At 72.7% G+C, this 57,671-nt stretch carries 47 protein-coding genes, 1 tRNA gene and 6 pseudogenes (1 of these 54 running past the window's edge); 22 read left to right on the top strand and 32 right to left on the bottom strand.

The features are described from left to right. Nucleotides 1-847 carry the 3' portion of a DMT family transporter gene (locus tag B1205_RS16845; RefSeq protein WP_089157050.1) on the top strand. 110 nt of this gene lie to the left of the window's left edge, so 847 of the gene's 957 nt are visible here — the last part of the coding sequence; the start codon falls outside the window, past its left edge; its stop codon occupies nucleotides 845-847. A gap of 34 nt (nucleotides 848-881) precedes the next feature. Here the strand turns inward: B1205_RS16845 and B1205_RS16840 are convergent, their stop codons facing one another. Together B1205_RS16840 and B1205_RS16835 are read right to left on the bottom strand one after the other, a co-directional pair. Beyond that, nucleotides 882-1,397 carry a hypothetical protein gene (locus B1205_RS16840; RefSeq protein WP_089156496.1) on the bottom strand — a complete coding sequence of 172 codons (516 nt, stop codon included), beginning with the start codon at nucleotides 1,395-1,397 and terminating at the stop codon, nucleotides 882-884. A 120-nt stretch (nucleotides 1,398-1,517) separates the two neighbouring features. Beyond that, a pseudogene (locus B1205_RS16835) lies at nucleotides 1,518-2,332 on the bottom strand (PhzF family phenazine biosynthesis protein). Nucleotides 2,333-2,365: 33 nt separating this feature from the next. Between B1205_RS16835 and B1205_RS16830 the strand changes: the two are divergent. The 3 genes and pseudogenes from B1205_RS16830 to B1205_RS16820 all read left to right on the top strand — a co-directional run. After that, nucleotides 2,366-3,646, top strand: coding sequence for a magnesium transporter MgtE N-terminal domain-containing protein (locus tag B1205_RS16830; protein WP_089156495.1), 1,281 nt, complete (start codon nucleotides 2,366-2,368; stop codon nucleotides 3,644-3,646). Next, nucleotides 3,639-4,247, top strand: coding sequence for a DUF1003 domain-containing protein (locus tag B1205_RS16825; protein ID WP_089156494.1), 609 nt, complete (start codon nucleotides 3,639-3,641; stop codon nucleotides 4,245-4,247). The genes B1205_RS16830 and B1205_RS16825 overlap by 8 nt, the downstream gene beginning before the upstream one ends. Before the next feature lie 43 nt (nucleotides 4,248-4,290). After that, a pseudogene (locus B1205_RS16820) lies at nucleotides 4,291-5,362 on the top strand (P-loop NTPase); the annotation flags it as partial. Nucleotides 5,363-5,478: 116 nt separating this feature from the next. Here the strand turns inward: B1205_RS16820 and B1205_RS16815 are convergent. Both B1205_RS16815 and B1205_RS16810 read right to left on the bottom strand, forming a co-directional pair. After that, nucleotides 5,479-5,852: pseudogene (locus B1205_RS16815) on the bottom strand (preprotein translocase subunit TatB). Between the two features lie 72 nt (nucleotides 5,853-5,924). Then, entirely contained in the window at nucleotides 5,925-7,232 is a 1,308-nt protein-coding gene (locus B1205_RS16810) for a S1C family serine protease (protein ID WP_176308656.1), read from the bottom strand. A gap of 219 nt (nucleotides 7,233-7,451) precedes the next feature. Between B1205_RS16810 and B1205_RS16805 the strand changes: the two genes are divergently transcribed. Next, complete coding sequence (locus B1205_RS16805) at nucleotides 7,452-8,096, top strand: O-methyltransferase (protein ID WP_176308655.1); 645 nt, start codon at nucleotides 7,452-7,454, stop codon at nucleotides 8,094-8,096. 10 nt (nucleotides 8,097-8,106) lie between these two features. Here the strand turns inward: B1205_RS16805 and B1205_RS16800 are convergent. Together B1205_RS16800 and B1205_RS16795 are read right to left on the bottom strand one after the other, a co-directional pair. Then, nucleotides 8,107-9,538 (bottom strand): annotated as a pseudogene (locus B1205_RS16800) (leucyl aminopeptidase family protein). A 145-nt stretch (nucleotides 9,539-9,683) separates the two neighbouring features. Further along, nucleotides 9,684-9,851 carry a DUF3117 domain-containing protein gene (locus tag B1205_RS16795; RefSeq protein ID WP_013283866.1) on the bottom strand — a complete coding sequence of 56 codons (168 nt, stop codon included), beginning with the start codon at nucleotides 9,849-9,851 and terminating at the stop codon, nucleotides 9,684-9,686. Nucleotides 9,852-10,043: 192 nt separating this feature from the next. Here B1205_RS16795 and B1205_RS16790 point away from each other — a divergent pair, with 192 nt between their 5' ends. Beyond that, nucleotides 10,044-10,862, top strand: a complete 819-nt coding sequence (locus tag B1205_RS16790; protein ID WP_089156492.1) for a PaaX family transcriptional regulator — start codon at nucleotides 10,044-10,046, stop codon at nucleotides 10,860-10,862. A 4-nt stretch (nucleotides 10,863-10,866) separates the two neighbouring features. Then, a complete protein-coding gene (locus tag B1205_RS16785) occupies nucleotides 10,867-11,658 on the top strand; it encodes an enoyl-CoA hydratase-related protein (protein WP_089156491.1) in 792 nt (263 codons plus the stop codon). 7 nt (nucleotides 11,659-11,665) lie between these two features. On the opposite strand, the gene B1205_RS16780 is transcribed toward B1205_RS16785, so the two are convergent. The 4 genes and pseudogenes from B1205_RS16780 to B1205_RS16765 all read right to left on the bottom strand — a co-directional run. Continuing rightward, nucleotides 11,666-12,289, bottom strand: coding sequence for a hypothetical protein (locus B1205_RS16780; RefSeq protein ID WP_089156490.1), 624 nt, complete (start codon nucleotides 12,287-12,289; stop codon nucleotides 11,666-11,668). A 25-nt stretch (nucleotides 12,290-12,314) separates the two neighbouring features. Then, complete coding sequence (locus tag B1205_RS16775; RefSeq protein WP_089156489.1) at nucleotides 12,315-12,899, bottom strand: DNA-3-methyladenine glycosylase I; 585 nt, start codon at nucleotides 12,897-12,899, stop codon at nucleotides 12,315-12,317. A gap of 56 nt (nucleotides 12,900-12,955) precedes the next feature. Next, nucleotides 12,956-13,453 carry an SRPBCC family protein gene (locus B1205_RS16770; protein ID WP_089156488.1) on the bottom strand — a complete coding sequence of 166 codons (498 nt, stop codon included), beginning with the start codon at nucleotides 13,451-13,453 and terminating at the stop codon, nucleotides 12,956-12,958. A gap of 547 nt (nucleotides 13,454-14,000) precedes the next feature. Beyond that, a pseudogene (locus B1205_RS16765) lies at nucleotides 14,001-14,358 on the bottom strand (DivIVA domain-containing protein); the annotation flags it as partial. A 436-nt stretch (nucleotides 14,359-14,794) separates the two neighbouring features. Between B1205_RS16765 and folP the strand changes: the two are divergent. Then, entirely contained in the window at nucleotides 14,795-15,664 is an 870-nt protein-coding gene (folP, locus tag B1205_RS16760) for a dihydropteroate synthase (protein WP_089156487.1), read from the top strand. Between the two features lie 204 nt (nucleotides 15,665-15,868). Here the strand turns inward: folP and B1205_RS16755 are convergent, their stop codons facing one another. Next, nucleotides 15,869-16,246: an NADH-quinone oxidoreductase subunit A gene (locus B1205_RS16755; protein ID WP_089156486.1), complete on the bottom strand. Its 378-nt coding sequence runs from the start codon at nucleotides 16,244-16,246 to the stop codon at nucleotides 15,869-15,871. A 1,659-nt stretch (nucleotides 16,247-17,905) separates the two neighbouring features. On the opposite strand from B1205_RS16755, the pseudogene B1205_RS16745 reads away from it, so the two are divergent. Together B1205_RS16745 and B1205_RS16740 are read left to right on the top strand one after the other, a co-directional pair. Beyond that, a pseudogene (locus tag B1205_RS16745) lies at nucleotides 17,906-19,656 on the top strand (2-oxoacid:acceptor oxidoreductase subunit alpha). Further along, nucleotides 19,649-20,683, top strand: a complete 1,035-nt coding sequence (locus tag B1205_RS16740) for a 2-oxoacid:ferredoxin oxidoreductase subunit beta (protein ID WP_089156485.1) — start codon at nucleotides 19,649-19,651, stop codon at nucleotides 20,681-20,683. Before B1205_RS16745 ends, B1205_RS16740 begins: the two are co-directional and overlap by 8 nt. Nucleotides 20,684-20,762: 79 nt before the next feature. On the opposite strand, the gene B1205_RS16735 is transcribed toward B1205_RS16740, so the two are convergent. After that, nucleotides 20,763-21,410, bottom strand: a complete 648-nt coding sequence (locus B1205_RS16735) for an FMN-dependent NADH-azoreductase (RefSeq protein WP_089156484.1) — start codon at nucleotides 21,408-21,410, stop codon at nucleotides 20,763-20,765. 82 nt (nucleotides 21,411-21,492) lie between these two features. Here B1205_RS16735 and B1205_RS16730 point away from each other — a divergent pair, with 82 nt between their 5' ends. Continuing rightward, complete coding sequence (locus tag B1205_RS16730) at nucleotides 21,493-21,966, top strand: MarR family winged helix-turn-helix transcriptional regulator (RefSeq protein WP_254910009.1); 474 nt, start codon at nucleotides 21,493-21,495, stop codon at nucleotides 21,964-21,966. A gap of 72 nt (nucleotides 21,967-22,038) precedes the next feature. Here B1205_RS16730 and B1205_RS16725 read toward each other — a convergent pair whose 3' ends face one another. Continuing rightward, the gene (locus tag B1205_RS16725) at nucleotides 22,039-23,052 is read right to left on the bottom strand and encodes a potassium channel family protein (protein ID WP_089156482.1); all 1,014 of its coding nucleotides are present in this window, start codon (nucleotides 23,050-23,052) and stop codon (nucleotides 22,039-22,041) included. A gap of 161 nt (nucleotides 23,053-23,213) precedes the next feature. Here B1205_RS16725 and B1205_RS16720 point away from each other — a divergent pair, with 161 nt between their 5' ends. Both B1205_RS16720 and B1205_RS16715 read left to right on the top strand, forming a co-directional pair. After that, nucleotides 23,214-23,972: a helix-turn-helix domain-containing protein gene (locus B1205_RS16720; protein WP_089156481.1), complete on the top strand. Its 759-nt coding sequence runs from the start codon at nucleotides 23,214-23,216 to the stop codon at nucleotides 23,970-23,972. 271 nt (nucleotides 23,973-24,243) lie between these two features. Next, nucleotides 24,244-24,834: an ATP-dependent Clp protease proteolytic subunit gene (locus B1205_RS16715; protein WP_089156480.1), complete on the top strand. Its 591-nt coding sequence runs from the start codon at nucleotides 24,244-24,246 to the stop codon at nucleotides 24,832-24,834. A gap of 48 nt (nucleotides 24,835-24,882) precedes the next feature. Here the strand turns inward: B1205_RS16715 and B1205_RS16710 are convergent, their stop codons facing one another. After that, on the bottom strand, nucleotides 24,883-26,670 hold the full coding sequence (locus B1205_RS16710) for an adenylyl cyclase (protein ID WP_089156479.1): 1,788 nt from the start codon (nucleotides 26,668-26,670) through the stop codon (nucleotides 24,883-24,885). Here B1205_RS16710 and B1205_RS16705 point away from each other — a divergent pair. Next, entirely contained in the window at nucleotides 26,661-27,776 is a 1,116-nt protein-coding gene (locus B1205_RS16705) for an SDR family oxidoreductase (protein ID WP_441338508.1), read from the top strand. The genes B1205_RS16710 and B1205_RS16705 overlap by 10 nt on opposite strands. Here the strand turns inward: B1205_RS16705 and B1205_RS16700 are convergent. After that, nucleotides 27,697-28,473: an HAD-IIB family hydrolase gene (locus B1205_RS16700; RefSeq protein WP_089156477.1), complete on the bottom strand. Its 777-nt coding sequence runs from the start codon at nucleotides 28,471-28,473 to the stop codon at nucleotides 27,697-27,699. The two genes, B1205_RS16705 and B1205_RS16700, sit on opposite strands and share 80 nt — an antisense overlap. Before the next feature lie 411 nt (nucleotides 28,474-28,884). Here B1205_RS16700 and B1205_RS16695 point away from each other — a divergent pair, with 411 nt between their 5' ends. Together B1205_RS16695 and B1205_RS16690 are read left to right on the top strand one after the other, a co-directional pair. After that, on the top strand, nucleotides 28,885-29,187 hold the full coding sequence (locus B1205_RS16695) for a helix-turn-helix domain-containing protein (RefSeq protein ID WP_217809842.1): 303 nt from the start codon (nucleotides 28,885-28,887) through the stop codon (nucleotides 29,185-29,187). 44 nt (nucleotides 29,188-29,231) lie between these two features. After that, nucleotides 29,232-29,855, top strand: coding sequence for a PIN domain-containing protein (locus tag B1205_RS16690; RefSeq protein WP_176308654.1), 624 nt, complete (start codon nucleotides 29,232-29,234; stop codon nucleotides 29,853-29,855). Between the two features lie 159 nt (nucleotides 29,856-30,014). On the opposite strand, the gene B1205_RS16685 is transcribed toward B1205_RS16690, so the two are convergent. Then, nucleotides 30,015-30,368, bottom strand: a complete 354-nt coding sequence (locus B1205_RS16685) for a hypothetical protein (RefSeq protein ID WP_089156474.1) — start codon at nucleotides 30,366-30,368, stop codon at nucleotides 30,015-30,017. On the opposite strand from B1205_RS16685, the gene B1205_RS31700 reads away from it, so the two are divergent. Further along, entirely contained in the window at nucleotides 30,367-30,876 is a 510-nt protein-coding gene (locus B1205_RS31700) for a hypothetical protein (RefSeq protein WP_254910008.1), read from the top strand. The two genes, B1205_RS16685 and B1205_RS31700, sit on opposite strands and share 2 nt — an antisense overlap. 214 nt (nucleotides 30,877-31,090) lie before the next feature. Here B1205_RS31700 and B1205_RS16675 read toward each other — a convergent pair. From B1205_RS16675 to B1205_RS16630, 10 genes are all read right to left on the bottom strand, one after another. Continuing rightward, nucleotides 31,091-31,163, bottom strand: a tRNA-Arg gene (locus tag B1205_RS16675). 107 nt (nucleotides 31,164-31,270) lie between these two features. Next, nucleotides 31,271-32,032, bottom strand: coding sequence for a PIG-L deacetylase family protein (locus B1205_RS16670; RefSeq protein ID WP_089156473.1), 762 nt, complete (start codon nucleotides 32,030-32,032; stop codon nucleotides 31,271-31,273). Then, nucleotides 32,029-33,003, bottom strand: coding sequence for a glycosyltransferase family 4 protein (locus B1205_RS16665; protein ID WP_369597298.1), 975 nt, complete (start codon nucleotides 33,001-33,003; stop codon nucleotides 32,029-32,031). The genes B1205_RS16670 and B1205_RS16665 overlap by 4 nt, the downstream gene beginning before the upstream one ends. Nucleotides 33,004-33,219: 216 nt before the next feature. Continuing rightward, a complete protein-coding gene (locus B1205_RS16660; RefSeq protein WP_089156472.1) occupies nucleotides 33,220-34,089 on the bottom strand; it encodes a sugar phosphate isomerase/epimerase family protein in 870 nt (289 codons plus the stop codon). Then, a complete protein-coding gene (locus B1205_RS16655) occupies nucleotides 34,086-35,570 on the bottom strand; it encodes a YcaO-like family protein (protein WP_089156471.1) in 1,485 nt (494 codons plus the stop codon). The genes B1205_RS16660 and B1205_RS16655 overlap by 4 nt, the downstream gene beginning before the upstream one ends. After that, nucleotides 35,567-36,394 (bottom strand): MBL fold metallo-hydrolase, encoded by an 828-nt coding sequence (locus tag B1205_RS16650; protein WP_089156470.1) that lies wholly within the window; start codon nucleotides 36,392-36,394, stop codon nucleotides 35,567-35,569. Before B1205_RS16650 ends, B1205_RS16655 begins: the two co-directional genes overlap by 4 nt. A gap of 1 nt (nucleotide 36,395) precedes the next feature. After that, a complete protein-coding gene (locus B1205_RS16645) occupies nucleotides 36,396-37,382 on the bottom strand; it encodes a Gfo/Idh/MocA family protein (protein WP_089157048.1) in 987 nt (328 codons plus the stop codon). A gap of 5 nt (nucleotides 37,383-37,387) precedes the next feature. Further along, nucleotides 37,388-38,530: a class I SAM-dependent methyltransferase gene (locus tag B1205_RS16640; RefSeq protein WP_089156469.1), complete on the bottom strand. Its 1,143-nt coding sequence runs from the start codon at nucleotides 38,528-38,530 to the stop codon at nucleotides 37,388-37,390. Continuing rightward, entirely contained in the window at nucleotides 38,527-39,468 is a 942-nt protein-coding gene (locus tag B1205_RS16635; protein ID WP_217809840.1) for a hypothetical protein, read from the bottom strand. The genes B1205_RS16640 and B1205_RS16635 overlap by 4 nt, the downstream gene beginning before the upstream one ends. Next, the gene (locus tag B1205_RS16630) at nucleotides 39,450-40,622 is read right to left on the bottom strand and encodes an inositol-3-phosphate synthase (protein ID WP_089156468.1); all 1,173 of its coding nucleotides are present in this window, start codon (nucleotides 40,620-40,622) and stop codon (nucleotides 39,450-39,452) included. The genes B1205_RS16635 and B1205_RS16630 overlap by 19 nt, the downstream gene beginning before the upstream one ends. A gap of 201 nt (nucleotides 40,623-40,823) precedes the next feature. On the opposite strand from B1205_RS16630, the gene galE reads away from it, so the two are divergent. Then, nucleotides 40,824-41,846, top strand: coding sequence for a UDP-glucose 4-epimerase GalE (gene galE / locus B1205_RS16625; RefSeq protein ID WP_089156467.1), 1,023 nt, complete (start codon nucleotides 40,824-40,826; stop codon nucleotides 41,844-41,846). A 7-nt stretch (nucleotides 41,847-41,853) separates the two neighbouring features. Here the strand turns inward: galE and B1205_RS16620 are convergent, their stop codons facing one another. After that, nucleotides 41,854-44,748 carry an AfsR/SARP family transcriptional regulator gene (locus B1205_RS16620; RefSeq protein ID WP_089156466.1) on the bottom strand — a complete coding sequence of 965 codons (2,895 nt, stop codon included), beginning with the start codon at nucleotides 44,746-44,748 and terminating at the stop codon, nucleotides 41,854-41,856. 211 nt (nucleotides 44,749-44,959) lie between these two features. Here B1205_RS16620 and B1205_RS16615 point away from each other — a divergent pair, with 211 nt between their 5' ends. Then, nucleotides 44,960-46,180, top strand: coding sequence for a hypothetical protein (locus B1205_RS16615; RefSeq protein ID WP_089156465.1), 1,221 nt, complete (start codon nucleotides 44,960-44,962; stop codon nucleotides 46,178-46,180). A 338-nt stretch (nucleotides 46,181-46,518) separates the two neighbouring features. On the opposite strand, the gene B1205_RS16610 is transcribed toward B1205_RS16615, so the two are convergent. Then, nucleotides 46,519-48,636, bottom strand: coding sequence for a tetratricopeptide repeat protein (locus tag B1205_RS16610; RefSeq protein WP_176308653.1), 2,118 nt, complete (start codon nucleotides 48,634-48,636; stop codon nucleotides 46,519-46,521). A gap of 78 nt (nucleotides 48,637-48,714) precedes the next feature. Beyond that, complete coding sequence (locus tag B1205_RS16605; protein WP_089156463.1) at nucleotides 48,715-49,071, bottom strand: hypothetical protein; 357 nt, start codon at nucleotides 49,069-49,071, stop codon at nucleotides 48,715-48,717. Between the two features lie 229 nt (nucleotides 49,072-49,300). Between B1205_RS16605 and B1205_RS29820 the strand changes: the two genes are divergently transcribed. From B1205_RS29820 to glgB, 3 genes are all read left to right on the top strand, one after another. Next, complete coding sequence (locus B1205_RS29820; RefSeq protein WP_176308652.1) at nucleotides 49,301-49,471, top strand: hypothetical protein; 171 nt, start codon at nucleotides 49,301-49,303, stop codon at nucleotides 49,469-49,471. A gap of 248 nt (nucleotides 49,472-49,719) precedes the next feature. Next, nucleotides 49,720-51,678, top strand: coding sequence for an alpha-1,4-glucan--maltose-1-phosphate maltosyltransferase (locus tag B1205_RS31695; RefSeq protein ID WP_254910007.1), 1,959 nt, complete (start codon nucleotides 49,720-49,722; stop codon nucleotides 51,676-51,678). Continuing rightward, a complete protein-coding gene (gene glgB / locus B1205_RS31690; RefSeq protein ID WP_254910006.1) occupies nucleotides 51,675-53,477 on the top strand; it encodes a 1,4-alpha-glucan branching protein GlgB in 1,803 nt (600 codons plus the stop codon). Before B1205_RS31695 ends, glgB begins: the two co-directional genes overlap by 4 nt. A gap of 63 nt (nucleotides 53,478-53,540) precedes the next feature. Here glgB and fgd read toward each other — a convergent pair whose 3' ends face one another. From fgd to B1205_RS16580, 3 genes are all read right to left on the bottom strand, one after another. After that, nucleotides 53,541-54,557, bottom strand: a complete 1,017-nt coding sequence (gene fgd, locus B1205_RS16590; protein ID WP_089156461.1) for a glucose-6-phosphate dehydrogenase (coenzyme-F420) — start codon at nucleotides 54,555-54,557, stop codon at nucleotides 53,541-53,543. Nucleotides 54,558-54,572: 15 nt separating this feature from the next. Beyond that, nucleotides 54,573-56,045, bottom strand: a complete 1,473-nt coding sequence (locus B1205_RS16585; RefSeq protein ID WP_217809839.1) for a multicopper oxidase family protein — start codon at nucleotides 56,043-56,045, stop codon at nucleotides 54,573-54,575. A 104-nt stretch (nucleotides 56,046-56,149) separates the two neighbouring features. After that, a complete protein-coding gene (locus B1205_RS16580) occupies nucleotides 56,150-57,613 on the bottom strand; it encodes an MFS transporter (RefSeq protein ID WP_089156459.1) in 1,464 nt (487 codons plus the stop codon). Between the last annotated feature and the right edge of the window lie 58 nt (nucleotides 57,614-57,671).

The raw sequence follows: 57,671 nt of genomic DNA, 5'->3' as shown, positions 1-57,671 counted from the left end.
CCCGGCCCTGGCCATCGCCTTCTGGCGCAACCTGCTGTCGGTGGCGGTGCTCGGTCCGGTCGCGCTGACCCGGCGCCGGGCCGAACTGCGGGCGCTGGCCGTCGGCCCGGCCCGCCGGCAGGGGCTGTACTGCGTACTCTCCGGGGTGGCGCTGGCCGCCCACTTCGCCACCTGGATGCCGAGCGCGAAGCTCACCTCGGTCGCGGCGGCGACCGCGCTCGGTGCGACGCAGCCGGTGTGGCAGGGGTTGATCGCCCGCTGGCAGGGACGGCGGCTGCCGCCGGCGGTCTGGGCCGGCATCGGCGTGGCCGTGCTCGGCGCGGTGCTCGCCACCGGCGCCGACTTCGCCGTCTCCGGCCGCGCGTTCGGCGGCGACCTGCTGGCCGTGGTCGGCGGCATGTTCGCGGCCGTCTACACCGCCTTCGGCGAGCGCGCCCGGGCCAGCGTCAGCACCACCGGCTACACCACCGTCTGCTACGGCGTCTGCGCGGTGATCCTGCTGGTGGTCTGCCTGCTCGGTGGCGTGCGGCTGCATGGCTGGGACGGCGGGACCTGGCTGGCCGTCCTCGGCCTGGTGGTCGGCGCCCAACTGCTCGGCCACTCGATGTTCAACTACGCCCTGCACCGGGTCTCCGCGACCACGGTCAGCGTGCTGATCCTGCTAGAGGCACCGGGCGCGGCGCTGATCGGCTGGGTCTGGTTGGGCCAGCTCCCCCGGCCGCTCGCCCTGCCCGGGCTGGCGCTGCTGCTCGCCGGCGTCGCCGTGGTGGTGCTCGGCGGGGCGCGGGCCGGTCGCCGGGCCCAGCCGGCTGCGGTGCCCGCCGACGCCGCACCGACCTCCGACTGACCGCCGTGCCGCTGTGCACCCGACCCCGCGGCGGTCAGCGGCGGCGGACCCGGTGCAGGCGGAACGGCTTGCGCACGGTCCGGACCACCGGGGCCGGGCGGGGCTGCTCGGCCAGCGGACCGGTCGGCAGGTCCGCGCCGGTCACCGCCGTGCCCGTCGGCGCGAGCCGGCTGAGCGTGCAACCCTCGGCCGCCCACCGTGCCACCAGGTCGGTGGCGGACCCGGACGCGTTGAGTCGCTTCGCGGCGACCAGCGGCGCGGCGGCGTCCCACTCCTGCGTGCCCGGCCGCAGCCGGGTCACCCGCGCCGGCCAGGTGACGATCCGACCGCCGTGGTCACCGCGCAGCGTCACCTCGGCCGCGTCGGCGTCGGCCAGACCGGGCGCCGACTGCTCGCCGGGGCCGGTCACCACCAGCAACGCGCCGTCCAGCGGCAGGCACCACAGCGCGTACGCCGGGCCGCCGCCACTGCTCACCCAGCAGACCGCGGCCTTCTTCACCGCCTCGTCCACCAGCGGCGGCGTCGTCCGCTCGTCCACCTCGTCGCTCACCCCGTCATCCTCCCGCACTCTCCGAGCGGTGTCCGGCCCGACCACCGGCCGGGCCCGTCCGACAGCCCGGCAGCCCGCCCAGCCGGCCCGGACGACGGCTCAGCCGGCCCGGACGACGGCTCAGCCGACGAAGGGCGGGACGGCGATCTCGCCACGCGCCACCGGCACCACCTGACCGGACACGGTCGCGCCCACCGCCGTTCCACCGGCCGAGGTCACGGTGCAGGCCAGGGAGGACGGCCGGTCGATCTCGACGCCCTGGCGCACGCCGTACGCCGAGCGCCCCTCGCCGGGCAGCAGGCCACTGGCGACCAGCCAGACGCCCAGGCCCAGCGCGGCCGAGCCGGTGGCCGGATCCTCCGGGACGCCGAGACCGGGCACGAAGACCCGGGCGTGGGCGGTTTGCGACTCCGGATCCCAGGAGAAGAGGCTGACGTGCTCGATGCCGTACCGCTCCGCCGCCACCGCGTCCAACCGGGCCCGGGCGACCGCGTCGGGGCGTACCGGAAGGTAGGGGAACTCCAGGCCGCACCCGGCGACCCGGGGCGGCGGGCCGGCGTGGTCGGCCGCGGTGAGGCCGACCATCTCCAGCAGCGGCTCCGGGTCGAGTTCCGGGCCGAGGGTCGGCGTGCCCCCGGTGAGCGTCGCGCCGGTCGCGGTCACCTCGATCGGCAGCACGCCGGCCCCGCACTCCTGAGTGACCCGGCCCACACCGAAGACACNTCGGCGGCGGGCGTGAAGATCCGGGCCCGGTACGTCGCCCCGGCCTGCGTGGGTGCCAGGACGAAGACGGTCTCCGACAGGTTGAACTCCCGCGCGAGCGCCTGCATCTGCTCGGTGGCCAGCCCTTCCGCGCCGAACACCACGGCCAACGGGTTGCCGGCGAAGGGGCGGTCGGTGAAGACGTCCACGATCTCGTAGCCCAAGGTCGACATGTTGTTAGAGAGTAGGCCCTTAGGCTGGTGCCCGTGAGCACGCCGAACCGGGTCTACATCGCTCGACTCGCCGGAGTCGCCGTCTTCGACCCGAACGGCGACCAGGTCGGCCGGGTCCGGGACGCGGTCGCCCGGATGCGTCCGACCCAGCGACCGCCGGAGGTGGTGGGGCTGGTCGCCGAGATGCCGATGCGCCGGCGCATCTTCCTCTCCCTCAACCGGATCACCTCCATCGAACCGGACGCCGTCGTGCTCGGCAGCGGCACCCTCAACCTGCGCCGCTTCGAGAAACGCCCGAACGAGCTGCTGGTCCTCCAGGAGCTGCTCGACCGCCGGGTCCAGCTCGACACCGGGCCGGCCGGTTCGGTGGTCGACGTGGCGATGGAGTGCAGCCGGGGCGGCGAGTGGGCGCTGACCCGGGTCGCCGTGCGCGAGCAGACCGGCCGGCTCACCCGCCGCGGGCACCTGCACCAGGTCGACTGGGACCGGGTCCGCGGCCTGGGCGTCGTCGGCGACAACCGGGGTACGGCCAACCTGCTCGCCGTGCTGGAGGACATGCGCCCGGCCGACCTGGCCAACGCCCTCCAGGACCTGCCCGACGCCCGGCGCAACGAGGTGGCCGCCGCGCTGGACGACGAGCGCCTGGCCGACGTGCTCAGCGAGTTGCCCGAGCACGACCAGGTGGAGATCCTGGCCGCGTTGGACCGGGAGCGAGCCGCCGACGTGCTGGAGGAGATGGACCCGGACGACGCCGCCGACCTGCTCAACGAGCTGCCCCCGCCGGAGCAGGACGTGCTGCTCGACCTGATGGAGCCGGACGAGGCCGACCCGGTACGGCAGTTGCTGCGCTACACCGCCGGCACCGCCGGCAGCGTGATGACCTCCGAGCCGGTGATCCTGCCGCCGGACGCCACGGTGGCCGAGGCGCTGGCCCGGATCCGGGAGCCGCAGCTTCCGCCCGCCGTGGCCGCGCAGGTCTTCGTGTCCCGCGCCCCGTTGACCACGCCGACCGGCCGCTACCTGGGCATGGTGCACTTCCAGCGCCTGCTCCGCGAACCCCCGGCCGACCTGCTCGGCGGGATCGTGATCAACGACATAGACCCGCTGCGGACATCCACCCCGCTGCCGGAGATCACCCGCCGGATGGCCACCTACGACATGGTCGGCATGCCGGTGGTGGACCGGAACAACCGGCTGGTCGGCGCCGTGACCGTGGACGACGTGCTGGACCACTCCCTGCCGCGCGACTGGCGGGACCGGGACGCGGCACCCACCCCGTCCGCCACCGACGACGGGACCCTGGACCATGGCTGAGCAGCGACGCGGCGAGCGGCTGGACCAGCCACGCGCCCCCCGGGGGCTGCATCTGCCCCGGATCGACTCGGACTCCTTCGGCCGGTGGGCCGAGGGCATCGCCCGGGGCATGGGTACGGCGAACTTCCTCGTCTACATGACCCTGATCCTGGCCGCCTGGTTCCTGTGGAACACGCTCGCGCCGGCGAACCTGCGCTTCGACCCGTACACCTTCACGTTCCTGACGCTGGTGCTCTCCCTCCAGGCTTCCTACGCGGCCCCGCTGATCCTGCTCGCGCAGAACCGGCAGGCGGACCGGGACCGGGTCTCGCTCGACGAGGACCGGCGGCGGGCCACCATGCAGAAGGCCGACACGGAATACCTCGCCCGGGAGATCGCGGCGCTGCGGATCGCGATGGGGGACGTGGCGACCCGGGACTTCCTCCGCTCCGAGCTGGCCCGGCTGGCCGAGGAGTTGGACGATTCGGCCGAACGGCGGCGCAGGCTGAAGCGGCGGCACCAGGAACGGGAGGCGCGGCGGGCGGCCGACGGCGACGCGCTGGACGAGCCGCGTGACGAACTGGACGGTGACTTCGCCCACGACGGCCGCCACGAGGGCTGAACCGCCCCGATCCGGGCATGACCATCGACGTAGCATTGCGGACATGTCAGCACCCGTCAGCACCGTCTCCGACGCGATCCAGGCCGCCCTGGCCACCGTCAACGACCCGGAGATCCGTCGGCCGATCACCGAACTCGGCATGGTCCGCTCGGCCGAGCGGGACGACGACGGCATGGTCCGGGTGGAGTTGCTGCTCACCGTGGCCGGCTGCCCGCTGAAGGACAAGCTGCGTGCCGACATCACCGCCGCCGTCGGCGCGGTGCCCGGCGTGCGCGGCGTCNGGCGGCGGCACCGCCGAGCCGGTGATCCCGTTCGCCCAGCCCGGCTCACGCACCCGGGTCTACGCGGTCGCCAGCGGCAAGGGTGGCGTCGGCAAGTCCAGCGTCACGGTCAACCTGGCCGCCGCGCTGGCCGCCCGCGGCCTCTCGGTCGGCGTGGTGGACGCCGACATCTACGGCCACTCGGTGCCCCGGATGCTCGGCGCGGACGGCGCCCCCACCCGGGTCGAAGACATGATCATGCCGCCGCAGTCGCACGGCGTGAAGGTCATCTCGATCGGCATGTTCACCCCCGGCAACGCGGCTGTCGTCTGGCGCGGCCCGATGCTGCACCGGGCGCTCCAGCAGTTCCTCGCCGACGTCTACTGGGGCGACCTGGACGTGCTCCTGCTCGACCTGCCCCCGGGCACCGGCGACATCGCCATCTCGGTGGCCCAGCTCCTGCCGAACGCGGAGATCCTGGTCGTCACCACCCCGCAGGCGGCCGCCGCCGAGGTGGCCGAGCGGGCCGGCGCGATCGCGTTGCAGACCCACCAGCGGGTGGTCGGCGTGATCGAGAACATGTCCTGGCTGGAGTTGCCGGACGGCTCCCGGATGGAGATCTTCGGGGCCGGTGGCGGCGCGGCGGTCGCCGAGTCGTTGACCCGCACGATCGGCGCGCAGGTGCCGGTGCTGGGGCAGATCCCGATGGACACCCGGGTCCGCGAGGGCGGCGACGCCGGCGAGCCGATCGTGCTGGCCCAGCCGGACGCGCCCGCCGCGAAGGCCCTGTTCCAGGTGGCCGACCGCCTGGCCGTACGCCGAGAGTCCCTGCTGGGCAAACCCTTGGGCCTGAAGNNNCCCGTTGATCATGAAGTTGGCGGTCGCCGGGTCGGCGTGTCGTGCCGTCAACTTCATGATCAACGCGGGCGGGCGGCCTGCGAGGTGGGGTGGGTGGGGTGGGGTGGGGGTGGTCAGGTGGCGTCGTCGTAGGAGGGGCGGGGGGCCGGTGGGGTGGGGGCCGCCAGTGGGGTGGTCACCGCGGGGCGGGGGGCGGGGGTGCGCAGGTCGGCCGCCTTGGCCACGTCCTTCAGCTCGTCGTGCACGCCGGTGACGTCGGAGCGCAGGTTGTCGTACATGCCCTGCAGCGGCTTCCGGATCGCCTGCTCGTCCTCCTCGCTGAGCAGGTGCTTGCGGATGAACGCCTTGGGGNGTTCCGCGCCAAGTTGCGGAGGTTGCGGACCATCCGCAGGCCGTCGTTGATCACGTTGGGCAGCCGGTCCCCGAAGATCAACAGCGCCAGGAGCAGCAGGACGCCGATCTCCCACCAGTTCAGGTTCTCGAACACCGCGGCCTCCTCGTCCGTGTCAGGGCAAGACTACGCACGCGAGGTGACCACGCGGGAGGGGGTGAGCGGTCCTCACTTCGCGTCCGCGGCGAGCGTCACCGACGTGTGGTGCCGGGCCGAGCCACGCCGGTACTCCACCGCCACCACCGAGCCCGGCGCGTACTTGCGCACCAGGGCCACCGGGTCGGCCGGGTCGGTCATCGGATGGCCGGCCAGCCGCATCACCACGTCCCCGTTGCGCATCCCGGCCGCCGCCGCCGGGCCGGCCGGGTCGACGACGTTCAGACGGACCCCGCCGCCGGCCACCCCGGTGCCGGCGAAATCGGCGCCGATCACCGTACGCCGGGCCTTGCCGGTGCCGATGATCTCCTCGGTGACCCGCTTCGCCTGGTTGATCGGGATGGCGAAGGCGAGCCCGATGTTGCCGGCCTCCTGCCCGTCGGCCACCAGCGACTTGATGGTCGAGTTCACGCCGACCACCCGCCCGCCGGAGTCCACCAGCGGGCCGCCGGAGTTGCCGTGGTTGACCGCCGCGTCGGTCTGGATGGCCGCGTAGTAGCGGGTCGGACCGCCCGGCTCACCGGCCCGTAGGGTGCGGTCCAGCGCGCTGACGATGCCGGCGGTGACGGTGTTCGCCAGCGACAGCGGTGAACCCATGGCGAGCACCGGGTCGCCGACGGCGAGCGCGTCCGAGTCGCCGAACTGCACCGGGGTCAACCCGCCCCGGGTCACCTTGAGGACGGCGATGTCCGACTCCGGCTCCTGCCCGACCACCCGGCCGGCGGCGGTGCTCCCGTCGTGGAAGACCACCGTGGCCCGGCCGGGGCCGTCGGCGACCACATGGTCGTTGGTGACGATGTAGCCGTCGGCACTCACCACGAAACCGGAACCCTCGCTGGTGCCGCCGAAGCTGGCCACCCGGACGGTCACCACGCTGGGCAGCACCCGCTCGGCGACCCCGGCCAGGGACTCGGGCTTGCGCTGGGCGAGCGCCGGGGCCTGCCCGGTCTGCGCGCCCAGGACCGGCCCGTCGCCGCCGCGCAGGAAGGCGTAGGTCAGTGCGCTGCCCAGCGAGCCGGCCAGCAGCGCGGTGATCAGCGAGATCAACACCACCTGTCGCAGGCCCGGCCGGGTCGGCACGTCCGGGTCGGTGACCGGCTCCGGCTCACCCGTCCCCGCGGGCACGGTGGCCGGCACGATCACGGCCGCGGGAGCGTACGGATCCCGCCACGGGTCGGCCAGCGCGTCCGACCACCAGGGCGACGTCGTCCCGCCCTCGGCGCCCGGCGGCGGCTGCCCGGGCACCGGCCCTTCCGCCGGTGCCGGGGATCCGCCCGGCCGGCGCCAGTCCCAGCCGTCGGTCACGTCCGTGCCTCCCACTCCGTCCCGCGCGTCCCGCACCGGGCACCGGCGGAGCCGGGCGACCGTGGCGCACGGGACCTGTCCAGGATTGCACGGATGGCCGGTGCGGAGTCAGGGGTTGCCGCCCGTGATCGTCCGACGACCGGCCTCGCGGCTGCGCGCGTACCGGCTCGCCTCTACGCTCACAGTGCCAACCGACCCCTCGCACCAGCCCGCCCCCGGAGGTGTCCCATCGCCATGGTCGCCGGTCACGGCAGTTCGACGGCCCAGGCGCTGCAGTTCGCCGAGTCGTACGTCACCGAGGATCTCGTGCTGCGCACCGCCCGCGCCCTCGCCCGCGAGGTGGGTGTGGAGGCGGTTACGCCCGGCGCGGGTTCCGCGCTGCGACTGCTCGCCGCCGCCGGCAACGCCCGCGCGGTGGTGGAGATCGGCACCGGCACCGGCGTCAGCGGTGTCTGGCTGCTGCGCGGCATGCGCCCCGACGGGGTGCTCACCACGATCGACGTGGAGGTCGAATACCAGCGCATCGCCCGGCGGCTGTTCCAGGAGGCGGGTTTTCCGTCGGGGCGTACCCGGATCATCACCGGCCGGGCGCTCGACGTGCTGCCGCGCCTCGCCGACGGCGCCTACGACCTGGTCTTCGCCGACGCGGCGGCGACCGGCTTCGCGGCGTACGTGGACGCGGCGCTGCGGCTGTTGCGACCCGGCGGGGTGCTCGCGCTCAACGGCGCGCTGGCCGGCGGCCGGATCGGCGACCCGGCCGCGCGGGACGTGGAGACGGTCACCGTGCGGGAGACCATCAAGGCGATCCGCGAGTCGGAGCACTGGGTGCCCGCGCTGCTGCCGGTCGGCCACGGCCTGCTCGCGGCCGTGAAGAGCTGAGACCGGGCGGTCAGCCCAGCGTCGCCAGCCAGCGCAGCAACCCGCGTACGCCCCAGCCGGTTGCACCCTTGACCAGCTCACCGTGCACGTCGTCGGACCAGGACGGGGCGGACATGTCCAGGTGCGCCCAGCGGTCCCGCAGGTCACCGGCGAACTCGCGGAGGAAGAGCGCGGCCACCACCGAGCCGGCGCCCCGGGCCGGCGAGCTGTGCAGGTCGGCGATGTCGCTGGCCAGGTATTCCAGGTAGTCGTCGGTGAGTGGCATCCGCCAGGCCCGCTCGCCGGCCGCGTCGATCGCCGCCAGCAGGTCGGCGGCCAGGTCGTCGTTGTCGCTGTAGAGCGCGGCGTGCCGCTTGCCCAGCGCCACCGCGTTCGCCCCGGTCAGGGTGGCCAGGTCGACCAGCAGATCGGGCCGCAGCTCCCGGACCGCGTACGCGATGGCGTCCGCGAGCACCAGCCGNGGTCAGCCCGCCGTAGTGGCGGATCACGTCGCCCGGACGGAACGCGGAGCCGCTGACCATGTTCTCGGCGAGCGGCGCCAGCGTGGTGACCCGCACCGGCAGCCGCAGCGCGGCGGCGCCCAGCGTCGCGGCGACCACGGCGGCCGCACCGGCCATGTCCTTGCGCATCAGCTTCATCGCCGGCACCGGCTTGATCGAGATGCCGCCGGTGTCGAACGTGATCCCCTTGCCCACCAGCACCACATGCGTACGCGCGCCGGCCGGCCGCCAGTCCAGCTCGACCAGGCGCGGGGTGCGGGCAGAGCCACCCCCGACGGCCAGGATGCCGCCGAAGCCCCCGGCCGCCAACTCCTCCGGCCCACGGACCCGCAGGTGCAGGTCGGGGCGGCCGGACGCGGCCTCGACCACCTGGTCGGCGAACCACTGGGGATGCTTCGTCGACGAGGGGGTGTTGGTCAGGTCGCGGGCCAGCCGGGTCATCCCGGCGGTGACCTGCGCCGTGGCCAGCGCGTCAGCGAGCGCCTCCGGCGCGTCGACCAGCACCTCCACCTCGGCCAGGGCGGGCCGGTCACCGGCCTCGGTGAGCCGGAAGCGGTAGGAGCCGAGCAGCAGCCCTTCGGCCAGGCCGCGTAGCGCCGGCCCGGCCTCGCCGGCAAGCGCGATCGTGATCTGTGTCTCATCCTTCGCGGCGCGGGCCAGCGCGGCACCGGCGACACGCCAGTCCGGCTCGTCGCCGTCACCGACGCCGAGCAGCCACAACCGCTGCGGGCTGCCGCCGGGTCGCAGGTGCTCGCGTACCTCACCGGTGGCCCCGGTGAGACGGGCCGCGGACAGCAGCGCGACCGCCTCGGCCCGGACCTCGTCGCCCAGCGGGGCGATGGTCGACGCCAGCGCGACCGGGTCGCCCGGCCCTCCGGGACGAACGGGCAGGACGAGGGCGGCGGGGCGCGTGGCCCCGCTCACCAGACGAATGGCCAGCACGCTGGACCGTACCTCCGAAAAAGGGCTTCCGCGGGACACTTCTGGCCTTACCGGGCGGTGAAGACCCTGAGCCACCGGCTCGGCCGGTGGCTCAGGGTAAGGCGAACCGCCCGCGTGACATCCGCCACGCGGGCCGCTCCTCGAATCAGCCGGCGGCCGCCTTCAGTGCGTCACCCAGCGCGGTGGCCTCGTCGGGAGTCATCTCGACGACGAGCCGGCCACCACCCTCCAGCGGGACCCGCATGACGATGCCCCGGCCCTCCTTGGTGACTTCCAGCGGACCGTCGCCCGTCCGCGGCTTCATCGCCGCCATGTTGTCTCCCCTCAGACCTACACCAGGGTCGGTGTGGGTTACCCCACAGCCACTTCGCCACCGCCACCCGCAACCGTCGCGGGCGGCGTCGACCACGATTTTCCCTGATGAACACCGCCGGACCCAAACCGAAGCAGCATTGATGTAACAGCATCTAGCTTATCTTGGGTAGGCCTGTCACAATGTGCGGTCATGCAGGCACGGTCGGCACTCTTCGACCTGTACGGCGACCACCTCCGCGCCAGGGGTGGCCGCGCACCCGTTGCCGCCCTGGTCAAGCTGCTCGCACCACTCGGGATAGCACCGCCGGCGGTGCGCACCGCCGTCTCCCGGATGGTCCGTCAGGGCTGGCTCGAACCGCTCCGACTCTCCTCCGGACCGGGCTATTCGATCACCCCGAAGGCGGGCCGTCGACTCGACGAGGCCGCCTCCCGGATCTACCGGACGGGCCGGCACAGTTGGGACGGACGATTCGACCTCCTGGTGCTCACCTCGCCCGCATCCCGGCGCGACCGGCAGCGGCTCGCCGCCAACCTCACCTTCCTCGGCTACGGCACGCTCGACGACTGCACCTGGGTCGCCACCCGTCCGGGTGAGGACGTCGACCTGCTGCTCGCCGAGGCGGGCGTGCGCTACGAACGGTTCACCGCCGCGCACGCCGCCGGCACCCCCGGCGCCATGGGCGTGGTCCGTCGGGCCTGGGACCTGGCCGAGATCGGCCGGGCATACCAGCGGTTCGTCGCCGAACAGAAGCCCCTGCTGCACGGCGTCACCGTCCGCAGCAACGACGAGGAGGCGTACGCGGCCCGGTTCCGGCTCGTGCACGCATGGCGTACCTTCCTGTTCCGGGATCCGCAGCTCCCACCGGCGCTGCTCCCCGAACGCTGGCCCGGCACCAACGCGGCCGCGTTCTTCGACCGGCACGCCACCCGCCTCCGGCCGGCCGCCGACCGGTACGTCGAGCAGTGCCTCGACGCCGGCCACCGCCTCCCCCGACAGAAGGGCCGCTAGAAACGTGACCGAGCCGCTGCTCGTCGACCGCACCGACGCCGTCGTCACCCTGACGCTGAACCGCCCGACGGCGATGAACTCGCTCGACGTGGCGCTCAAGGAGGCGCTCCGGGACACCCTGGCCGAGCTGGAAACCGACCGGTCCTGCCGGGCGGTCGTGCTGGCCGGTGCGGGCGGTGCGTTCAGCACCGGGCAGGACCTGCGGGAGCACGTGCGGACCCTGGAGTCGGCCGGCACCGACCCGCTCGGCACCGTCCGGGCGCACTACAACCCGATCGCCGCCCGGCTGGCGAACCTGCCCAAACCGGTGGTCGCGGCGGTACGCGGCATGGCCGCCGGGGCCGGCGCCTCGCTGGCGTTCCTGGCCGACTTCCGCATCGGCGGCCCGAAGACCCGCTTTCTGATGGCGTTCGCCGGCGTCGGGCTCGCCGCCGACACCGGCGCCTCCTGGACACTGCCCCGGCTGGTCGGCCACGCCAAGGCCGTCGAACTGCTGATGCTCGCCGAACCGGTCGGCGCCGAGGACGCCTGCCGGCTCGGCCTGCTCACCCGGCTCGTGGACGACGACGAGCAGGTGCTCCCGACCGCGCAGGAGCTGGCCGCCCGGCTCGCCGCCGGCCCGACCGTCGCCTACGGGGCGATCAAGCGTCAGCTCTCCATCGCCGACGCCGGCACGCTGGCCGACGCGCTGGCCGCGGAGGCGCAGGCCCAGGCGATCTGCGGGGCCACCGCCGACCACCGGGCCGCCACCATGGCCTTCGTCGACAAGCAGAAGCCGGTCTTCGAGGGCCGCTGAGGCGGCCTCAGTCGTCCTCCTCCGGGTCCTGGTTGGCCTCGACGCCGAGCACGAACGCCTGCATGGCCAGCTCGTCGCCGGCCGGCGAGACGAACGCCGGCAGCTCGCGCGGGCCCAACTCCTGCACGTAGGACCAGAAGATCCGGACCGCCTCGGCCCGCGTGGCCGCCTCGATCGGCAGGTCGAGGCTGACCAGCCAGGTCCGCCGGGCCGGCGGCGGGCCGATCCGGTCGGCCAGCGCCCGCCAGCCGGCCGGGTCCAGCGCGGCGACCGGCCCGTCGAGGACCGGACCGTCGACCGGCACCGGCTCGTCGAGCACCCGCCGGGTGTACGTCACCACGAGCGCGCCGGCCGTCACGTCGGACTGCGCATCGTCCGGGTCCTCCCGGGTGGTCGCGGCAGCCGACGCGACCCGACCGAGCGCCACCAGCCGCAGCGGCTCCTCCACCAGCACGGCCACCCGGTCACCGGGGCGGGGCCGGGCCGCCGCCGGCAACCCGGTCAGCTCCAGCACGTCGTGGTGCACCAGCCGCTCCGCCTGGTAGCGCTCGGCGGGCAGCAGCACCGCCCAGGCGCCCGGCGTGGTGTCACCGTCGGTCGTCCCGCTCATCCGCGGCTCGGTGTCGGTCATGCCCCAATCCCATCACGCCGCCCCGTCACACCCGGGCCCGGTCACCGCTGACGTGGCAGTCGGCGAGGTGGTCGTCCACCATGCCGGTGGCCTGCATCAGCGCGTACGCCGTGGTCGGGCCGACGAACGTGAAACCGCGCTTCTTGAGCGCCTTGGCCATCGCGGTGGACTCCGGGGTGAGCGCCGGCACCTCAGCGAACGATCGCGGCCGGGTCGCCCGCGGCGCCGGCGCGAAGGACCAGAGCAGCGCCGAGAGCCCTTCGGGCAGCTCCCGCGCGGCGCGGGCGTTGGCGATCGCCGCCTCGACCTTGGCCCGGTTACGGACGATCCCGGCGTCGGCCAGCAGCCGGGCCACGTCCGCCTCGCCGTAACCGGCCACCGTCTCGATCCGGAACCCGTCGAAGGCCAACCGGAACGCGGGCCGCTTGCGCAGGATGGTCAGCCAGGACAGGCCGGACTGGAACGCCTCCAACGTCAGCCGCTCGTAGAGCGCGTCGTCGCCGCGCAGCGGCCGGCCCCACTCGGTGTCGTGGTAGACGGCATAGTCGGGGGTGCTCGCTCCCCAGGCGCAGCGGGGCAGCCCGTCGACGCCGGTCACCAGGTCAGTCACGCCATACACGGTAGGTCAACCCACCGACACGTCTCCGTCCCGCTCAGGGCCTGTTCCTAGGGCAGACGGCCCTGCTCGACCAGTCGGGCGAACCGCTTCAACGCCTGGGTCAGGCTGAACTTCGAACCCGGCCAGAGCACCGGCCAGGCCACCCGGCCGGCCGCTCCGCCCGGCAGGTGGAACCACTCGTGCCAGACCACCTGGGTCCGGCCCCGGTCCATCGGGGTGCAGCGCAGCACGCCCGGACCGCGCAGCAGCCTGCCGCAGTGGACCACCCGGACCTCGTACGGGGCGTCGACCCGGACCACCCGCATCTCGTCGCGCAGCACGGCCGGCCCGAGCGCGGTGACCGCCTCGACCAGGCTTCCCTCACCACCGTCCCCCTCCACCACCCGGACCGTGGTGAACGGGATCCAGTCCGACTGCCGTTCCCACGCGGTCAGCGCGGCGAAGACCCGCTCGGCCGGCGCGTCCACGATCACCGTGGCGGTGACCTCGGCGGCACCGGGCTGGGCCGCCTCGGCGAACCCGGCGGACCCCTCCGCCCCGGTCACGTCGACTCCGAGCGCACCACCGAGTCACGCCCCCGACCATCAGTGCCCGGCACGGGTCGGCTCTCGCCGGCCGGCCCGGTGGTGATCCCGTCCGCCGGATCAATCGTGTCCTCGACCGCGGCGGCGGCCGGCGCCTCCGCCACGCCCGCCTCGGCGGGGCCCTTGCCCGCGACGGGGCTCTCGCCAGCGGCCGGGCTTCCGCCAGCGGCCGGGCTTCCGCCAGCGGCCGGGCTTCCGCCAGCGGTGGGGCTTTCGCCAGCGGCCGAGCCCTTGTCGACGGCGGAGCCCTTGCCGGCGGCGGGCGCGCCGCTCCGTGGCGTCGTGTCGACGCCGGGCGCGCTGCTCCGCGGCATCATGTCGGCGATGACCGTGGCGCTCCGGGACGCCCTGTCGGTGACCGGCTCGGCGGTGACCGCGCCGCTCGATGACGCCGTGTCGGCGGCGGCCGGCGACTCAGGCGCCGACAGGTCGATGGTCACCGGGCCATCGACCGAGGAGCTTCCGGTCGACGCGTCGGCGGTCGACGAGTTGGTCTCGGCGTGGGTCGCGGCCGCCTCCTCACGGGCGCGACGCAGCGCGGCGGCCTCCTCGGTGCGCCCCTCCCGCAGTGCCGCGTTCTCGGCTTCCAGCACGCCGATCAGCTCGGACTTGTAGCCGATGTCGTACGCCGCCCGCCGCAGCGCCGCGTCGACCTGGGCCATCCGGTAGCCGCGCAGCGCGGTGTCGAAGCGGACCTCGGCCACGTCCGACTCGTCGAGCGGACGACTGCCCGGCAGGGGCACGGCCTGCCCGTCCGGCTCGGCCGGTGCCAGGCCCGGATCTCGTCCGGAAACCAGCACCGTCACTCCGAACACCACTGCCGCGACGGTCAGCGCGACGACCAAGAGGAGCAGAACCTCACCCATGCAAGAGATCGTGGCATGCGGGCCCGGATCGGGCGAGCCCTCCGCCGCCTCCGGTCTGGATTCGTCGCGCTTCCGCCGGCCCCCGAGGCCCCGCGCCGTCCCCGACGCGCCAGAGAAGGCCCCCCACCAGTTCGCCGAAGTGGCGCCTTTCCGACGGGACGATTGCCGCCACATCACCGAACTGGCCACGCCGCCGCCCACTCATCCCACTTGTCGACGGTTGAGCACGCCGGCAAGGGCCACTTGCCACCGGGATCTCGGCGCCGGGGTCGGTAGCGTCGGAGCGGGTGCGGGGCCAGGCCTTCGAGCCTCGACGAACCGGGCCGGACCGCACAACCCAACCGGCCCGGCCAGCGCGGCGGAGGGGCAGCAGTGGAGAATGCCCCAGCTTGACCTGCGCGGGACAGCTGCGGAAGGCGGACACGAGGAGGCGGGCATGACCGGGGTGTTGCGGCTCGGCGGGCGGATCTTCGCCCCGGGTGAGCTGGTGGTGATGGCCATCGTCAACCGTACGCCGGACTCGTTCTTCGACCGGGGTGCCACCTTCGCGGAGGACAGCGCGCTGCGGGCGGTGGAACGGGCCGTGACCGAGGGTGCGGACATCATCGACGTGGGCGGGGTGAAGGCCGGGCCGGGCGACGAGGTGGACGTGTCCGAGGAGATCCGGCGGACGGTGGACACCATCGCCGCGGTCCGGGCCGCCTTTCCCGACGTGGTGATCTCCATCGACACCTGGCGGGCCGAGGTGGCGGTGGAGGCGGTCGCCGCCGGTGCGGACCTGCTCAACGACACCTGGTCGGGGGCGGATCCGGCGCTGGCCCGGGTCGCCGCCGCCACCGGCGCCGGGCTGGTCTGCTCGCACGCCGGTGGGCTGGCGCCGCGTACCCGGCCGCATCGGGCGGCCTTCGACGACGTGGTGGTCGACGTGGTGGCCACGGTCACCGGGCTGGCCGAACGCGCGGTCGGGCTGGGCGTGCGGCGGGACGGCATCCTGATCGACCCGGCGCACGACTTCGGCAAGAACACCCGGCACTCGCTGGAGATCACCCGCCGGCTCACCGAACTGACGGACACCGGCTGGCCGCTGCTGGTGGCGCTGTCGAACAAGGACTTCATCGGCGAGACGCTGGCCCTGCCGGTGCCGGAACGGCTGGAGGGGACGTTGGCCGCCACCGCGGTCTCGGCCTGGCTCGGCGCCCGGGTGTTCCGCGCCCACCAGGTGCGCGAGACCCGCCGGGTGTTGGACATGGTCGCCTCGATCCGCGGGGACCGACCACCCGTGCTCACCCGTCGCGGCCTGGCGTGAGCCCGGCCGGGGCACGAGGCTTTCCGGGCGTGTCGAGCCAGGGAGCAGCGGCCACTTGAAGACGGCATACCTCAGCGTCATAAATATGACCTACAGGTATACCGAGCACGAGCGGTGGTATGCGGCGGCGGCGTGACGCAGCGTAGCGGGGAATCAGAGTCGGCAGATGCGCCGGACCAGACCCGGCCGGCCAGGCAGGTGGGGTCAGGTCCAGCGCAGGACGCCGCGTCGCCAGGCGTAGAGGATGCCCAGCGCCACGATCGCCACGAACACGCCCATCTCCGCCACCGTGGTCGCGCCGAACCCGGGGCGGTCGAAGACCAGCGCCCACGGGAAGAGGAAGACCGCCTCCACCGCGAAGAGGACGTAGAGGTAGGCGTAGACGTAGTAGCGGATCTGCATCTGGGCCCAGTCGCCGCCGACCGGATCGAGCCCGCACTCGTACGTGGCCCGCTTGCCCCACGGCTCGGCCGGACGGGCGGGACGTAACACCCGGTTCGCCGAGAACGCCGTGACGAAGAAGAGCACGGCGGCGAGCAGCAGCAGACCGAGCGTGGCGTACGAGCCGAGGTATCCGGTCACGACCGGAGCGTACCGGTCCGTCGGACGTCCCGGACACGTTACGAATTCGTTTCATGGCGGGACTAGTGCCGGACAGCAAGTGTCACCGAATAATGAGAGCTCTTGACACGTCCCGGAGGACAGATGAGCCGCCCCCGCCGTACCCTCGCGTTCTTCGCGCCCGCGCTGTTCGCCGCGGCCGCGGCGGTCGTCGCGGTGGCCCCGGGGGCCGTGGCCGCCCCCTCCGTCCTGTCCGGTGTGGTGCGGGCGGCGGAGCCGGGCGCACCGGGCGATCCGGGCGGCGACCCGACCGAGCCCACCCCCACCGGCGAGCCGACGGCCACCGCTCCGACGCCGACCGCGGCGCCGCCGACGGAGGAGGCCCCGGCACCCACCACGCCGCCGGCCACCACCCCGCCGGCGCCGCCGCCGACCACGCCGCCGGCCGAGCCGGCGCCGACCACCGCCGCCCCGACCACCACCGCGCCGGCCCCGCCGCCGGTGGTGCCGCCCGTCCAGCCTCCGCCTCCGCCGCCGGCCCAGCCGGCGGGCGGGCCGCTGGGCGTGCAGGTGAGCACGGACGACGTGGTGCTCACCCCCGGCTACTGGAACGCCGAGGACATCATGACCACGCTCCGGGTGACGGTGACCAACACCGGCGGGCGGGCGGAGCAGATCAGCCTCGGTTACAGCCTGCCGGCCGGCCTGACCGACGCCGGCACGCCCGGTTGCGTCGACGCCGGCGGCGGCAACCACCGCTGCGGCGGGTGGAGCGCCGCGCCGGGTGCGCGGTTCAGCACGACCATCCGGGTACGGGTCGCCGGTGACGCCTGGCGGACCATGCCGTTGAGCGGCGCGGTCCAGGTCACCGCCGTCGCGCCGGGGGTGACCGGGGCGGCGTACGACGACGAGGGCTTCGCGGTGCTCTTCCCGCCCGGCCCGCCGGTGCCCGGCATCTCGCTCCGCGCCGACGAGGTGCTCTTCGACATCAGCGGCGCGCCGAGCACGCTCGGCGTACGGCTGGGCAACACCGGCGAGGTGGACGCCGTCGGCTCGGTGGAGGTGCTCCTGCCGGCGGGGGTGACCGTCAGCGGCGCGGGGACCGGCTGCGTCCCCGCCGCCCCGGACCGCACCCGGTGCGAGCTGGGCACCCTGCCGGCGGGCCGGGCCGCGACGCTGCGGTTGCCGGTGACCGCCTCGGCGGACGCCCAGCGCATGGCGCCGCTCGCCGGCGCGGTGATCGGCCGGCTGGATCCACGCAGCGGGCACGACCGGCAGGTGCAGATGAGCTTCCGGATCAGCGCGGCGGCGGCGCAGGCCACCCCGCCGGCCGGNGGCGGGCGGGGCCGGCGACGACGACGACACGCCGGCGCGGCGGATCGCGATGGTCCTGATGGCCGTGTCGGCGTTGCTGGTCGTGCTCGCGTTGGTCCTGGCGACCCGCTCGCTGCGGCGGCGCAGCGCCATCAGCGTGGCCGACCCGACGGCGGCCGGTGAGCCCGGCACGCGGTGATCTGGGTAACGGGCGACGGCTCTAAAAGCAACAAAGCGGGGCATACCCTGGTCCGCTACGGTCTCACACGTCGGACCTCCACCAGGGTGGCACCGGTCCGCCGACGTAGGCTCTGACGGTGAGAGACGGAGCGGGCCGCGTCGGCGAGGGCGACGGCGCTCAGCGAAGTGAGGTGCGGGCGTGACCAAGCAGATCCGTCAACTGGNGACCGGTTCACCTCGGAGACGGCGCAGTTGGGCAACGACATCTCCACGTTGCCGAACTTCCCGGCCGAGATCCGCGCACCAGCCGGCACCCTGCCGGGCGTGTCGAGCTTCCAGGTGCACTTCGCCGACTACGACATCCTCACGCCGGGCGATGCCCCGAACGTGCTGGTGGCGATGAACCCGGCCGCGCTCAAGGCCAACCTGGGCGACCTGCCCCGGGGGGCGGACATCATCGTCAACACCGACGAGTTCACCCGGCGCAACCTGGCCAAGGTGGGCTACGCGACCAGCCCGCTGGACGACGACTCGCTCGACGGCTACGCGGTGCACCCGGTCGCGCTCACCTCGATGACGATCGGCGCGCTGGCCGAGCACGCGGTGTCCAAGAAGGACGCCGAGCGGGCCAAGAACATGTTCGCCCTCGGGCTGCTGAGCTGGATGTACTCCCGGCCGTACGAGTCGACGCTGCGGTTCCTGGAACGCAAGTTCGCGGCCCGGCCGGAGTTGGTGGCGGCGAACGTGGCCGCGTTCCGGGCCGGCTGGAACTTCGGCGAGACCACCGAGGACTTCTCCGTCCGGTACGAGGTCAAGCCGGCGAAGATGCTGCCGGGCACCTACCGGAACATCACCGGCAACGCGGCGCTGTCGCTCGGCCTGGTGGCCGCCGGGGTGCGCTCCGGGCTGCCGGTGTTCCTCGGCGCGTACCCGATCACCCCGGCCTCGGACATCCTGCACGAGCTGAGCAAGCACAAGAAGTTCGGCGTGGTCACCATGCAGGCCGAGGACGAGATCGCCGCGGTCGGCGCGGCGCTGGGCGCGTCGTACGGCGGCGCGCTCGGCATCACCACCACCAGTGGTCCGGGTGTGGCGCTGAAGAGCGAGACGATCTCGCTCGCGGTGGCCCTGGAACTGCCGCTGGTCATCGTGGACGTGCAGCGGGCCGGACCGTCCACCGGCATGCCCACGAAGACCGAGCAGGCCGACCTGAACATGGCCCTGTACGGCCGGCACGGCGAGGCCCCGGTNCCCGGATCGCGCTGACCTACCGCACCCCGGTCATCCTGCTCTCCGACAACTACGTGGCGAACGGCTCCGAGCCGTGGCTGCTGCCGGACGTGGAGTCGCTGCCCGACCTGCGGGTCGAGTTCGCGACGGAGCCGAACGGCGAGGACGGCACCACGTTCCTGCCCTACCTGCGCGACCCGCAGACGTTGGCCCGCCCGTGGGCGGTGCCCGGCACGCCGGGGCTGGAGCACCGGATCGGCGGCCTGGAGAAGGCCGACAAGACCGGCGACATCTCGTACGACCCGGCGAACCACGACTTCATGGTGCGGACCCGGGCGGCCCGGATCGAGACGATCCCGGTGCCGGACATCGAGGTCGAGGACCCGCACGGCGACGCCGAAGTGCTGGTGCTCGGCTGGGGCTCGACGTACGGCCCGATCGGCGCGGCCTGCCGGGGCCTGCGTCGGCGTGGGCTCTCGGTGGCCCAGGCGCACCTGCGCCACCTGGCCCCGATGCCGGCGAACCTCGGCGAGGTGCTGCGCCGCTACGACCGGGTGGTCATCCCCGAGATGAACCTCGGCCAGCTCGCCCACGTGATCCGGGCGCGGTACCTGGTCGACGCGATCGGCTACAACCAGGTCCGCGGCCTGCCGTTCACCGCCGCCGAGCTGGAGACGATGCTGGAAGAGGTCCTGAAGAATGTCTGAGCCCGTCGCCCTGAAGCTCACCGCCAAGGATTTCAAGTCCGACCAGGAGGTGCGCTGGTGCCCCGGTTGCGGCGACTACGCCATCCTGGCGGCCGTGCAGGGCTTCATGCCGGAGCTGAACATCCCCCGGGAGAACATCGTCTTCGTCTCGGGCATCGGCTGCTCGTCGCGCTTCCCGTACTACATGAACACGTACGGGATGCACTCGATCCACGGCCGCGCCCCGGCGATCGCCACCGGCCTGTCGGTGTCCCGGCCGGACCTGTCGGTCTGGGTGGTCACCGGTGACGGCGACGCGCTCTCCATCGGCGGCAACCACCTGATCCACGCGTTGCGCCGCAACGTCAACCTGAAGATCCTGCTGTTCAACAACCGGATCTACGGGCTGACCAAGGGTCAGTACTCGCCGACCTCCGAGGTTGGCAAGATCACCAAGTCGACGCCGTCCGGCTCGGCGGACGCCCCGTTCAACCCGCTGTCGTTGGCGCTCGGGGCCGAGGCCACGTTCGTGGCCCGGACCATCGACTCGGACCGCAAGCACCTCCAGTCGGTGCTGCGGGCCGCCGCGGAGCACCAGGGCTCGGCGTTCGTGGAGATCTACCAGAACTGCAACATCTTCAACGACGGTGCGTTCGACTCGCTGAAGGAGCCGGCCACCCGGGACGACTTCCTGATCCGGCTGGAGCACGGGCAGCCGATCACGTTCGGTTCCGGCGGGCAGTTCTGCGTGGTGCACCCGCCGGGCGGCTTCGGGCTGGAGGTCCGCCCGACCGCCGACACCCCGGCCGGGGAGATCGTCGTGCACGACGCCACGGTCGCCGACCCGGCGTACGCGTTCGCGCTGTCCCGGCTGCCGGGGCTCGACCTGAGCAACACGCCGATCGGGGTGTTCCGTTCGGTGGCCCGCCCCTCCTACGACAGTGTGGTGCAGGAGCAGGTCGCGGCCGCGAAGGCCGGTGTCGACCAGACCCCGGAGCAGCAGCTCTCGGCGCTCCTCGGCAGCGGGGACACCTGGACGATCCTGTAGATCCGCCGCTGACCCGCGTACGACGAGGGCGGGCCGTCCCATCGGGGAACGGCCCGCCCTCGTCGTGTCGGCGGGATGGTCAGGCGACCGCCGCGACGGGCGCCCACAGCTCGTCGATGGCCCGCTCGGCGGCGGCGAGACTCGCCTCGTGCAGCGGGATCAGTTCGGCCATGGCGGGCTTGACCGGGGCCAGGGTCAGCTCGGCCGAGATGAAGCGCGGCTCCAGCCCGGTCATGGAGACGCCGTGCGGCAGCCAGGGCTCGGCGTGGTCCCAGCCCTCCCGGGGGGTGCCGGCGCCGTAGCCGCCGCCCCGCGTGCCGAACACGATGAACTCACGTCCGCCGAGCAGGCCGGCGCCGGTGGCCGGGTCGACCGAGATGCCGGGCGCGATCAGGTGGTCGACCCAGGCCTTCACGCTGCTCGGCGGCCCGAAGTTGTAGAGCGGCAGACCGAGCAGGACCGTGTCGGCGGCCAGCACCTCGCCCACCAGTTCCTCGGTCAGCCGCCAGGAGGCGCGCTGATCGGGAGTGTGCTGGTCGGGCGGGACGGCCCGGGCGAGACCGCCGGCGGTGTCCAGGTGCGGGAGCGGGTCCCGGCCTAGGTCCCGGTAGGTGACCGTGCCGCCGGGATGGGCGGCACGCCAGGCGTCGGCCGCGCGGGCGGTGAGGCGACGGCTGACCGAGCGCTCGCCGTTGATGCTGGAGTCGATGTGCAGCAGGTGGGTCATGGTTACTCCTCCACAGATCGTTCGTGTCGCACCAACTATTTATAGCAGGTCGATGTTCCCTGGTCCGCGTAGACTGGGTCACATGTCAGCCGGGCACGCCGACGAGCGCCGCTCCGGGCCGCTGCTCCAGCACCTGGCCCGGCGGATGCGGCTGCGCTCGGAGTCGGTGCTGGAGCCGCTCGGCCTTCGCCCCCGGCACCTGGTCGCGCTCACCGTGCTGCGCGACTCGGGCGGCATCAGCCAGCAAGGGCTGGCCGGCACGCTCCAGCTCGACGGCACCAACGTGGTCGGGCTGCTCAACGACCTGGAGGCGGCCGGCCTGGTGGAGCGGCGACGCTCCCCGTCGGACCGCCGCCGACACCTGGTCATCCTCACCGGCGCGGGTGAGAAGCGGCTCCGCGAGGCCGAGTGCGCGCTCGCCGACGCGGAGGACGAGGTCCTGGGCACACTGGCGCCCGGCGAGCGGGACCAGCTCTACGACCTGCTGCGGCGGGCCAGCCAGGGCTGCGCGCCGACCTGCACCGAGGCGATCGCCGACGCCCCGGACGCCTGCTGACCGCACGGCCCGACCGTGCCGGTCCATGCGTTCCCCGGCACGCTGACGCCCGGTGGCTCCGGGCGGCCGAGGTCAGGCCGAGGTGGTCGCCTGCGGCCGGTCGTCGCGGACGTGCACCAGCATGTCGCCAGTCTCGATGACCGCGCCGGCCCGGTCGTTCAGCGTGACCACCTTGCCCCGGCGGACCAGCGCGATGACCAGCGACTCCAGCTCACGCGGCGACCGACCCACCTCGCTGCGCTCGGCCGAGCGCATCGCCAGCGCCATGCCCTGACCGGGGGTGAGCAGATCCTCCACCACGTCGATCAGCGGCGGGGCCGAGGTGGAGAGGCCGAGCAGCCGGCCGGCGGTGGCCGACGAGACGATGACGTGGTGCGCCCCGCTCTGCTTGAGCAGCGGCGCGTTCTCCGCCTCCCGGACCGCCGCGATGATCCGCACCTGACCGGCGGTGAGCTGCCGGACGGTCAGCGCCACCAGCACCGAGGCGTCGTCGCTGTCGGTCGCGATGATGACCGCCTTGGCGGTGCGGACGTGTGCCTCCTCCAGCACCGACGAGCGGGTGGCCGAACCCTCGATCGTCACCAGCCCGTTCGACGTGGCCTGCCGCAGTGCCGTCGCGCTCCGCTCGACCACCACGATCTTGGACTTGTCCGCCCCGTTCTCCAGCAGCGCGGAGACCGCGCTGCGGCCCTTGGTGCCGTACCCGCAGATGATGACGTGGTCCTTCACGGATCTCCTCCACCGCGACAGGCGACGGCCGGTGCGGTACTGCTCGGTCAGGACTTCCAGGGTGGTGCCGACCAGGATGATCAGGAAGAGCACCCGGGCGGGGGTGACGAACAGGACGTTGGCCAGGCGCGCCGACGGACTGGCCGGGGCGATGTCGCCGTACCCGGTGGTGGAGAGCGACACCACGACGTAGTAGAAACAGTCGAGGAGGGTCAGACCGTCCCCGTTGTTGTCGCGGTAGCCGTCACGGTCGAGCCAGACCACGAAGACCGTGGCGAGGACCAACCCCAGGGCGGCGAGCAGGCGCAGGCTCAGCGCGCTGAGCGGCCCCCGCCGTTGCGCGGGAAAATGGATCACCGTCGGTCCCGCTCCGCCACCGTCGCCTGCACGCCCACAAGATAACGGGTACGCCGGGAGTCGGCCCGTCGGGTGGCCATCCGGACCCGTCCGGGCCCCTGCCGGAGGTGCGGACGGGGCATGATGGGAGCGTCCGGGACGGCGACCGCGAGGAGGCCGGCATGTCGTTGCTGCGACGGGTGATCGGCGGGGTGCTCCGGCGGGTCCGCCTGCGGCAGGGCCGCACGCTGCGCGAGGTGGCCCAGGCGGCCGGGGTCTCCCTGCCCTACCTCTCCGAGGTCGAGCGCGGTCGCAAGGAGGCATCCTCCGAGGTGCTGGCCGCGATCTGCCGGGCACTCGGCATCCACCTCGCCGACCTGCTGGAGGAGGCGCGTGACGAGCTGCGCCGGGAGCGGCACACGCCGGTCGGATCCGGGATCCCGCTGGCCCGCCTCGACCGGGCACCGGGCGCCCGCACCGGCCCACAACTCCGCACCGGCCCACAACTCCGGACCGACCCGCAGCTCCGGGTCGGCCCGCTGTTCCGGACCGGCCCGCAACTCAGCACCGGCCCGCTGTTCCGGGTCGGCCAGCAGCTCCGGACCGGCCCGTCCCGGCTGCATGTCGCCCGCCGGCCGGTCGGTGCACCGCGCCTGCACGTCTCCCGCCGGCCGGTCGGCGGCCCGCCGCTTCTCGGCAACGGCCAACGCCCCGAACTGCTCGGGCCGACGCCGGTCGGTCCGGCTCTCGGCCCGGCCGCGCTGACCGGGTTCGGTGGCGGCATCCGGTTCTGGCCGCTTCCCTCCGCCCCGGCCGCTCGCCCCCGTCCGCGTACCTCGAAGGTGGCGGTCCGGCGACGGACCCGGACGGCCACGATCACCGACGAGCGGACCACCCTGCGACGTGCCGCCCGCAGCACCGCGCCGCTCTCCGCTGGGTGACAAGATCTTGACGGCGAGTGGAACGCCATAGGTGTCCGGGGACGGCTGTGACACCCATGGCGTTCCACCCAAGGCCGATGCTGGCGGTGGGTGGAACACCATGGGTGTGTGCGAGGAGGGAGAGGCAAACCACTCCTCCGGTAGCTTCTGCCGAGGGCGAATTCGCCCCGGGCAGAAACGCTGGGCCGCGCGGGTGCGGCCGGCGGACGCTGGAGACCGCCGGCTCGCCGGGCGGTTCCCCCGCCCACCGGCGGCACGGAGGTGGGCGGTCATGGGTGGCATCTGGATGCGGGACGACGGGCAGCCGGCCTTCGGCGACCGGGTCTTCGAACGCCTGCTGAAGGAGCGGATCATCTTCCTCGGCACCGAGGTCACCGACGACTCGGCCAACCAGATCTGCGCGCAGATCCTGCTGCTCGCGGCCGAGGACCCGGAGCGGGACATCTTCCTCTACATCAACTCGCCGGGCGGGTCGGTCAGCGCCGGCATGGCCGTCTACGACACGATGAGATACGTCAGGAACGACGTGGCGACGCTGGCGCTCGGGATGGCCGGCTCGATGGGACAGTTCCTGCTGTGCGCCGGCGCGGCGGGCAAGCGGTTCGCGCTGCCGCACTCGCGGATCATGATGCACCAGCCCTCCGGCGGGTTCGGCGGCACGGTCGCCGACATCACCATCCAGGCGGAGAACATGCTGCATGTGAAGCACACCATGCAGGAGCTGATCGCCGAACACAGCGGGCACACGCTGGAGGAGATCCAGCGCGACTGGGACCGGGACCGCTGGTTCACCGCCGAGGAGGCCCGCGAGTACGGCCTCGTCGACCAGGTGCTCTCCCGCGTCGACCAGCTCACCGCCTGAGCCGGTGTGGCCCGGCCGGCCACGATCGCGCCGGCCGGGCCACCCGGGTCACGGGTAGCTGACCACCGGGCTGGTGCCGTACGAGCCGACCACCGGGGTGCCGACCTCGTTGATCGTGCGCTCGATGCCGCCGCTGCCGTTGAGGAACACGGTGATCGCGTCGTGGAACCGCACGCCGGCCCGGCGCGGCGCCTCGATCGCCCGGTCGCAGCGGATGTCGACGCCCTGGTTGAAGTACGCGTAGACGCCCAGCCCCCACGCCTCGTGCGTGCGGACATGCGGGGCCACCTTGTAGGAGGCCCAGCCGTTGCGGGTGGGGCTGCGCCAGGCCGCCTGGCTCGGCGGGTCGTAGGGCAGCTCGCTCTGGTAGAAGACCGTCCGGCCGCGCTCGCCGTTCCAGATCGTCTGCCAGCGCTGGTAGTGCTCGACGAAGAGCCCGTACGCGGTCACGTCGTCGCCGTTGACCACCACGCCGGTGGCGGCGGTGTTGACGGTCCAGCCGATGGTGCCCTCCCGGCCGTGGTCGCCCCGCCAGGCCCAGATGTTGTCGATCAGCGTGTGCCGGCTGTTGACCACCAGGCTGGTCACCGCCCGGCCGGCGTACGGACCGCCGATGCGGAAGAAGACGTCCTGAAGGGAGATCGGGTTGGTCGCGTGGGACCGGTGGCTGTGTCGGCCGCCGACCTCGACCAGCACCTCGGACTCGACCGGCCCGGCGTCGACCAGCACCCCGGCGACGCGTACCCCGTCGACGTCCTCGATCCGCAGCGCGGCGTCGCCGGTGGTCGGCGCGAGGCTGGGCATGCCGAGACCGAGCACGACGGTGTTCGGCCGGCGGATCCGCAGCGCCCGGTCGAGGCGGTAGACGCCGGGGGTGAGCAGCAGGTGCCGACCCCGGGCGAGTTCGGTGTTGATCCGCTTCGCCGAGTCGGTGGGGCGGGCGATGAAGAAGTCGGTCAGCGGTAGCGACGGCGTCGGCGCGGCGCCGGTGCCCCAGGTGGTGCCCGCGGTGTCGCGGCGCAGGCGCGGCACGGCCACCCGCCAGCGGCCCGCGCCGTCGACGAAGAGGTACGGCTTCTCGCGGGTCACCGGGCTGGTCGGCAGCGTGGTGTACGGCGGGTCGGGGAAGCCCTGCGCGGGCGCGCCGACCACGCCGGAGAAGACCTGGTTCCACACGCCGTTGGTCCACTCGCCGCCGAGTTCGCTGTCGCGGGTGAGCCACTGCTGTTGGGAGCCGTTGATGGTGATGCCGTCGACCTTCGAGTCGGCGATGTAGCCGCCGCTGGAGTAGCCGCCGTTGCCGGGTTCCAGCCAGAGGACGCCCTTGATGTGCACCCGGCGCATCGGTGACGCCTGGGAGACGGCCCACTGGTTCGACCAGTCGGTCGGGGTGACGGCGAGGTTCTCCGCCGAGCGCCAGAAGTTGGTCAGCGCGGAGATGCCGGCCGGTGAGTTCGGGTCGGGCTGCCCGATGACCCGGACCGCGCCGTGGATCTCCACGTCGTCCGGGTGGGCGCCGAGGCCGGCCACGGTCGTGTAGTAGCCGAGCCGGGCGTTCACCTCGTAGCGGCCGGGCTTGAACAGCACGGCGTACCGGTCGAAGCCCATCTCGTTGTTTTCCTGCGCGGTGAAGAGGCGGTCCAGCGTGGACTGGATCTCCTCGACCGGCGTGCTCGGGTCGTAGACGAAGACGTTCGGGCCGAAGTCGGGCTCACGGACGGGCCGCGCGGCCGGGGACGCGGCGGCGGCGCCGGCCGGGAGGCCGATGGCGGTGAGCGTTGCCGCCGAAGCGGTGAGCGTGAGGAAGCGGCGGCGGGAGGGGTCGGATGATCGCATCTGCCTACCTGTTCGATGGTGGGACGGAGAGCGCTCTCTGGGCAGTTCCTACCCCATCGCCGTCGATCTCGCCAGCATTCTCGGTTCCGGAACCGGGAAGCGACGTGCCATCGTCGGGGTTGCCACAGAGGAAGTTGACTGTTCAACCACAGGGAGCGCGCATGTCCATCGTCGTCACCGGGGCCACCGGCCAACTCGGCCGCCTGATCGTCGCCGCGCTGCGCGAGCGCGGCGTACCGGCCGGGGACATCGTGGCGGTCGGCCGCAACACCGACCGGCTCGCCGAACTCGCCGGCCAGGGCGTCGTCACCCGGCGGGCCGACTACGACGACCCGGACTCGCTCCGGGCCGCGTTCGCCGACGCCGACAAGCTGATGTTCGTCTCCGGCAGCGAGGTCGGCCGGCGGCGGCCCCAGCACCGCAACGTGGTCACCGCCGCCCGCGAGGCCGGCGTCGGGCTGGTCGTCTACACCAGCATCGCCCACGCCGACACCGCCGGCATGCGGCTCGCCGGCGAGCACCGGGACACCGAGGGGTACGTCCGCGAGGCGGGCCTGCCGTACGTCTTCCTGCGCAACAGCTGGTACCTGGAGAACTACATTGACCAGCTCGACGCGTACCGGAAGCAGGGGGTGGCCGGCGCGGCGGGTGACGGGCGGGTCAGCGCCGCCACCCGCGCGGACTACGCCGAGGCCGCCGCCGTGGTGCTCACCTCCGACGGACACGAGAACCGGGTGTACGAGCTGGGCGGCGCGCCGTTCACGCTGACCGAGCTGGCCGCCGAGGTCACCCGGCAGACCGGCGAAAAGGTGGGCTACACCGACCTGCCGGCCGACCGCTACACCGAAGTGCTGATCGCCGCCGGCCTGCCCGAGGGGTACGCGGCCGTGCTCGCCGACAGCGACCTCGGTCTCGCCCGGGGCGAACTGGAGGTCGGTGACGACCTCGCCACGCTGCTCGGCCGCACCCCGACNCCCGCGCCTGGCCGCCCCGGTCGGCGGTCAGGCGCGCGGCGCAGTCCCGGTCTCAGGCGCGCTCGGCGCGCTGCTTCACCAGGTCGTCCACCAGGGTCTGCACGTAGTCGGCGGTCTCCTCCCAGCGGGTGACCGCGACGCTGCGGATGCCCATCGCCTTCACCGGGTAGTCGTTGCCGCCCACGTCGAGCCGGTCCCCCACGAAGAGCACGTTGTCGATTTTCAGATCGAGGTGCTCCAGCAGCTTCCGCATGCCGTACGCCTTGTCCACCCCCATGCGCGTCACGTCGATCGAGGTCGAGCCGCCGCCCCGGACCTCCAGGTCGGGCAGCTTCGCGGCGACCGCGTCCCGCAGCCGCTTCTTCTTGCTGCCGTCCGGGTCCCAGCCGTACTTTTCGGCCGGCGGAGCCGACTGCCCGAGCGCGGAGAACGTGATCTGACTGCCCCGGTCCTCGACGATGTCGCCCCAGGGGTTCGCCTCCCACAGCCCGAGCGCCTGCGCCGACTCGGTGAGCGCGGTGACCACCCGGGCCTTGTCGGCCTCGCTCAGGTCCTCGGCGTAGACCAGCCGCCAGTCACCCTCGGACCAGCGGTAGTAGCGGGTACCGCAGGTGGGCATCAGGTGCAGCCGGACACGCTGCTCCTCGGCGAGGTCCAGGTGGGCCAGCACCTGCGTCTGGAACTGCTCGAACCGGCCACCGGAGATGATCAGGACGTCCACCTCGGTGAGCAGGTGGCCGAGCAGGTCCGCCATCCGACGATCGATCTGGGACTTGGAAATCGCCAGGGTGTCGTCGAGGTCGAACGCCACCACTCGAAGATCGTTCACGAATACCTCATGTGTCGTCGCGGACGGGTCGGGTCAGCAGGGTACCGACATGGCCTGACGCCTTCCTGAGCGCCCGGATACCCGGATCTCGGCGGAGGCTGACACGTCACGCCCACACCCAGCCATCCTCTTACGTTGAGCAGCCGAGATCTTAAGTTCTCAACTGGCGCGGAGTGCCCGCTTTGACAGTAATTCAAGATGACGAGCAGTAACCCTGGATCACGTTGCGTTTCTTGCGAATTGAACGCATGCTGGCTCCATGACAGCCGCAGCCCGCGTCATGGATGAGCAGACGATCCTGCCCGATGCCGCCAACAACGCGGAAGTCGTGGACCTGCTTCAGGTCCTACGCGACCGTGGCCNCCCTTACCCGACGGCCTACACGACATCCTGATCAAAGCGCTTGAAGCCTTGGCGAGCGGCTACGCCGTCACGATCGCGCCGCAACACACGACCCTGACGACACAGCAAGCCGCAGACATGCTCGGGGTGTCGCGGCCAACCCTTACCAAGCTGCTCGACGAGGGAAAGATTCCGCACGAACGACCCAACAGTCACCGCCGGATCAAGCTGGCCGACGTGCTCAAGTACCAGGAGCAGCGGCGACAGGAGCGGCGGCAACTACTCCGGACGATGACCGCGGAAAGCCTTGACATGGGGCTCTACGACCTCCCAGTCAGTGACCTTGAGGAACGCGACGAAGACAGAACGTGAAGCCGAAGCTTTCGCCAGGCATCCGCAGCACCTAGGCTCACTTGGTGCCGTTCTCTGTCCTCCTCGATGCGAACGTCCTGGTTCCGAACGCGCTCCGCGACACGCTTCTGCGAGTTGCAGAAGCGGACTTCTACCGTCCGCTCTGGAGCCAGGACATCCTCGCAGAGACGCGGCGGACGATCCTACGCCTACGCCCGGGTATCGAGCCGAGCCGCCTCGATACGATGTTCACATGCATGAACGCCGCATTCAGCGACGCCATGGTCACGGGCTACGAGTCCCTCATCGACGGCATGATGAACGACATGGGCGACCGACACGTCCTGGCTGCCGCGGTCGCAGGCAGGGCGGACGTCATCGTAACCAACAACGTGAAACATTTCCCCGAGGCTGCGGTAGGCCCCCTGCACATCGAAGTCCTGAAGCCCGACCGCTTTCTATGCTTGCAATACGACCTGGCTCCCGCTGAGGTCGTGGAGATCGTCAAGAGGCAGAGCAACGATACGGGTCGCTCCGCCGGCAAGCCCCGGCTTACCGTTGCGAAGTTACTTGAGTGCCTCAGCGACGGAGGTGCATCCAAGTTCGCCGAACAGATCCGGGGTCACCTAGCAGCAGCCGGTCTCCCACGACCCTCCCCGACGGCAGCTACACCTCGCCTGGTCGAGTAGACGCCCCTCGGGAAGGGACAATGCCAGGAAGCGGCATGCTGTCCCCTGCACGCCTACCGATCCAAAATCATTTGCAGGCATTCTGCAGAAGGCGCTGCGGACGCCCGAGGACGGCCGGAGGACGCCCGCAGGGCAGGCCGCAAGCGCGGACAGCTTCGCCTAATCGTTGTGCGCTGGCCGTAGGTGCTCCGTCTGTGGGTCATAGCAGACAAGCCCATGCTCGGCGGCCAGGCGGGCAGCCTCGGCCGACAGTTCGCCAGCCAGCCCGTACGGCATCGTCAGGTAGATCATCGGCCCGGAAGCATCGTCGAGCAGGGATCCCCAACCGGAGGTCTGACCATCGGTCAAGACAGCCCAGCGCTCAGCCAGCGACTCGGCGTAGGCCAGGATGCCGAGAGTCGGGACGACCTCCTCGCCAGCCATGTACTTCTCGTAGAGCTGGCTGTAGACGGCTCCGCCCTCGCCATCGTTCGACGGCTGCGCGCCCTCCCACACCGCCAGGTCGTAACTCATGACCGGAGTCTGCCAGCCCTTCAGTCAGGGGACGGCGATGGTGGCTCGCGTCTGGCACGTCCTCTTACGACCCCCGGCCTCGCAAAGATCAAGACTGCTATCGACAAGCGTCGCGCTACGCGAGCAGGACTGCCACCTGCCGGCGATCGGCTGGGGCCGGCTGACGCTGGTCGACAACCGGCCCCAGGCTGGCAAGCGGTGGACCGACAGCGGCGAGGTGCACGACCGGCGCGGGTTGAAGCACCGTGCGGCGGCAGACTCGCGGGTCGTACCGATCCCGCCAGATCTGGTGGGCATCCTGCGGCGGCACGTCGACCGGTTCGGCGTCGCTAACGACGGGCGGCTGTTCCGCAGCGGGAAGGGCAACGTGGTGGCCGCCTCCACGTACTTGTGGGTGTGGAAGGCCGCGCGGGATCTTTGGTCACAGCGCCCATTCTCCCGGTCCACGGGCCTGCCCGTCCCCGGGGCATGCAGCACGTCGGCGCTCGATGCTGCCCCCATTGATTGAGCCGAACAGTGGCGCCCTACCGTTTCGGGCCCTCGGCCGAGGGATCTGGTGGTGTACCAGCCCGAACGGCTCTGCCCCGTAGACGTTCATGGGCCTCGACGCGAGGGTGTCCCCGGCGTATGCCGGGGACACCCTCGTCCGTCATCCAAGTGCGAAGCTAGCCTCTACGATCAGTGATCGTTCGGCCGCGCTGCGTTGTTGCAGTTCTGTGAGGTGCCCCCGGCAGGATTCGAACCTGCGACACACGGTTTAGGAAACCGATGCTCTATCCCCTGAGCTACGAGGGCGCGAGGGCAGTCTAGCGACCTTGGGGTCCAGCTGGGGTGGCAGGGGATCGGCCCACGTTCACGAGCGTTCAGGCAAGAGCCGACCTGCCCCGGCGAGGACGGCGCAGTCACCACGGCGCGGCGTCCGCGAGTCGTCCCGCCGCCCCCCGCAGCACCTCGGCGCAACCCCGCCCGCCCAGCCGCGCGGCCTCGGCGGCGGCCAGCGCGGTCAACTCCGGCCCGACCCGCCGGGAGCCGCCGAACTGGAAGTCGAGCTGGGTTGCGTAGCAGCGGACGGCGCGGATCTTCGCGTCGAGGTGGGCGGCGATGTCGACGGGCTGCTCCAGACCGTCCGGCACGGCCGGGCACGGGGGTTCGTCCGGGGCCCGGCTGACGTACGGCACGTCGCGCCACCATAAAACGCCGGTGGCGCACCCGGCGACCGTCTCGGCGACGACGCGATGGTCGACGTGCCCGCCGAGCGCCTGCGGGGCGAGCACCAGGTCGGCGGTGCGCAGCCGGGGGCGCAGGGCCAGAGCCAGCGCGGCACCGACCCGGTCGTCCGGGCGGACGTCGGTGAACAGGTCGGCGGCGCTGTCGTAGCCGCGGTGCGGGGCCTCCGGCAGGGGCAGGTGCACCGGCACGACACCGAGGATCCGGCAGGCCGCCGTGTCCTCCGCGCGGCGCAGCGCCATGTAGTCGACGTGCGCCGACAGGCCCTTGTCGAGCTGGGTGGACAGGGCGAACGGCGACGGGTCCGGCACGGAGGCGGTGAAGCAGGTCAGCACCTCCACCGACCAGCCGGCGGTGGCGAGCACGGCGAGGGTGGCGCCGACGGAGAAGACGGCGTCGTCGAGGTGCGGGCTGACCGCGACGGCGTGGCGGGTCACAGCAGGTGCGGTGCCGCGCGGAAGCGGCACGCCAGGTCCGGCGGGGGGTCGGCGATCTCCGGTACGGTCGCGTCCAGTCCGTCGTAGACCGCGGTGATGCGGTGGGCGATCACCGGCCAGCTCCACTTTCGTACGACGTCGTGGTGGGCCCGGGTGGCGAGCCGCTCGCGCAGGTCGGCGTCGTCGAGGAGCCGGCGCACCGCCCCGGCGAGGGCCGCCGGGTCCCCGGCGGGCACGAGCAGCCCGTTGTCCTCCGGGCGTACGCAGTCGCGCACCCCGACCACGTCGGTGGAGACGACGGGCAGGCCGGACGCCATCGCCTCCAGGATGGTGTTGGAGAAGCCCTCGGCGTAGGTGGGGCTGACGAAGATGTCGCCGCGGGCGTACACCTGGTGTGCCCGCTCGTAGGGCACGGCGCCGAGCAGGTCGACGTCGCCGGCCAGGCCGAGTTCGGCGATCCGCGCGGTGGTGGCGTCGACGTCGGGGCCGATGCCGGAGATCAGCAGGCGGACGCGGGTGGCGTCGGCGCGCAGCTTCGCCACCGCGTCGAGCAGGTCGAGCACGCCTTTGCGGGCGTCGACGCGGCCGTGGTAGAGCAGCGCCGGCGGGTCGGACAGCTCCCCGAACGGGCGCGACGGCGTGAACCTCCCGGTGTCGGTGGCCCCCGGCACGACGGTGAACCGGCCCGGGTCGAGGTCGTGCCGCTGGCACACCTCGGCGGCGAACGACGCCGAGCCGATCAGCAGCGCGGGCGCGTGCGCGAAGACCGCCCGCACCAGCAGTCGGTGGGTGTCGCAGCAGGTGCCGACCCAGTGCCCGTCCCCGCCCTGCACCGAGACCACGGCGGGCAGGCCGGCGGCGCGGGCGGCCCGCAGCACGGCCAGGCCGTTCGGGTAGGCGTACTGGGCGTGCAGCACGTCGAAGGGACGCCGGGCGTGCAGCCGGAGCACCGTGTCGGTCATCGCCGCCACGTCGGCCTCGAAGTCGGCCGGTTCGCCCCGGCCGACGGCCTGTTCGCCGTGGGCCTNCCCCCCCGCCGTAGACGGCGCGGCCGGCCGCGTCGCCCCGGTACTGCGACACGAGCGTGACGTCGTGGCCGGCTCGCACCAGGTGCCGGAGCAGGTTTTCCGCGTACGCGCTCATGCCGGAGACGGCCGGCCAGTAGCGGCGCGAGACGAAGCAGATCCTCACGTCACGCTCACCTCCAGGTGCGCCGGATCGCGATGTCGGTGCTCGGCGGCCCGCAGCGCGGCCAGCGCGGCCGGCACCAGCGTGTCGGCCCGGTGCGAGTCGCGGGACAACTCCAGGCTGACCAGCCCGGGGTAGCCGGTCTCGACGAGCGCGCCGAGCACCGCTGGAAGGTCCATGTCGCCCTCGCCGGGCGCGCGGTGCTCGTGCCGGCCGCGGGGCATGTCCTCGACGGCGCAGGCGCCGAGCACCGGCCCGAAGGCCCGCACCGCCGCCGCCGGTGGGTACCGGCCGGACACCAGGCAGTGTCCGGTGTCCAGGGCCAGGGTCAGGCCGGGTACCTGGGCGGCGAGGCGGGCCCAGTCGTCGCAGTCGTCGACCAGCATGCCCGGTTCGGGTTCGAACGCGCAGCGCACGCCCCGCCCGGTCGCGTACTCGACCACCTCGCGGACGCCGTCGACGAGCCAGCCCCAGCAGCGCCGCCGGTCCGTGCCGGGCTCGGGCACGCCAGCCCAGAACGCAACCGCTTCGCTGCCCAGGTCGGCCGCCACGTCGACGCAGGTGCGCAGGAAGTCGCGCCGCCGGGCGCGGTCCGTCCCGTCCGGGGAGACCAGGGTGGGATGGTGCTTGCGGCGGGCGTCCAGCAGGAACCGGGCGCCGGTCTCCACGACGCTGTCCAGGCCGAGCCCGGCGAGCCGGCGGGCGAGCCGCGCGGTGCGGCCGGCGAGATCCGGGGCGTACGGGTCGTGGTGCGCCACGTCGAGGGTGAGCGCCACCCCGTCGTAGCCGGTGTCGGCGAGCAGCGCGAGGGCGTCGTCGAGGCGGTGCGAGGTCATGCCGTTGGTGTTGTAGGCGTACCGCAGGTTCATCGGGCGCTCCGGGCGACGGCGTGCCGGGCCGGTTCCCGGTACAGCGGGTAGAGCCGCCCGACGGTACGGGCCACCCCGGCGAGGTCGAGCCAGGCGTCGCCGCCGAGCCGCTCCCGGCCGGCCGCGTCCAACACGACCTCGGCGGCGCCCTCGCGCGGTGGCGGCCCGAAGCCCACCAGCGGCGAGTCCCGCTCGACGAGCCGGAGCACGCCGCGCGCGCCGATCCGGCCGTACGACATCGTCTCGGCCTCCAGCCCCGGCACGATCACCTTCGCCGCGACCGCCCCCTCGCCGGGTGCCACGACGACGAGGACGTCGAAGTCGGCGAGCCGGCGCAGCAGATCCGCCAGCAGCGCGGCGGGATCGTCCAGTGCGCCCGGCGCGACGGTGGGCAGCGCGGAGAACGGCACCCGGGTCCGCTCGGCCAGCACCACCGGCGCCAGCAGCTCGCGCAGTTCGGTGCCGCCGAGCCGGGTCCACTCGCGCATCGCCCGCAGCGCGTGCGGCTCCTGCGGTGCCAGGGGCCGGGCGAACTCCCGCCGCCAGTAGGCCTGCGGCGCGACCGGCTCCAGCGCGTCGAGCGGGCCGTGGGAGAAGACCTTGCGGGCGCGGGAGGAGACGTACTCCAGTAGCGCCTTGCGCAGCGCGACCTCCCGGTCCGGGTGGGCGGCCTCGCCGCACGCGGTCACCGCCAGCGGCGGTGTCCCCGGCTCGCGGTCCACCCCGACGACGTGCACGTCGACCAGCCCGAAGTCGGTGGCGGCGAGTTTGGGCAGCACCTCGATGCCGGCGCTGTGCAGCCGCGCCAGCGTCGCCCGGCTCACCGGGTCGCGCACCTCGTCCAGGTCGAGCACCACGCCTCGGTCCATGGCCCGGAACGCGGTGGTGTTGCCGTCGCGTTGCAGCAGTTCCAGCAGGCCGTGCGCGACCGCCCGCTCGACGGTGTCCCCTGCGCCGGAGCCGTTGGTGATCACCGTGATCAGCCGCTCCGCCGGGTCCTGCCAGGGCAGGTCATCGCCGGACGAGGCGCAGAACTCGGCCGGCACGAGGACGGTCCCGCCGGTGCGCCAGCGCAGCGCGGGCAGCCAGGACCGCGGCTGGTCGTCGTCGACGGTCGTGCCGGCGGTCAGCACCAGCGTCCGGGGATCGACCACACCGTCCGGCCCGAGCTCGCGCCGTAGCTGGGCGTAGGAGGCCCGGCGGGGAACGACGCCGCGCAGGTGCCGGTGCAGCAGCAGTTCCTCCGCCAGTTCCCCGTACGCGCCGGTGCGGGCCTGCTCGACGGTCGGTCCGTAGCCGAAGGCCACCGCCCGGGGCCAGCCGGCGCCGAGGTGGTCGGCGGTGACGACCGGCATGCCGAGCCGGTCCACCGCGCTGACGTCGAAGTCGCCGACCTCGCCCGGTGGCAGGGCGGCGGCGAGCTGGTCGGCGACGGACGCGGCGGTGACCGTGTCGGTGGCGGGTCGCAGCGCTCGGGTCATGTCAGCTCCTCGATGGGGATCGGGCCGGCCACCGGCTGCCCGCGTAGCTGCCGGTCGAACAGGGCCAGCACCTGCTTCTGGTGGACCGGGGCCGCGTATTCGAACGGGGTGGCGACCGCCTCGAAGTCGAGCGTTTCGACCAGCTCGCGGGCCTGGCGCAGCTCGGCGTGCGACAGCGGGACCTGCGCGTGGTAGGCCTTGTGGCAGGAGAGCCCGACCGGCGTGGTGCCCGCCAGGTCCACCTTGATCAGGTCGCCGACGAAGAGGATGCCCCGCCGGGTGTCGTACAGCACGCTGTGGCCGGGGAAGTGGCCCCCGCTGCGGTACATGACCAGGCCGGGGGCCAGCTCGTGCCGGTCGTCGGTGGGCCACGTCACCCGGAACGCCTTGGTCCAGACGAGGTCGTCGACGCCGACGGCGAGCACCGGCGGGGCCAGTTCGTCCTGCAACTGCCAGAGCGCGCCGTACCCGTGCACGTGGCTCGCGCCGAGCGCGACCAGGCCGCCGCGACGGCGCAGGTCAGCCAGCGCGGCCGGCGGGTACCAGCCGGCGGCCTCCCAGCCGACCAGGCCGGCGTCGGTCTCGATGACCCAGCCGGTGCTGCCCAGCCCGAGCTGCGGTTCGCACCGGTAGCCGGTCACCCCGGGGGCGACCTCGGTCCAGCGGGCCACCCGACCGGCCGCCACCTCGTCGACCGGGTGGAACGACCAGCCCTCGTCCGGCAGGGCGTTGCGCACGTCGGTGCAGACGGGGCAGCCCGGTGGCGGGGCGAACCAGCGTTGCCAGTGCCCGCAGTTGTCGCACGCGTACGGTCGCAGCGCCATGTCAGGTACCTCCGGCGGTGTGCAGCAGCTCGTGCAGGCGCAGGTCCCGGGTCAGCGGCCAGGGCCAGTCGGCGCCGCGCACCGCCGCGCCGAACGCCCGGACCTGCGCGGTGAACGGGCTGGTGTGGGCATCGAAGGGCAGCTCGGAGACGGCTCCGGTGGGCGCGTCCAGCCGCCGGAGCACGCCGCCGGCGGTCTGCCCCATGGTGTCCACGGCCACCAGTTGCGCGCGGGTGCCCACCACTTCCAGGCGTCGGCGGGGCAGCCGGTCGGCGGTGTTGAAGCTGACGTGCGCCGACAGGAGGACCCCGCCGGCCGTGGCGCCGGCCAGCACCGCCCCGTCGTCGACCGGATAGGGGTGCACCCGTCGCTGGGTGAGCACGGTGAGGGTGGTCAGGTCGTCGCCGAGCAGCGCACCGACCAGGTCCACGCCGTGCGGGGCGAGGTCGGCCAGCGCGCCGCCGCCGGAGCGGGCCGGGTCGACCCGCCAGTTGTCGTGCGGGCGGCCGTCCGGGGTCCAGTCCCGGGGCAGCCAGCAGCCGTAGGTGATGCGTACCGCCGTGACGGTGCCCAGGTCACCGCTGGCGACGAGGTCGGCGATGAGCCGGTGCGCGGGGTGGAACCGTTGGTCGAAGGCGGTGCCGGCGAGGGTGCCGCCGGCGGCGGCGACGAGCCGGCGGGCTTCGGCCACGGTCGCCGCGAGCGGCTTCTCGCAGAGCACCGGCACGCCCGCCTTGGCGACCGCGGCGACCACGTCGGTGTGGCTGTCGGTGGGCGTGGCGACGTACACCGCCTCGACGTCGGGCCGGTCCAGGAGGGCGTCGAGGTCCGTGGTGGGCGGCGTCTCCGGCCGCAGGGCGGCGGCCGCCGCCGGGTCCCGGTCGCAGGCCGCCACGAGGCGGGCGCCGGCGGCCCGGATCGCCGGCGCGACGTGGTCCCGGGCCACCCAGCCGCAGCCCACCACACCCCATCGCACCGGCTCGTCCACGCCCGTCACCACCGCTCGGGCAGGTCGATCAGGAGCCGGCGACGCACCGCGTCCGGTCCGGGCGCGACGGGCCACCGCGGCGGCAGGTACGCCGCCGCCCGGCCGCCGTACTCGGCCGCCCAGTGGTCGTCCGGCCAGGCGCGCTCGCCGTCGGCGTAGAGCGGGTTGCGGCGTACCGGCACGCCGGCCGCGGGCAGCAGCAGCGCCGGATCGGCCACCGCAGCGGCCTCGTCGCGGGCGAGCCCGAGCGCCTCCGTGGCGGCCAGCGCCGCCCCGGTGGCCGGCACCGGAAGGCGGCCGTCGACCGTCGCGGCGGTCAGTTCCTCCTCGGTGTACGCCTGCGCGCCCGGCAGCAGCGCCGCCCACTCGTCCGCCGGCAACGGCAGTCCGGCCCGGCCGGCGGGGTGCGCGGCGTTGTGCAGGTGCCCGAGCAGCACCGCTCCCCGTGGCCCGGCGGTGGCTGCCGCGGCGGCCACGAAGGCGGCCTTGTCGGGGAGGAAGTACAGCGCGTCGTGGCAGGCGACGTGGCGCGGGGCGGCGGCGGGCGGCAGCGGCCAACCGGCGGTTAGGTCGGCGCAGACCAGTGTGACCGGCGCGCCGACGGGCAGCACGAAACGGCGGGCCAGCCACAGCTTGGCGAAGACCACGTCGAGGCCGGTGAGGTCGGTGTGCCCGTGCAGGGCCAGGTGCCGCAGCAGATGCCCGGTGCCGCAGGCCAGGTCCACCACCGCCCGACCGGCCGGCGGGTGGGCGGCGGTGAGCGCCAGCGTGGCCAGCCAGCTCGGATCGGACCAGCGGTGCCGGAAGTAGGTGCCGACCCGGCCGAGACCGAGCAGGTCGACGGCCTCGGTCAGGGTTTCCGCCGCCAGCGCGGTCCGCAGCCGGTGCGGCGGGGGCGGTTCGTCGTCCCACCAGTCGTCGGCGTCGGCGAGCAGCAGCACCGCCGCGCCGCGCGGGTCACCGGCGTCCAGGGCCGCCACGGTGGCCTCGCGCAGCCCGTCGCGCCCGGGGCGCAGCCACGGGATGCCGTCGACGACGGGCCAACGGCGTACCCCGTCGGTGAGGGTGTGCGGGGTGTCGGCCCGCAGGCCGCTGCCGTCCGGGCCGAGCCACCGGGAGCCGGCCACCGGGGTGCCGACGGTGGTCACAGCCCCGCCGCCCGCAGCACGGTCCGGTGGTACCCGGCGACCGGCCCGTCGTGCACCAGTTCGAGGTCGCCCAGGGCCTGGTCGACGGTGAAGGCCGCCGCCCGGGCGTGATGGTGGGCCTGGAGCACCCGGTCCAGCACGTCGGCGGCGTGGAACGCGGCGCCGAGCGGGGTGTCCGCGTCGGCCCGACCGGCCAGCGCCGCGCGGACCCGGACCGCGAGCGGAGCGGGCAGGGTGGCGAGTTCGGCCTCGGTGAGCCCGTCGACTATCGGGTCGAGGTGCGCGCCGAGCAGCAGCTCGCCGGCGAAACCGGCGTCGGGCAGCCGGGCGTTGTGCAGGTGGTGGGCCAGGCCGAGCAGGAACGCCGGCCCGGGGTCCGCGCCGACGTCGTCGGCGAGCAGCGCGGCGTAGACGGCGACCGCCCAGCAGTGCTCCGCGTGGTTCTCGGCGGGCTCCACCATCAGCCGCGGCCGCCCCGGCGCGGTGGCGCCGGCGCGGGGCTGACGGCACAGGGCGGACACGAACGGCGGCACACCGCCGGCCAGCGTACGGTCGGTCACCAGCGCGGGGAGCGCGTCGCGCAGCCGGCCGACCGTGTCGGGATGCAGCGCGTCGGCCAGTTCCGCGACCGCTTGGGCGAGGACCGTCTCCGCCTGCGGCGCGGACAGGCCGCAGGCGATGAGCGTGGCGGCGTCCACGCCGGCGAGCCGCGCACCGGCCACGGCCGCGGCGCATTCCCGGGCCGCCACCGTCGCCGGGTCCGCGCCGGCCGCCAACGCCGCCCACGCCCGGACGAAGGCCCGTTCGGCGGCGGAGCCGTCGGCGTGCGCCACCCGGACCCGTTTCAGGTCGCCGATCTGCCGGAACGCGGGTGCCACCGCCGCCAGCCGGCGGGCCGGCGGCGCCGCCAGCGTGGTCGTCACGCGGCGTCCAGCCACCGCAGCAGGGTCCGCTCCTGGGCGTGCAGAGCGTGCTCCGCGACACCGCCGCGGGTCTGCGGCGCCTTGAAGAAGTAGCCGAGTTGCTCCTGCGGCCCACCCTCGCCCCGGCGGGCCGCCTCGACGATCAGCCGCACCAGCTCGATCACCAGCGGCGCGGCGAGGATCGAGTCCCGACACAGGAAGTCGACCTTCACCTGCATCCGCTGACCCAGGAAGCCGATCAGGTCGATGTTGTCCCACGCCTCCTTGGCGTCACCGCGCGGCCGGTAGTAGTCGATGCGCACCACATGGTCGTCCACCGGATACCCGAGGATGTCGTCGAGCACGGAACCCTTGGTGTCCAGCTTGCTGGCCAGCGACGACGGGTCGTCCAGGATCTGCCCGTCCCGGTTGCCCAGGATGTTCGTGGAGTACCAGCCCTCGACGACCAGCGCCCGGGACCGGAACGCCGGCGCCAGCACCGTCTTGAGCAACGTCTGGCCGGTCTTGCCGTCCTTGCCGGCGACCGGCACGCGCTCCCGTTCCGCCAGCTCGACCAGCGCGGGCACGTCGGCGCCGAGGCTCGGGGTGAAGTTCACGTACGGGCAGCCCTCCCGGATCGCCGCGTACGCGTAGAGCAGACCCGGTGTGATCGTCGGGTCGTCCCGGTCCAACCCCTCCTCGAACGCGGCCAACCGGGCCAGCACCGGCGCGGCGGGGTCGGGTCGCGCCTCGGTGGAGGCGAGGTTGACCACCACCACCCGCTCCAGCGCCTGCTCCGTGCGGAACCGGCGCAGATCCTCGCGGAGGTGCGCGACGCGTTCCCGCAGCGGCCCCACCGGCACCACGTTGGCGCCGGTCGCGTTGCGGCACCAGGCCGGGTCGGACACCGCGGGCCAGGGCCGGATCGCCTGCAACGGCCCGGCGACGGTGTCCAGCTGGGCCGGTTCCACCACCCGGTGCACGTGCGCGGCCTTGGCCAGGTCGTCGGGGGCCAGGTCCCACCCACCGAAGACCAACGACTCGTACGGCACCAGGTCGGTGCGGTGGGCCAGTGGCAGCCCCGACGTGTCGCGCATGCCCAACCGCAGCAGTTCCACCCCGGCGACCGCCGTGGTGGCCACCGCACCACCCAGTCCCACCACCGCGACCCCGATGCGTTGCTCCGCCATGCTTCCTCCCGTGTCCGCCCGGACGCCCGAACCAGGGCGGCCGCATACCCACGAACGGGGCAGGCATTCCCGCAGGTCGGTGCCGATCGACCGGAGTACGCGGGCTGTCGCGAACGCCCGCTGCGGGCCCCCGCCGGTGGGCAGGATGCAGGTGGGTGCGGACGCCGCACCGGCGGTACGCCTTGCGGGGGAGGGCTGATCGTGAAGGTGCTCATCGCAGGTGGCGCGGGTTTCATCGGCAGCACCGTCGCCTCCCGCCTGCTCGACGCCGGCCACACGCCCGTGGTGGTCGACAACCTGGTCACCGGTCGTCGGGAGTTCTGTTACGGCCGGATCTTCCACGAGGGCGACATCGCCGATGCCGCCCTGGTCGACGACGTGCTGCGCCGTCATCCGGACATCGAGGCCGTGGTGCACTGCGCGGCCCTGACCGTCGTGCCCGACTCGGTGGCCCGGCCGGTCGACTACTACCGCGCGAACGTGGCCGCGACGGTGGAGTTCGTCGACCGGCTGCTCGTCCACGGCGTGCGTCGCCTGATCTACAGCTCGTCGGCGTCGATCTACCAGCCGGGCCCGCACCTCGCGGTCGACGAGACGTCACCCCTGGGCGCGGCCAATCCGTACGCGCACACGAAGCTCGTGGTGGAGCGGATGCTGGCCGACATCGCGGCGAGCAGCCCGTTGAACGTCCTGTCGCTGCGCTACTTCAACCCGATCGGCGCCGATCCGGCCCTGCGGACCGGGCTTCAGCTCGCCGCGCCCTCCCATGCCCTCGGCCGGCTCATCCACGCGCACCGCACCGGCGAGCCGTTCCCCGTCGCCGGTCTGGACTGGCCCACCCGCGACGGCTCCGGGCTGCGCGACTACGTCCACGTCTGGGACCTCGCCAGCGCCCACCTGCGGGCCCTGGAACGCTTCGACGGACTCTTCCCCGCCAGCGGGGCCGGACACACCGCGATCAACCTCGGTACCGGTACCGGCACCACCGTCCTGGAGCTGATCGCGGCGTTCAACGCCTTGGTCGACCCACCCGTGGAGGTGGCGGAGGCGCCGCGTCGGCCGGGCGACTGCGTCGGGGCGTACACCCGCAGTCGCCTCGCCCGGGACCTGCTGGGCTGGCGCGCGGAGCGGGACCTGCCCACGGGCATCGCCGACTCCCTGGCCTGGTTCCGCCGGCGGGAACGGCTGCTGCCCGACCTCGCCGCGCCGCTGGCCACGTCCTGAGCGCCGCTCAGCGATCCTGGTGGACGTGGTGCGCCAAGAGCCGCTCCCGAACGGCCTGTCGCTGCGGGTCGTCGGTGTCGTCGAGCAGGTCGAGGGCTTCCCGGCCCCGACGGAGAGCATTGTCGTGGTCCCCCACCGCGTGCAGGGCCTCCGCCAGTACGGCGAGGGCACGCGCCTGGCGTAGCGGGTCGGCCAACTCGTCGCCGATCACCCGGGCGAGGGTGGCGTCGGCCAGCGCGTCACGGTGCAGCCCGAGGCGGAGGTGAGCCTCGGCCGTGATGGTGCGGGCGTCGCACCGGATCGTGTCGTCGGTGACCCGATCGTGCAGGTCGAGAGCGACGCGACCGAGGTCGAGTGCGGTCGCGGGCTGGCCCGCGTCGAGGCTGAGTTCGGCGAGCCGGACGTGGGTGAGGCTCCGGCCCCGTAGCGAGCCGATCCGGTCCCAGACGGCGAGGGCCTGCTGATAGAGCAGACGGGCCTGGTCGTACCGGCCGAGCTGGCGGTGGGCGTCGCCGAGGTGGTAGAGCGTGTACGCCTCACCGGTCGCGTCCCCGGCCGCGCGGCAGTCGGTCAGGACCTGCTGGAAGGTCTCGATGGCGGTGGTGGTCGCCCCGGTCCGCAGGTGCACGGAGGCGAGGTTGTGCCGGCAGACCGTCCGCAACTCGGCGACGCCGTTCTCCTCGGCGAGACGAAGCGCCTCGGCGAACAGGCTGCCGGCCCGGTGGTAGTCGTGGGCGGTGAAGTAGGTCGCCCCGAGGTTGACCAGGGTGCCCACCCGGCCCGGTTCGTGGCCGTCGGCAGTCGCGGCGTCGAGGGCGACGCGCAACATCTCCCGCACGTCCTCCTGGCTGCCGGAGCGGTCGAAGACCTCGTGGACCGTGTCGACGGTCTGCCAGGCGTGTCGGTGGAAACCCTCCGCCGCCGCGGCGCGGACCAGGGCGAGCACGTTGGTCCGTTCCGTCTCGCACCATCGCAGGGCGGCGCCGTCCGACGCGAAGGTCAGCGGGGTCACCGCACCCGGTGCGGGCAGATCGGGCGCGGGTGTGCGGTCCGGCTCCAAAGCGGTGACCGCGTTGACGGCGGTGAGCAGGTACCAGTCCAACAGCCGGCGCAGGGCCGCTCGTCGCTGCTCGGCGGGCTGCTCCGCCCGGGCCCGGTCGGCGGCGTACCGGCGCAGCAGGTCATGCATCCGATACCGCCGGACGGTGTCGTGGTTGACCAGGTGGGCGCGGGCGAGTCGGTCGAGGGCCCGCTCGGCCACGGCGACGTCCACCGCCAGCATCGCCGCCGCGGCCTCGGCCCCGATGGTGCCACCCGGAAAGAGGCCGAGGCGCAGGAAGAGCCGGGCGGGCATCGGGGTGAGCGCGTTGACCGACCAGGCGAAGACGGTCCGCAGGGTCATCTCGTCGGTGTCGTCGCTCTCGATGTCGAGCAGCCGGCCGGTGAGTTCGTCCGCCAGGTCGCCGAGCCGTGCCTGGGGCCGGGAGGCGACGTGTTCGCCGATGACCCGTAACGCGAGCGGCAGCCCGCCCGACAGCCGGGCCAGCGTCTCCAGAGCCGCGGGCTCCGCGTCGGTGCGGTCGGGTCCGATGATCCGGCCGAGCATGTGGTGTCGTTCGAGGTGCGACAGGGGTGCGACGGTGAGGCTGCGGATGCCGTGTCGGACACTCAACCCGCGGAGCCGATTGCGGCTGATCACGACCGTGAGGCTGGTGTCGGAGCGGGGCAGGAGCTGCTGCGCCTGGTCGGAGTCGACGACGTTGTCCAGCACCACGAGCATCCGCCGCCCGTCCATCAGCCGGTGGTACAGCTCGACGCGTCGATGGGGGTCGGGGGGCACCCGGTCCGCCGGGACTCCGAGGGCGACCAGGAAACGGTGCAGCGCCTCCTGCGCGCCCACCGGCGGCGCCGGACCGTGCGCCTCCGCGTTGAGGTAGAGCTGCCCGTCGGGGAACCACCCCTGCCGCTGACGCCCCCAGTGCCCGGCGAGGGTGGTCTTGCCCACCCCGGGCATCCCGGTCAGTACCACCACCTTCGAGGTGCCCTCGCCGGCGGCGAGGGCGTCCAACTCGTCCAGCAGCCCGCGGTGCCCGGTGTGGTCGGGTACGTCGTTCGGCAACTGCCGGGGCACCGGCGCCGCCGCGTCCCCTGCGGCGAGGAGGTCCCGGGCGGACGCGGTGGGCAGGAGATCCGCGATGTCCAGCACCGGCTCGGCGCGCATCGTCCGGCGGTAGCGGCGGCGGTACACGGCCAGGAAGTCCCGCGCGTCGTAGCTGCGACCTGCCGCGTGCAGTGCGGTGATCCACAGCCTGGCCAGACCCTCGTCGAGCGGGTTGTCCATCAGCAACGGTTCCAGCCGGGTCAGCACCCGGTCGTGGTGGCCGGTGGCCAACTCGCTTTCCGCCAGCAGTTTCATTGCACGGAATTGCTTTTCTCGCATATCCCGTCGAAGGTGTTCGCACCGCGCACCGCGCAGGTCCGCGAGCGGATCGCCCCGCCACAGCTCGTCCGCACTGGTGAGCAGCGCGACGCACCGGTCATGCTGATTCCGCTCGACCGCCTGCCGCGCCTCGGCGGTCAACCGCAGGAAACGGTGGTAGTCGACCAGATCAGGATCGACGGTCAGGCGGTAGGCGTCGGAGCCGGGCACCCGGATCAGGGCATCCTGCAATTCGACCGCCCGCAGAGCGGCCCGCAGGCGGCTGGCCAGCGGATAGAGCAGCGGGCGACGAGCATCGACAGCCGAGTCCTGCCACAGAAACTCCACGATCGTCTCCACCCGCACCGGATTGCCGACGTGATAGAGAAGGACGGCGAGCAGGCCGCGCTGCTTTGCCGCCCCCAACGGCATCGACCGCCCCTCGATCATGAGCTTCGTGGGACCCAGAATCGTGAACTCCATCAGTGCCGCCCCCACCCATTCGTGATCGACATCTGCCTATTCATTCTTTCTTCCGGCGGCCACGTGCCTCAAACAATTCTCCGCAGAATCAAAAATCAGACATTCCACTTCCCAGTCCGTTGCAAGCCCGCTGCAAGGCGCCCGGCAAGCTGATCCGCAAGCGACTCCCCGACGCTGGATCCCCTCGACATCGAAAGCTGGAGGGACACCAATGACGTCGCCGGAATGGTCATCCACACCCGTCGGCATCGACGCCGAACGCTGGGTGAGCCGGTCGGACTGCCGGACCGCGCTCGTCGTGGCGCACACCGTCACGAGCTGCCAGCGGCTCCTGGACGTGATCGAGTACGTCGAGAGCGACCCGCGGGTGCAGTTGGTCTTCACGGTCGCGCCGGACGTCTTCAACCATCAGGTGGGGCGCTTCCTCGACCGGCTGGGCGCGCTCGTCCTCCCCTGGCACCAGGCCGTCCGGGAACGGTTCGACCTCGGTCTCGCCGCCGCCCACGGCGGGCTCCACCAACTGCACGCGCCCCTGCTCCTGATGGCACACGGAGCGGGGCGCGGCAAACGGGTACGACCCGGGCCGTACGGCGGACCGGTGCTCGCGGACCCGCCGGTGTACGGCCTGGACGCGCAGCGACTGACCCATGGCGGGCGGGTCCTCCCGACGGCCCTCGCCCTCTCCCACGACCACGAGTTGGAGGTGCTGCGCCGGCAGTGCCCGGAGGCGGTCGAGGCCGCCGTGGTCGTCGGTGACCCCTGCGCCGATCGGCTCATCGCCAGCCTCCCCCGGCGTCGGGACTACCGGCGAAGCCTGGGGCTGGGCGAGCGGCAGGAACTCGTCGTGGTCTCCTCCACCTGGGGGCGCGACGGTGTCTTCGGACGTTGGCCCGACCTGCTCCCGCAGTTGATGACGCAACTCCCGCCGAACCGGTACCGGATCGCCGCCCTGCTGCACCCGGCGGTCTGGGACGCGCACGGACACCGTCAGATCCGAGCCTGGCTCCGGGACTGCCTCGACGTCGGGCTGCTGCTGCCCGACCCGACCGAGGACTGGCGAGGCCCGGTGATCGCCGCCGACCACGTCATCGGCGACCACGGCTCCGTCACCGCGTACGCCGCCGCCATCGGACGTCCGACCCTGCTGCTACCCGCGCTGCGGTCGCTGCCCGCCGCCGGCACGGCCCAGCACCTACTGGCCACGAGCGCCCCGCGCCTGGACCCACGCCGGCCGATTCGACCCCAGCTCCACCCGGCCACCGGGGTCGACCGACAGGCGGTGATGGCCGCGCTGACCGGCCGCCCGGGAGACGCCGGGATGCTGTTGCGCCGCACCATGTACCGCCTGCTCCGGCTGACCGAACCCGGCCGGCACCGGCAGACGGGACCCGTGCCGGTGCCTCGGCCCCAGCCGTCGGAGGAGTCGGCGTGAACGCGCCGGCCGAACCCGTCGTCGTGGTGCTGTCGGCCTGCCGCCCGGCGCCCCGCTCGGCCCGGTTGGCCGACGTCGTGGTGACCATCGTCGACCGCGGCGACCCGACCGAGGTCGGTACGGGCCTGCTGACGGCGTACCCCGGGCTGGCCCTCGCCGTGGTCGGCACCCCGTCGGGGACCGTCGCCGTCGGGGTACGCGATGCCCCGCCGCTCTGCCTCGGCCGGTTGGCCGCACCCGGCCGGCTGACGATCGGGCTGCTCACCATCGCGGCTCGGCTGCTCCATCGGCGGTGGGTCACCGGCACCCTGTCCCCCCGGTCCACCGGCGGGGACGTGCTACTGCCCGCCCACCTCGTCGAGCCGACGGAGCACCTCGGGCAGTCGGGGCGCGGCGAGTGCGGCGAAGACGGCGGCGGCCTCCCGATAGTGCCGTCGTGCGGCCTCGTCGTCGCCGCGCCGCTGGGCGATGCGACCGAGCAGGTAGACCGCCTCTGCCCGTTCGCTGACCGCTCCGAGTTCGGCCAGCCGGCGTACGGCCTCGGTGGCGGACTCCTCGGCGGCGCCCAGGTCGCCGAGGGCGAGGTGTGCGTCGGCCAGGCCGATCAGCACCCGGGCGGCGTTGTAGGGGTCCACCTCGGACAGCCCGGCGAAGATCTGCCGGGCCTCCACCAGCAGGGGTAGCGCGTCGGCCGGCCGGCCGGTCCGGGTCCGGAGCATAGCCAGGTTCAGGCAGGACAGGCCCACGCTCCGGACGTCCGGCAGGGCCCGCCGTCCGGCGAGGACCCGGGTGTACGCCTCCACGGCCTGTGCCTCCCGACCGGTGTCGGCGTAGAGGGTGGCCAACCCCTCCTCGGCGTCGATTTCGCCCTGGGCGTCACCCGCCTGCCGATACCGGTCGACCGCCGCCCGGCCGTGCCGCTCGGCCGCCTCAGGGTTGCCGACCCGGCTGTACGCCCGGCTCAGCCGTTTGAGCATGTCCGCCTCGGCCCACACGTTTCCCCAGGCCCGCGCGGCCCGCACACCACGCTCGTCGATCTCCAGCCGCTCCTGGCCCTTCTTGTGCAGCAGAAGTGGCCAGGCCACGTCACTGAGTTGCCAGGCCAACTCGTGCAGGCCCAGGTCGAAGGCCACCCGGCCGGCCTCCAGCAGGTTGGCCCGCTCCCGGTCCAACCAATCGAGGGCGGCAGCCCGGTCGGCGAACTCGGGTGGCCCGTCCAGGGCCTGTCGAAAGACGTACGGCAGCCGCCGCCGGTAGGGGGTCACCACCAGGTCGGCCCGTCGAGCGGCGGCGAGGTAGAACTCCAGCATCGTGCGCACCGCCGCCTGTCGGTCGTCGGGCGGATCGTGCTGCTCCGACAGCTCACGCGCGTACAGCCGGAGCAGATCGTGGTAGCGAAACCGATCCTCGGCCACCTCCTCCAACAGGTTCGCGTCCAGCAACTCCCCCACCACGGCGCCCACCCGGGCCCCGTCGGCCCGACCCGCTCCGGCCACCGCCCCGATCAGGTCCAGGCCGAACTCCGCCCCCGGGTGCAGGGCCAGCCTCCGGTACAACGCCGACGCCTCCGGCGTCAGGGCCTGGTACGAGAACTGGAACGTCGCCCTGATCGACAAACCGTCCACCGCCGAGAGTCGGGTCAGCCGCTGCGCCTCGTCGGCCAGTTCGGCGACCATCCGCCGAACTGTCAACTTGGGCCGGGAGGCCAGCCGTGCCGCCGCCACGACGAGCGCGATGGGCAGACCGCCGCAGATCCCCGCCAGCTCCTCGGCCGGCACGGACTCGCGGAGAATCCGCTCCCGGCCGACGGCCCGCTCCAACAACTCCACCGCTTCCGCAGCCAGCAACGGCCCCACCTCGACCAGGCGGGCGCCGTCGGGCAGCAACCCGGTCAGGCGTCGACGGCTGGTCACCACGACCACCGCCGACGTCGACGCCGGCAGCAGCGTCCTGACCTGAGCCGCCGAGAACGCGTCGTCGAGGACCACCAGCAGGGACCTGCCGGCGGTCACCGTGCGGTAGAGAGCCACCTGTTCGGCCAGGTTCGGGGGAATCCGGCCCGGGGCCACCCCCAGGGCCCGGAGAAAGCCGGACAGCACCACGCCCGGATCCAGCGGCTCGGCGCCGCTGAACCCGCGCAGGTCGGCGTAGAGCTGTCCGTCCACGAACCGATCGAGCCGGCCGTGCGCCCACTGCCTCGCCAACGCCGACTTTCCCACGCCGCCCGGCCCGAACAGAACGGCGACGAGGTTTCCGCGCTCGGCGAGATGGCCGTCCAGTGCGGACAGTTCCCGCGTCCGGTTGGTGAAGTTCGGTGACGGCGCCGGTAGCTGCCGGGGAACCGGAGGACGGTCGACCGGAGCGCCGCCGAAATGCACCCCGCCGTGGATGACACCGGCCTGGACGCTCAGCCCGGACACGTTCCCGGACTGCTCGTTCGAGGTGCCGGACGGCACCGCTCGCTCGGTTTCGCCGGAATCCGTTCCCAATCGCCGCGCCCCCACCCGCCCGCCGCGCATCCGACCCGGCCGGACCTAGAAGATGATGTCCCCCTGCACGTCACGCGCCTGCACGACCTTCCCGGCCGTCCCGCTGAAGTGGTTCACCACCTGGCCCTGGACCGCGACGACGCCCGCCCCAGCCAGCCTGCGCCACTCGTCGTCGAGGGCAGCGGCGAAGTCCGGATCCCGAGCCATCACGTCGGCCAGAGCCGAGGCGAGCGCGGCATGCCGCCGACGCTCCTGCGGGTGTGCCATCGCGGCGTCGAGCGCCACGGATTCTCGCGTTCCCGCTCCGAACCGACCGCGGACCAGATCGAACAGCGAACCGAGCGCCTCCGCGCCCTTGGTCGCCAATGCGGTCGCGACAGCAAGGACGATCTGATCCTCCATGCACGGCCTCCCACGAACCACGACTCACATAGACGCTTCGCATTGCCGCTACTGCGAGCCTAACGCCCGGAGGCAACCGGTAGACGACCTCCGCAGTCGGCACGGATCCGCCAGAATCCCCACCATCACTCTTTGTCATCAGACCTAACCATGAAAACCTGCATGACGGATAGGTCCCACAATGTGAGCCCTGTTCGTCTCGTCATGATCGCCTCCGCTAACCTGCGGCGTGCTCAATCTCAGCTCGCTCCTCCAGGTCACCATCGACCTCCTCTCCGCACTGCCCGCGCACTCCCTGGGATTCCTCGCCGAAGCCGCGCTGACGACGGTCACGTCCTGCGTGGCGGGTTGGGAGGACGCTGCCGTGTGGATCAGCACCTGGGTCAAATGGGTCGCCTGACGATCGTCCAACGCACGGCTCCTCCACCCGTTACGCGTGCGCCGTCGGCCCTGGCCGGCGGCGCACGCTCTTGCCCAGGGCGGGTCACCGCCGCTGCCGCGACCAGGAGCAGAAAGGCCGGTCGGAAGGCCCTTCGTAGCCACCGGCGCGATCCGGCGACCTGCCGGAGTATCGCCGAGTTGCCCGAGTGGACGCCGGTTCGGTCCAGCCCAGCGGGTGCCGACCGGATCACGCATAGCGTTGGATTCGTGACTGGACGCATATCGATTGAGGTTGGCTTTCCGGTGGTGGCGGAGGGACGTCACCCGTCGAAGGCCGTCGTCGGGGAGCGGGTGCCCGTGTCCGTCGTGGCGTACCGCGAGGGACACCACGCGCTCGGCGTACAGGTGCTCTGGCACGGGCCCGACGGCATGGAACGGGCGCGTACCCGGATGCAACCGGAGGGCACCGGGCTGGACCGGTGGCAGGCGGTCGTCCAAGCGGACGCGATCGGTGAATGGACCTTCCGGGTGGAGGCGTTCGACGATCCCTACCTGACCTGGCGCGACGCGGTGCTGAAGAAGGTCGAGGCGGGGCAGGGCGACGCCGAGCTGGTTAACGATCTGGCCGAGGGCGCGACCCTGCTGGCTGGCGCCGCGCCGCGCGGGCGGGCCTCCGAGTCGGCGCTGGTCCGCGCCGCCGTGGCGGCGCTGCGGGACGACGCGCTGCCCGTCGGGGAGCGACTCTCGCCGGCGCTGGCGCTGGCGGATCTGATGTGGCGGGAACCGGTGCGGCGGCTGGTCACCCCGTCGGACACGTACCGGGTCCGGGTCGACCGGCGTCAGGCGTTGTTCAGCGCGTGGTACGAGTTCTTTCCCCGGTCCGAGGGCGCGGTGCTGCCGCAACGGAGTGGGACGTTCCAGACGGCTAGCAAGCGGCTGCCCGCCGTCGCCGACATGGGTTTCGACGTGCTCTACCTACCGCCGATCCACCCGATCGGACGGACGCATCGCAAGGGGCCGAACAATTCGCTGGTCGCCGGCCCGCACGACGTCGGTTCGCCGTGGGCGATCGGTGCCGCCGATGGCGGGCACGACGCGATCCATCCGGAGCTGGGCACGGCGCAGGACTTCCGGGACTTCGTGGCGACGGCGAACGCGTTGGGTATCGAGGTGGCGATGGACCTGGCGCTGCAATGCTCACCGGATCATCCGTGGGTCACCGAGCATCCGGAGTGGTTCACCCACCGGGCCGACGGGACGATCGCGTACGCCGAAAACCCACCGAAGAAGTACCAGGACATCTATCCGCTCAACTTCGACGACGACCCGGCGGGGCTCCGGGCCGAGATCCTGCGTGTGGTGCGGCACTGGGTGGATGCGGGGATCCGCACGTTCCGGGTGGACAACCCGCACACCAAGCCGCTCGACTTCTGGCACTGGCTGATCAGCGAGGTGAAGAAGGAATCCCCAGAGGTGATCTTCCTGGCCGAGGCGTTCACCCGGCCGGCGGTGATGCACGGCCTGGCGAAGATCGGATTCACCCAGTCGTACACCTACTTCACCTGGCGCACGACGCCGGCGGAGATGCGCGCCTACTGCGAGGAGCTGATCGCCGCCGCCCACTACATGACGCCGAACTTCTGGCCGACCACGCCGGACATTTTGCCCGAGTCGCTCCAGTTCGCCGGGCCGCCGATGTTCAAGATCCGTGCGGTCCTGGCGAGCCTGCTGTCGCCGTCCTGGGGGATCTACGCCGGGTACGAACTCTTCGAGCACGAACCGCGCCCGGGCGCCCAAGAGTACGTCGACAGCGAGAAGTTCGAACTGCGGCCCCGGGACTGGGAACTGGCGGAGGCCGAGGGGCGGTCGCTGTCGGGTTTCCTCACCCGGCTCAACGAGATCCGGCGCCGGAACCCGGCCCTGCACTGGCTGCGCAACCTGCGTTTCCACGATTGCGACAACCCGCAGGTTCTGGTCTGGTCCAAGACGGACCCGGAGTCGACGAACACGGTGCTGGTGGTCTGCTCGTTCGACCCGGGCACGGTGCAGTGGGCGACGGTGAACCTGGACATGCCGGCGCTCGGCCTAGAGCCCGACGATCGACTGCGACTGCACGACCTGCTCGGCGGGGCCCACCATGTCTGGGGTGCGACCGGCAACGCGGTACGGATCGATCCGTTCCTCGACCCGGCACAGGTCTTCACCGTCGAACGGCTCGACCGGTGACGACCACGGGCGATCGGCTGTGGACCGCGCTCGGCGCGCAGGTGACCGACGACGGTGTGTCGTTCGCGGTCTGGGCGCCCAACGCCCGTGAGGTCCGGGTGATCGGGGACTTCACCGAGGGCTCGGCCGACGGGCTGGCGATGCGGCCGATCGGCGGCGTGTGGGAGGTCTTCGTCCCCGCCGTCTCCGAGGGCGCCCGCTACAAGTTCCGGATCCTCGGCGCCGACGGGCACTGGCGGGACAAGGCCGACCCGATGGCGCGGCACGCGGAGGAACCACCGCTCACCAGCTCGATCGTCCATCGCTCGACCTACGAGTGGGGCGACGGGGAGTGGATGGCGCGGCGGGCCACGCGGCATCCGCATCGGGAACCCATGAGCGTCTACGAGGTGCACCTGGGCTCCTGGCGACCCGGTCTCCGCTACCGGGACCTCGCCGACGACCTGGTGACGTACGTGCTGGACACCGGATTCACGCATGTGGAGTTCCTGCCGGTGATGGAACATCCGTTCGGTGGGTCGTGGGGATACCAGGTCACCGGCTACTACGCCCCGACCTCACGGTGGGGAGCACCGGACGATCTGCGGTTCCTGATCGACAAGCTGCACCGCGCCGGGATCGGCGTGATCCTCGACTGGGTGCCGGCCCACTTCCCCCGCGACGACTGGGCGCTGGCTCGCTTCGACGGCACACCGCTGTACGAGAACGGCGGCTGGCGTGGCGAGCACCCCGACTGGGGCACGTACGTCTTCGACCACGGCCGCGCCGAGGTGCGGAACTTCCTAGTGAACAGTGCGCTCTACTGGTGCGAGGAGTTCCACGCCGACGGGCTCCGCGTCGACGCGGTCGCCTCGATGCTCTACCTGGACTACTCCCGGCGCGACGGCGAGTGGCTGCCCAACCGGTACGGCGGCAACCACGACCTCGACGCGGTGTCGCTCCTGCGGGAACTCACCACGCGGGTGCACGGGGCATGCCCGGGTGTGCTGCTCATGGCCGAGGAGTCCACCGCGTTCCCCGGCGTCACCGCGGCCGTCGACGAGGGCGGGCTCGGCTTCGACCTCAAGTGGAACATGGGCTGGATGCACGACACACTCGGCTACCTCGCACGGGAGCCGGCCCACCGCCGGCAACACCATCACCTGCTCACGCTCCCGCTGACGTACGCCTGGAGCGAGAGGTACCTGCTGCCGATCAGCCACGACGAGGTGGTCCACGGCAAGGGATCGCTCGTCGGCAAGATGCCCGGCGACGCGTGGCGGCGGATGGCGAACACCCGTGCGCTGCTGGCCTGCATGTGGGCGCATCCGGGCAAGAAACTGCTGTTCATGGGCGCGGAACTCGGCGACGACCGGGAATGGTCGGAGCAGCACGGGCTCGACTGGTCGCTCCGGCGGGAGCCGGCGCGGGCCGGACTACACCGGCTCGTCACCGACCTGAACAGGGTGTACCGGCGCAACCCGGCGTTGTGGGCGCAGGACGACGCCCCCGCCGGGTTCCGGTGGATCGTCGACGACGACCTCACCACCGAGGTGATCGCATTCGTCCGGATCGCGCCGGACGGCGGCACGGTCGTCTGTGTCGCCAACTTCGGCGACGAGCCCCTCGACTACCGGCTGGGGTTTCCCCGCGCCGGGCGCTGGGAGGAGATGTTGAACACCGACGCCGACGTCTACGGCGGGTCCGGCGTCGGCAATCTCGGCGAGGTACGCACCGAGGACGTCCCGTGGCACGGCCTGGCCGTGTCCGCCGTCCTGCGGGTGCCGCCGCTGGGCGTCATCTGGCTGCGCCCCGGGTAGACCTCCACCGGGATGCAGACAAGGCCCGGAGCCCGCTGGCTCCGGGCCTTTTCGTACCCCATTTCACCCTTCGATGCGCTTGCGCAGCCGCGGCAGGACGTCTTCGCTGTACCGGCGCAGGAAGCCTTCCTGGTCGGGACCCGGTGCGTGGAACACCAGGTGCCGGAAGCCCATGTCCAGGTATTCCGCGACTCGCTCGGCGTGCTCCTCGGGGTCGGAGGAGACGATCCACCGCGAGGCCGCCTGGGTGATCGGAAGGTTGTCCGCCCGCCGCTGCATCTCGATGGGATCTTCGACGCCGACCTTCTCCTCGGGGGTGAGCGCCAGCGCGCCCCAGAACCGGGTGTCGTCCGTCGCGCGTCGGAGGTCGGGATCGAACGACACCTTGACCTCAATCATCAGGTCGAGATCGTGGGGGTTGCGGCCGGCCGCGGTGGCGCCTTCGGTGACGGCCGGCAGCAGCGTCTCGGTGTAGAGGTCGCGACCCTTGCCGCTGGTGGTGATGAAGCCGTCCGCGGAACGACCGGCGAAGCGGGTCGCAACCGGGCCGGAGGCACCCACATAGATCGGTACGGGTCGTTCCGGCCGGTCGTAGATCGTGACATTGCGCGTGGTGAAGTAGGTGCCGTCGGCGGTCACCCGATCCTCGCTCCACAGCCGACGGATTAGAGCGACCGCCTCCCGGAGCCGGGCCAGGCGGTCCCGGCCGGCGGGCCACTCCACACCGAGGGCCACCTCGTTCAACGACTCACCCGACCCCACACCCAGGATCACCCGGCCCGGCGCCAGGCAGCCCAGGGTGGCGAACGCCTGCGCGATGGAAGCCGGGTGGTGTCGGAAGGTCGGGGTGAGCACGCTGGTGCCGATGACGATCCGTTCGGTGCTGACGGCGAGCGCGCCGAGCCAGGGCAGAGCCGCCGGCGCGTGCCCGCCGTCATGCCGCCACGGCTGCAAATGATCACTGACGAAGACCGAGTCGAACCCCACGTCCTCGGCAAGGACGGCGAACCTGAGCAGGTCACGCGGGCCGAACTGCTCCGCTGACGCCTTGTAGCCGAATCGCACGGGCGGTGTGGCCATGTTCTGCCTCCAGGCTCAATGGTGGTGCCCCCGCAGCGAGCGAGGTACCTCGTTCTCGGTGCCGGGGGCGACGACGACGAACTGTCCGCTCATGCCGCCGTCCTCGTGCCGCAGGAGGTGGCAGTGGTACATGTACGGCGTGGCGGGATCGATGTCCGTACCGAAGCGGACCGCCAGCCGCAGTGTCGCTCCGGGTGGTACGAAGACGGTGTCCTTGAGTCCGGCGTCCGCGCCGGTGGCATCGAGGAGCCGGAAGTGGGCGCCGTGGATGTGCAGGCTGTGCGCGTACCGTCCGTTCGAGATCTCCCAGGTCTCGTGTGCCCCGGCCACGACGACCTCGTCGATCCGGGCCGGGTCCCCACGCCGCCCGTTGATCTCCAGCGCGTCGAGCCGGAAGCGGCGCAGCGGGCCGGCGCGGTAGGGCTGCGGCGAGCCGACCGCCAGGCGGTCGGGCAGGGCGACCGGATCGGCCGCGTCGGGCCGCACTTCGAGCTGGAGCAGGGGGAAGTGACCGCGTTCCGGGTCACTGGCATGGTCGGGGCCACGGCTGTCGAGCACCACTCGCTCGCGGGCGGCGAGGGACACCACGATCTCCACCCGCTCCCCCGGACTCATGCGCACCCGGGTGGTGGTCACCGGGCGGTCGAGAAGACCGGCGTCCGTGCCGACCACCTGGAACGGGCGGCCGTCGGCGAAGCCGGGGTGGAAGACCCGGGCGTTGGCGGCATTGAGCAGGCGCAGCCGGACCGTCCGGTCGCGCAGGCGCAGGCGCGGGCGGACGGTGCCGTTGATCAGGATGGTGTCACCGAGGAGACCGTAGGTGCCGTCGTCGACGTCGGCCTCGGCGAACCGGCCGTCCGGGTCGAAGCGGCGATCCTGAAGGATGAGCGGGATGTCGTCGATGCCGTAGCGGCCGGGAAGTTCCGGGCCGTTCGGGTCGTCGACGACGAGCAGGCCGGCGAGGCCGCGGTAGACGTGCATGGCGGTCGAGCCGTGGGCGTGCGGGTGGTACCACAGCGTCGCCGCCGGCTGCCGGACCGTCCACTGCGGGAGCCAGGTGGCGCCCGGTTCGATGGGCTGGTGCGGGCCGCCGTCCATCCGCGCCGGGAGCAGCATGCCATGCCAGTGCAGGGTGGTCCGCTCGGCCAGCCGGCTGGCCACCGCCATCCGGACCCGCTCACCGACCCGGACCCGCACGGTGGGGCCGAGATAGTCACCGTTGACGCCCCAGGTCGGGGTCGTGGTACCGGGCAGGAACGACGAGCGACCGTCGTCGCGTAGGGCAAGGGCGAAGCGGCGTGCGCCGTCGGAGTCGATCGTGGAAGCCGCGAGGGGCGGAATCCGCAGGTCCGTGACGAAGCGATCGGCCGTGGGCGCGGTGTCCGCTCCGCTCTGCGACCCCCGACAGGCGGCGGCCAGGCCCGCCAGCGCGCCGGCCAGGAGGAGGGTACGGCGACCGGTCCGCGCCTCGGCGTGCATTCGCGTCATGGTCTGTCTCCCTCCCAGGACCGCCGGTCGGGTGGTCGTGGCCCCGCTTCCCGCCGCTCGCCACGGGGGGGTGTCGCGAGCGCGGGAAGCGGGGCGTCGGGCGGTCAGCCGGCCGTGACGGCCTCCGACACGAGCGGCGCACGTCGTTCGGAGGGAAGACCGAACAGTGAGAACACGGCGCCGAGGAGGGCGAGCAGGGCGGCGACCACGAAGGCGGCCTGGTAGGCGTCGAGCAGGTCAGCGCGGGCGTCGGTCTCGGCGAGAGCCGAGATGATCGTCGCCATCACCGCGACACCGACACCGGTGCCGATCGCATAGGCGGCGACGATCAGGCTGGCCGCCACGCCCTGCTGGCGGTCGGCGACGCCGGCCACGCCACCGACGTTGACCGAGGCGAAGACCACGCCGCAGGCGAGGCCGTGCAGGATCAGGCCCGGCAGGACGATCCCGACGTAGTTGTCTTCGAGGCCGACGAAGGCGTAGAGGCCGAGCGCCACCGCCTGGACGGTCATGCCGGCGATGCACACCGCGCGGATGCCGAACCGGCCGATCAGGCGGCTGGTGACGAATTGAGCGGTCAGGTAGATGGTGACACCGATCGGTAGCACCGCGATCGAGGTCCGGAACGGTCCGTAACCGAGGATCTGCTGCAGGTAGAGGACCGCGACGAACTGCCAACCGATGGCGGCGGCACCGTGCAGGAGAGCGATCGCGTAGCAGAACGCCCGGCCGCGTGAGCGGAGGATGGTCAGCGGCAGCGTCGGGTCGTGGTGCCGGCTCTCGATCAGCAGGAAGGCGGCGAAGAGGACGACCGCGAGAACCAGGGAGATCAGCGTCGCCGGTGCCCGCCAGCCGATCAGCGGTGCCTGCACGAGCGCGTACACCAGCAGCAGCAACGCCGAGGTGGCGATCACGGCGCCGCCGAAGTCGAACGAGCGGCCGGCGCGGTCGGTGGTGACGTCGCGCCGGACGGCTGCGGGCGTGATCAGCAGCACCCCGACCGCGAGAATGCCGGGTACGAAGAAGACCAGTCGCCAACTCACGGAGGTCAGCAGACCGGAGGCGATCAGACCGACGCTGTAGCCGACCGCCGCCGTGGCGCCGTAGACGGAGAGCGCCTTGTTGCGTTCCGGGCCCTCCCGGAACGTAGTGGTGATGATGGAGAACGCCGCCGGCGCGGTGAACGCCGCCGAGATGCCCTTGATCACCCGGGAGGCCACGATGAGTTCCTCGGAGGAGACCGCACCACCGAGCACGCTGGCCGCCACGAAGACCGCGGTGCCGGCGAAGAAGACACGGCGCCGTCCCAGCAGGTCGGCGACCCGGCCGCCGAGCAGTAGGAAACCTCCGTACGCGATCACGTAGCCCGAGACCAGCCACTGCAACGACGAAGCGGACAGGCCGAGGTCGCTCTGGATGCTGGGAAGGGCGACGCCGACCGTGGACGTGTCGAGCGAGTCGAGGAAGATGACCGCGCAGGTGACGATCAGCGCCAGTACCTTCCGCCTGGACGTGGGGTCGGGAACCGCCTCTGCGGCAGCGGTCTTGAGACTACTTTCGGAGGTCACTTTCTCTCCTTTTCAAACCGCCCGAAGATCGGGCGGAGGCCTTTTTGGATCCATGCCG

Source organism: Micromonospora sp. NBS 11-29, assembly GCF_002140155.1.
In the GTDB taxonomy this organism is placed as follows: Bacteria; Actinomycetota; Actinomycetes; order Mycobacteriales; family Micromonosporaceae; genus Micromonospora.
Note: the sequence above shows the minus strand (reverse complement) of the source record. Positions and strands in the feature narration are given on the sequence as shown.

Bases quoted from the DNA above. Each gene is read 5' to 3' on its own strand.
- B1205_RS16825 (WP_089156494.1), top strand. From the start codon at position 3,639: ATGGCTGAGCAGCGACGCGGCGAGCGGCTGGACCAGCCACGCGCCCCC.
- B1205_RS16805 (WP_176308655.1), top strand. From the start codon at position 7,452: ATGGTCGCCGGTCACGGCAGTTCGACGGCCCAGGCGCTGCAGTTCGCC.
- B1205_RS16795 (WP_013283866.1), bottom strand. From the start codon at position 9,851: ATGGCGGCGATGAAGCCGCGGACGGGCGACGGTCCGCTGGAAGTCACC.
- B1205_RS16790 (WP_089156492.1), top strand. From the start codon at position 10,044: ATGCAGGCACGGTCGGCACTCTTCGACCTGTACGGCGACCACCTCCGC.
- B1205_RS16780 (WP_089156490.1), bottom strand. From the start codon at position 12,289: ATGACCGACACCGAGCCGCGGATGAGCGGGACGACCGACGGTGACACC.
- folP (WP_089156487.1), top strand. From the start codon at position 14,795: ATGACCGGGGTGTTGCGGCTCGGCGGGCGGATCTTCGCCCCGGGTGAG.
- B1205_RS16740 (WP_089156485.1), top strand. From the start codon at position 19,649: ATGTCTGAGCCCGTCGCCCTGAAGCTCACCGCCAAGGATTTCAAGTCC.
- B1205_RS16735 (WP_089156484.1), bottom strand. From the start codon at position 21,410: ATGACCCACCTGCTGCACATCGACTCCAGCATCAACGGCGAGCGCTCG.
- B1205_RS16730 (WP_254910009.1), top strand. From the start codon at position 21,493: ATGTCAGCCGGGCACGCCGACGAGCGCCGCTCCGGGCCGCTGCTCCAG.
- B1205_RS16720 (WP_089156481.1), top strand. From the start codon at position 23,214: ATGTCGTTGCTGCGACGGGTGATCGGCGGGGTGCTCCGGCGGGTCCGC.
- B1205_RS16715 (WP_089156480.1), top strand. From the start codon at position 24,244: ATGGGTGGCATCTGGATGCGGGACGACGGGCAGCCGGCCTTCGGCGAC.
- B1205_RS16710 (WP_089156479.1), bottom strand. From the start codon at position 26,670: ATGCGATCATCCGACCCCTCCCGCCGCCGCTTCCTCACGCTCACCGCT.
- B1205_RS31700 (WP_254910008.1), top strand. From the start codon at position 30,367: ATGACCGGAGTCTGCCAGCCCTTCAGTCAGGGGACGGCGATGGTGGCT.
- B1205_RS16685 (WP_089156474.1), bottom strand. From the start codon at position 30,368: ATGAGTTACGACCTGGCGGTGTGGGAGGGCGCGCAGCCGTCGAACGAT.
- B1205_RS16660 (WP_089156472.1), bottom strand. From the start codon at position 34,089: ATGAACCTGCGGTACGCCTACAACACCAACGGCATGACCTCGCACCGC.
- B1205_RS16655 (WP_089156471.1), bottom strand. From the start codon at position 35,570: ATGACCCGAGCGCTGCGACCCGCCACCGACACGGTCACCGCCGCGTCC.
- B1205_RS16650 (WP_089156470.1), bottom strand. From the start codon at position 36,394: ATGGCGCTGCGACCGTACGCGTGCGACAACTGCGGGCACTGGCAACGC.
- B1205_RS16630 (WP_089156468.1), bottom strand. From the start codon at position 40,622: ATGGCGGAGCAACGCATCGGGGTCGCGGTGGTGGGACTGGGTGGTGCG.
- B1205_RS16620 (WP_089156466.1), bottom strand. From the start codon at position 44,748: ATGGAGTTCACGATTCTGGGTCCCACGAAGCTCATGATCGAGGGGCGG.
- B1205_RS16615 (WP_089156465.1), top strand. From the start codon at position 44,960: ATGACGTCGCCGGAATGGTCATCCACACCCGTCGGCATCGACGCCGAA.
- B1205_RS16605 (WP_089156463.1), bottom strand. From the start codon at position 49,071: ATGGAGGATCAGATCGTCCTTGCTGTCGCGACCGCATTGGCGACCAAG.
- fgd (WP_089156461.1), bottom strand. From the start codon at position 54,557: ATGGCCACACCGCCCGTGCGATTCGGCTACAAGGCGTCAGCGGAGCAG.
- B1205_RS16585 (WP_217809839.1), bottom strand. From the start codon at position 56,045: ATGACGCGAATGCACGCCGAGGCGCGGACCGGTCGCCGTACCCTCCTC.